The following is a 57,412-nucleotide window of genomic DNA, read 5'->3' as shown; positions in this document are numbered from 1 at the left end:
CACTGTCGGCGCATACCGCCGTCAGCAGCGAGAACGACAATACGATAAACCTGCGCATGGCACACCACTTCCCCCAATTTCCGGTGAAAGCCAAAACCTTGAACGCCAAGCTACGTTCCAGATCAAAAGGAATAGAAGGTCGACCGGAACCTCGACGCCCAGGGGGCGTGCATGCCCGCGTTATCCACGAGGGTACCATCGCAGCGCCTAGTGCATCGAAAGCATCCGCAGGGCGCCATGCTCGATCGACTATCTGATAGAAATGGGTGACGCGGGCCTGAGAGCCCGGAACAAGAAACAAGACGAAAGATACGGACGTCCGAATTTGGCACTTGATGTCAGCGATACCTTGGAACCTTACGCCGTGGGCCCACTTCTTCCAGCGAAGGAGAATCATATGATCGGCAAGATTATCGGCGCCATCGCAGGCAAGCATATTTCACAAGATGCCAATGGCGGCTCCGGCATCGGCGGTGCTCTTCTGGGGGTTGGCGCAGCCACCGTGATTCGTCGCCTGGGTCCAGTCGGACTGGTGGCAGCGGCCGTTGGTGGGTACGCCCTCAAAAAGCATCAGGAAAAGCGGCGCGGAAACACCCCGCTCTGAAGCTGGTCTGCCTCTTGGACTGGCAATTGAAGACAATCGGCCGGATCATCGCTGTTGCGCCATCCGGCCTATTGTTTTGCACCTGACCACCTCTGCGCAGCTCGGGCGCGGGAGGCCTCCGGGATTGGGCAAAACGTTCTGCTCAATGCCCTTTTCCCCTTTCAACTGGTCGCAGCCGCCGAACAATCTCGAATTGATCGTCCCTCCTGCTACGATCAGCACGAGCAACCAGCTTTCCATCTGTTCCTCAGGAGTTTTTCCTGATCGGGATATATTGGCAAGTGAACTCCGGTTCTCTGTTCATCCCTGCCGGCGTCAGATGGATGAACAGGCTTGCGTCAGTCGGGAGCTCGCTCAAGCAAAAGGCGTGCTCGGCCTCATAGAGGTCGTCCTTATGAGGATCGATCCAATGGCGGACGAGTTTCATGGCGCGCCACTTAGCCTTGGCTTCGGTTTCCGCAACGACGAAAACGTTTCTGTGTCGCTCCGAGAAGTCCCCGGCTCATATCCGCCGAGGTTTACGAAGAAGAGTTTTTCGCTTCCTTGATACGGCTGCTCCTTGAGCGAAACATCATATCCGTCGGCATGGGTCACCTCTGCCCAGCAGTCGATGTGAAGGCTGCGCGGCACGCCCCACCATTGCTGGCGTAAAGTAGCGTAGGTTTCTGCGAGAGAGTTTGCGACGACGAAACGCACGTCATGGACTTCGACATTGGCCCCGGGAAACTCCCCGCCGATGTAGATTGCGAACAGCTTCATTATGCGGCCGCTCCCAGATTGTTGCTCAGTGCTGCAGCGTCAGACGCCAGAGCCGCTGCCAGCCGGGGGGCTACAATTTTCCCCATCTCGCACGAGCTCGTGATCCCCTGAATGAAAGGATGCCGCCCCATGATGAACGGCAAACTTAGGCAGAACAGCTGATCTTCCGGTATCGCAAGGGAGATGGGATGGAATTCGTCGTCGATCACGATACCTCGCGAAGGACATGGCGCATCCGGATCGGCGACATCGCGGATGATCCCCTGTTCACATAACCCGGAGAACGGGAAATCATCAGCGGCCAGCGCCCGCTGGCCGGTCGCCTCGATAAAGGCCGGGAATTGGATCGACTGCCCGCCCACATGCAGGATGACGCCACCTTCGGAAGAATGCGTGTCGAGGTGGTATTCCTCGCCGACAGCCAGCACATCCAACTTGCCGGCTCGATGCAATGCCAGCATCCGCTCGATGGATTCATGTGGGACCGTTGCATAATCATCGACAAAGATGGTCTTGAAGCAGGAGGAGAACCGGCCGAAATCCTCATCACTGAGATGCGGCACGATATCCTCGATCACCTCGTGCATGCGCAGGATAGCGTAGCGCCAGGCGACGGTGTGCTGAACGGCATAGTTGGCCCTGGCTTCCTCGAGGTTCGCCTGCGCCCATTCGAAAGGATCGCTGGCCATGCGCTCTGCGAAATAGGCGTCGCAGAACCCGTCCATGTCGAGCTCTTCCAGTCCGACCTTTTTGGCGTAGGAAGGATCGGCATGGACCAGTTCCCGTTTGAACAGGGAAAAAGTCTTCTCCAACAGGTTGCCGCTGTCCCGCTCGATCAGTTTCGCGATCGCATCACGGGTACAGATCGAGAGCGGCTCGTAGGGTATGGGAAAATAGAAGTCGGCTTCCGGCAGCAGCCCTTTGCGCGACAGCATCGTCATGCGGAAATCGCGCGTGTCAGCCCCCGCGACATAACGCAACACCCCGTCCTCCCCCCTCATGAAATCGCCGTGGCCGAGCGCCAGGGCCACGGCAGCATCGATCGCGGTGAGTGACGAGCCGCGAATGCCGACATGACACGGCGCGATCTTCGCGATCCTGGATGCGGGCCATGGGCTGATAAAGTAGCCCGGGCACACTTCCGGTTCGGCCGGCCACTGATGACCGGTCGCCAGCACGACATGATCGAAGCTTTCCGTGAACACACCACCACGCGGTGGCCGAACGCTCAACGTCAGGCCGTCGCTGGTACTGACCGCATCCAGCACGTCGCAGCGAGTCTGGACCGTAACCCGAATTCCCATGGCGCCCGCACGATCGAGAATGGCCTGGAACTGCTCGTGAAAATATTCGCCAAGCACCACCCGCGGGAAGAATGTACGATCGTTGATTTCATCGCGCGAGATGTGCAATTTTTTCAGGCGCTCATCGTCTTGCCGGGCCAGCCATGCGACAAGCGGCTCCTCCAGTGCCGGGATTTCGACGCTCGCAATGTTCGACAGCATGGCCGGGTCATTCCAGCCGGGACGATATGGCGTTCCACGCCCGATGCTGGCCTGCTTTTCGAAGATCGTCAGTGCAAATGGCGGCGGTGCCTGATCGAGCAGAGCATGCAGGGTATAGATGGCTGTCGGCCCCGCGCCGACAAATGCAAGGGAGCGGTTCATGCCCTGAAAAATGCCTGGACCGACCGTTTGGCTCCCACTGATAGCTTATCAGCCAGCCATAACCTGCACTGTGGCGAATGGGGAACATAACCCCGCGCAACGGGTTTATAGATGCGAACTCGCCGAAACAGGTCGGCGCAGTGAAACTATCTAAGGGAGAGGCCTCATGCTTCGCTGGGCCATTATTTTCGCCGTAGTAGCCGTTATCGCAGCACTGCTGGGGTTTGGCGGCGTCGCAGGCCTTTCTGCAGGCCTTGCCAAGGTATTCTTGCTTGTAGCCGCCGTCATTCTGATTGCCGGTTTCTTCTTTGGTCGGGGTAAGCGCATTCCCTAAAGCGCCATCTTCAAGGCATCCCGATAGCGAAGTCCGCAAGCCGCCGATGTGAAAATATCGGCCATGGTTTGCGGACTTTCTCTTTGAAATCGGCTCATACCCTCGGTCGAGAGAAGCACTTGGATTACATCCTCCGCCAAGCCCGCTGCTGGTGCCTTCTGCTCCAGGCCAGCATCAGGATCATTGTTGCAGACAAGATGGCACCTCTTGCAAAATAGAAGCGGGATTTGAGGGCTTGGCCGCACGCAACAGGGTCGATTTCCAGCGCGGCACCTGACGAAGCGCAAGCGTTCAAGGCCGGGTATGGATCCCTCAAGAATCAGAACAAACAAAGAACAAAAATTCTTGAAATCAGCGAGCGATGGCTTATCGTCATCCTCCGGCAGCCTGACAATCGCGCCGAACTTGATCTGACCCGCGAAGGTTACGTCTCATGGCGCAGCTAAATACGACCGAAAAACTCACGATCCTTGCCGACGCAGCAAAGTACGATGCATCGTGCTCCTCCTCGGGCGCCAGAAAACGCGATTCGAGAGGCGGCAAGGGCATCGGCTCGACATTAGCCGGCGGGGGGATTTGCCATGCTTACGCACCAGACGGACGCTGCATCAGCCTGCTCAAGATCTTGCTGACGAACAGCTGCATCTTCGACTGCTATTATTGCATCAATCGAAAATCGTCCAACGTGCGCCGCGCGCGCTTCACGGCCAAGGAGGTCGTCGACCTCACACTCGACTTTTACGCTCGCAACTATATCGAGGGATTATTCCTGTCGTCGGGCATAATCAACACGCCCAACTATACCATGGAGCAGATCGTCGAGGTTGCGCGAAGCCTGCGTAATGATCACGACTTCCGGGGTTATATTCACCTCAAGACCATACCCGATGCTGATCCCGAATTGATCAGGAAAGCGGGGTTTTATGCCGACCGGGTATCGATCAATGTCGAACTGCCGACAACCAGCGGATTGCAACGACTTGCGCCGGAGAAATCCGAAAAGCGGATTGAAGGCGCGATGAGGGATATGCGTTCTGCCATTGAGGAGGGAACCGACGCAAAGAAGCGTTTCCGGTCTGCCCCCTCCTTTGCGCCCAGTGGACAATCGACCCAGATGATCGTCGGGGCCGATGCAGCGACCGACCGTGACATCGTGGCCCGCGCTTCGACGCTCTATGATCGCTTCGCACTGCGGCGGGTCTATTATTCAGCCTTCAGTCCAATCCCCGACGCAAGCGCGGTACTGCCGCTACAGCGCCCGCCCTTGATGCGCGAACATCGCCTGTATCAATCGGATTGGATGATCCGTTTCTACGATTATACGGTGGAAGAAGTGGCCGCGGCCGCCGATCCGGCAACGGGAATGCTGCCGCTCGACATAGACCCGAAATTGGCCTGGGCGCTGAAGTTCAGAGGCATTTTTCCCGTCGATGTAAACCGGGCGCCGAAGGAAATGCTGCTGCGCATTCCCGGCCTTGGTCCAAAGGCGGTCAGTTCGATCCTCACGGCACGGCGCTGGCGAACGCTGACACTGCAAGACATCGGCCGGATGACCGTGTCCCTCAAGAAATTGCGTCCGTTCATTGTTGCGGCTGACTGGCGTCCGGTAAAACTGGCCGACAGTGCCGATCTGCGCCCACTGATAAAGCCCAGGACGGTCCAACTCGAACTCTTTGCCTCGTGAAAGGTCAAGCGGCGCCATGCGGGTAGTCCAGCTTGAAGCCGAAGATGATTTCGATGGCTGGCGTGCAGCCGCACGCGCGCTGGCGGCAGCACGCATACCCGCGCAGGAAGTTCTGTGGCAGATCGGCGGCCAGCGTGCTGACTTGTTCGGCGATGCGCCCATCACGATAGAGCCGATGACGAGCGACCCGGCACCATCCTTGAGGGTCTCCAGGGATTTCGTTCATCTGGCGAGCCGGGCAATATTGCACAGCGATCCTGAGCGCTTTTCGCTGCTCTATGCCTTGCTCCTGCGCTGTCTCGATTACCCTCAGGTCCTGCGTGACCGCGCCGATCGACAGATGCGGCGTGTGCTGGACCTCGATCAGACGATCCGCCGTGACATGCACAAAATGCGCGCTTTCATCCGCTTTCGCGAGGTCCCCGAGGGTAACGATAGGCGCTTCGTCGCCTGGTTCGAGCCTGAACACCACATCGTGCGTGCCAATGCGCCTTTTTTTGTCGGCCGCTTCGCAAACATGCGCTGGTCGATCCTGACGCCGAGAGGTTCGATCCACTGGGACACCGTCTCCCTTGCCGAAGGACCTGCGGCCCAACGCGGCGATGCGCCCGGCGACGATCCCGTCGAAGGAATCTGGAAGGCCTATTATGCGGCAATCTTCAATCCCGCGCGGTTGATGACGAACGCGATGATCAAGGAGATGCCCAAGAAATACTGGAAGAACATGCCGGAGACCGCATTGATCCCGGAAATGATCGCCGGTGCCCGCAAACGCGAACTTGGGATGATTGACCAGGCCCGCGCCGTTCCCGGCAAAGCGCATGGCTCTGCGACGATCTCGCTCTTGCGCGATGAGGCAGCCTCCTGCCGCCGCTGTCCCTTGTGGGGACCGGCAACGCAAACCGTCTTCGGTGAAGGGCCGCATGATGCCCAGGTCATGGTCGTGGGGGAGCAGCCGGGCGATCAGGAAGATCAGGCCGGACGCGCCTTTGTCGGTCCGGCAGGCGAAGTCTTCGATCGCGCTCTTGCGGCAGTCGGCATCGACCGGGCGCATCTCTATGTCACCAATGCCGTGAAGCACTTCAAGTTCGAGCCACGCGGAAAAAGGCGCCTGCACGCCAGACCCAATGCGGGCGAGGTCGATGCCTGCCGCTGGTGGGTGGATCAGGAACGCGCGTTGGTTCGCCCGAAACTGGTAATCGCGATGGGCGCAACTGCCGCGCGCGCCCTCACTGGACGCACGATTACCATAGGGCAGGTGCGCGGGACCGCTATCGAACTTGGCGATGGCACGCCTTGCTGGGTTACGGTTCATCCCAGCTATCTCCTGCGACTACCATCCCACACAGACGCTGCTGCAGAGTTCGATCGCTACGTGGCCGACCTTCAGGCTGCCTTCGCCAGTCTGGAAGCCGTTACGTGATGACACTTCCACTCGCCCTCTTCCGCCTGATTTGGAAATGACGGACCGTCGCCGCGTGCCTGTAATTTTTGGTCCTAATCTCCCCGAAGAAGGCTCTCCGGTGCTCTTTGTGCCATTCAGGCCATCGCGCGAGCTCGCAGTAGATCCAAGCTCGCACAGCTATACATTGACCTTTTGATGAATTTAAGACAACATCAATATAACAAATAATTATATAAAACACTCAAAAAAATATATTCAAACTTTAATCGATCTGACTTCGATATTTTGCGATAGCATTTCGATTTTTCCGTATCCAGTCAAGAATGAGACGTCGGCAGCATCACGCCCCACCCCGATCTTGGCGATGCGATCCGGCGTTGTCATGTCTGTGGCATCCACCATGTGCCAGGCACCGTCGAGAAATACTTCGGCAACGGCATGAAAGTCCTCTGGCTCGACACCAAGACCATAGACACTTGCAAAACGCGCAGGGATGCCACTGGCTCTCACCATTGCGATCATTAAATGCGCGTAATCACGGCACACGCCCTTACGACTTTTGAATGTGTCCATCGCTGTGGTGAAAGCGTCGCTGGAACCCGATTTATATGTTAAGCGTGCCGCTATATAGTCGCGAATGGCGGTGACACGCGCCCCGCCTTCAAGGCCGCCAAATTCACTTTGAACGATATCGCCGAACGTATCGGAGGAACAATATCGCGACGGCATCATGTAATCGACTGTTTCTCCCGGCAAAAGGTGCGGCAGCACGGCCGGTAGATTAACAATGTCGGCTATTGTTCGATTAATCTGAACCACCGCTTCATAGCGAAGCTCCAGCGGAAAACCTGTTCGCAACCAAATTCGCTCACCAATGCCCGACTGCGCTGGCACCCGGGCGAAATGATCAGCTGGAGGAAGTTCGATATGGGCATGAACCACGCTCTGTTCGGGTATCATCGCAACCTCGAGTTGAAGCAAGATATCGACGGGTTCCGAAACCGCGTAATCCAAAGCAGTAGTGATCGCGAGTTGCATGCGGAAAACGCCCTGTTCAACCGCTCGGCAAGGCCGCCGAGCCTGACGTCAGCTTAATGCCGCTCCCTCAAGCAAGGATCCGCAACAGAGACAATTTATGCCCGGCGATCCCAATAAAGATGCTTTTGTAAAAAAATAGTCGCATTGGGCGTTCGATATAAAATCGAGGGCGAATACTCACCCCAGCGACTGCTCAAGTCAAAAAGTGTGCCAACACCGCATCGTAGGCCTGGCGAGGCATTTGCTTGAGACCTGTGATGCGCTCGCCGATAGGCAACCTCATCGGGCAGCGCCATAGCTCGCATGCGAGCCCATCCGCGCTATTTGACGACCTTTGTCGACACCGCCATGTCAGCGTAAATTTCATCACCTCGCAACGCCTGGATGGCTGCCGCGTAATCCGTGTGGCTAGAGATGGCACTTCCCGCGACAATGGCATCTGCCCCTGCTTCGCGAACCGCGCGGACTGTTTTCGCACCCTGCCCTCCGTCGACCTTTATGTAGGGTGAAAACCCGCGATCTTCGTCGTTCAAGGTGGTGACATTCCCGGCAGCAGCTCTCACATGCTTAGGTCCCTGCCCCATGGCGATAGAAAGACCAGCACGCACGAACATCGCGAGATCGTTGTCCTGATCGGCGATGACAGCCACATCTTCGAGCGACACCCCCATCGCCCGTGCAAGCGCAGCGGCGCCATCGCCCTTGTTGGCCGCCGCTGCGGTTATGTCGAGATAATAGGGTTGCGAACGGATCACCGTCGCATCGTCACCGAGCGCCCGTACAACCGTAGTTTCCAATTCCACCAACATGTCGTGATCGTCAGACACCGCGGCAATCTTGTCCGCCTGCCCCAACAAGGGGGTAAAGTTCTCAACCAGTGTGGGCTCCTGATCCGCCGTGAGCCGCTCGCTGTCATCGTGAGACGATCCCGGCCCCTCATAGGCCTGGCATCGCTCTCGATCTTTTCGAATATAGCCTTGGCATCGTGCGTATAGCGCCCCCCGCAGTAAGCGTGATGCCCGTTCATTGAGAGAAATGGGCACCTTTTCGGGGCGATCTGCGACCTTACGCTCTTTCAAAATGCGATGCGTCGCCCGTTTTTACCGCCCGGACGCGCTGATCGGGCTTCACCTGAAACCAAAAGCTGTCCTCAGGCGATTTGCTTGTCATGGAAACGTCCGCCGCGACCGACCCCGAACTGTCCGCTGCCGGCATGCACGCTGGCAGATCGCCTCGATGGCAACGCATCGCCCGCAACATCATACTGGGCATGATAGTCGTTGTGTTCGCAGTCTGGCTGGTCCTGTTCATCACAAAAGGCCGCTTTCTGCGCCACTCATTCGAAACCGCCACAAGCTCGCTTTCCCAACGGAAAATTCACGTCGCCGGCGATTTCCAACTGTACTTTGCCCCCTTTCGACTGAAATTTGTTGCCGACGGACTGTCGATTTCAAATCCGGGCTGGGCAAAAGATCGCGCTTTATTTTCCGCACGCCATCTGGATGCGCGTGTTGCGCCACTCTCTCTGATATTTGGCCAGCGACATATCTATTCGCTCGTCCTCGACGGCGGGAAAGGCGATTTCGAATGGGACGCCCAACATGTCCGCAATACATGGACCTTCGCCAGCGATGGTCAGGGCAAGCCCTTTGCAATGCCGAATATCGGTACTGCCAGCATAACCGATACCCATGTCCATTATAGCGACCCCGCGATGCCCCTCATGGCTGATCTTGCGATCGCACCGATCACTGCCAGCAACACCCATATCGGCCATTCCGTCGGTATTACCGGTTCGGGCAGCTTCCGTACAACGCCCTTCCGGTTGTCCGCCCGCCTGCTCTCTCCCAATGCCACTCTCGCCGGTACGACGAACCGCCTCGAGGCTCGCGCCTGGGCTGCAAACAGCGTGATCGACGTATCGGGAACCTTGCCGGGATTAACCGATATCGAAGGCGTGCCCCTCGACGTTGCCGCAGATGGGCGCGATATGTCCGAGCTGTTGAAAGTGATCGACGTGGCGATCCCGCAGACCCGCCATTATAAACTCAAGGCCAAGCTCGTGAAGCGCGGCGACACCTACCGCTTCACCGAGATGACGGGCACGTTCGGGCAGTCCGATCTGGCGGGGCAGTTCTCGATCACCAATGGCAAACGCCTGAAACTTGATGCAGCGCTTGTCACCAAACGCCTCGACATTATCGATGCGGCGCCTTTTATCGGCTATAATCCCGACGTGGTGGCGACCAAGGGCGCCGTTGCGGCCGCAGCGGCATCCGGCGCTGGTTCACAACGGGTATTGCCCGATGCCAGCTTGCCCGTGGCAATGCTTCAGCGCTTCGACGCCTCTCTCGATTGGAAGATCGGAATAGTTCGTTCCCGGAACGTGCCGGTTTCCGATATCTCGCTCGCCCTCTCACTGGACCGGGGGCGCCTTGCCTTATCCCCTCTGACATTCTCGATGGCGCGCGGGGACGTATCTTCAGATCTGGTTTTCGACACGCGAGAGCGCCCATCGGCTATACATTATGACATCCGCCTCGCCTCTACCCCGATGGGCCGTCTGCTGGCCGGGTACGGCGTGGCGGACTCTGGGACCACCGGCACGATCCACGGCCGAATAAAGCTGGATGGTCGCGGCGATACGATCCATGATTCCCTTGCCTCCGCCTCGGGTCGTATAGCTTTCGTCATGCCGCATGGCACGTTGTGGACCCAAAATGCCCAACTTGCCGAACTCGATCTTGGCACGTTCGTCTCCAAGATGTTTCAGGGGAAGTTGAAAAAACCGATCGAAGTCAATTGCGGCCTTATCGCCTTCACGGTGCGCAACGGGAAAGCTGCCGCCGATCCGATCCTGATCGATACGAGCAAGAATGTCGTCACGGGGCGCGGGGGCTTCAGTTTCGATACCGAAGCCGTAGACATGGCCTTTCGGGCGGATGGCAAGAAATTCAGTCTGTTCTCGGGCCAGTCACCGGTCGGCCTCGGCGGCCATTTCGCACAGCCTAAGTTGCAGGTGATCAGCCCTCAGTTGCTTGGACGTGCGGGTGCGGGAATCGGCCTCGCCGTTGTCGCGACACCCGTGGCCGGGCTTCTTGCTTTCGTCGACCCCGGCGATGCAAAATCAGCCGCCTGCGGGCCGGTATTGGCCGGCGCACGAGCCAATGCCCAACGAACATCGAAGGGCAAGCCTCGTGACGATGTCGGTCATGGCCAGACAGACAAGGTTGTAGACTAAAGGCCAGTATCGAGACGGAATTCGGCGGTGAGCGCGAACAATCGGCAGCCCGCAGCTTTATGTCTTCATGACAAGGATCGAAGAACAGGTCGCGACCGCCCCCTCAACACCATCCACGCAGGCCGCTCATTCCAAACGCCGCAACGGCTACCTGCCGCTTGCGGATTACGCCGCCCTCGGCGACGGGCGCTCGATCGCCTTGTCCGGCGCAGATGGATCCATTGACTGGTGGTGCGTGCCCAATATGGATTCGGCCCCTCTCTTCGACCGGCTGCTCGACGGCGTAAAGGGTGGCTACTTCTCGATAACGCCGCGCGAACCCTTCACTGCCACGCGCCATTATCGCCAGGACAGCAATGTCTTCGAAACTGAGTTCATCACCAAAAGCGGGCGCGCCCGCCTCACGGAAGCGCTCAACAGCGGCAATGCCGGACGCCTGCCCTGGACCGAACTTGCCCGGCGCATCGAAGGGCTGGATGGCGAGGTGCGTTTCGATTTTGCCATGCGACCCAGCCATCGCGGCGATACCGCCAGCCCCTACTATTCGTCGATCGGCAAGCACACGGTCTTCCATGTCGATCGCGTTCTGGGCCTTTTCATCCATGACGAGAACGTCGCTTGCGAATGGAGCGATGACGGCGTTGTCGGGTCGCTCATGCTCGCCAAAGGCGAACGACATACCTTCGCCGTGGTCGCTGGCAGCGACGAACCCCTCGTTGCGCCGGGCATCGCGGAAGTCGATGCCCGCATCGACACATCAGACAAGGAATGGCGCGACTGGACGCGCCATGTCGGCATCCAAGGGGCTGACCGCAGTGTCTTCCTGCGCAGCGCTCTGGCGCTCAAGTTGCTGCTCTATTCACCCTCGGGTGCCATCACGGCTGCGGCCACGACATCGCTTCCCGAGAGCTTCTCGGCGCCCAAGAACTGGGACTATCGCTATGCCTGGATCCGCGATGCAGGCTACACGATCGATGCGTTTCTGGCAGCGGGAGCAGAAGCGGAAGCGAAGGCGGCCTTTACCTGGCTTTTGCGCCAGCTACGCGATTATGGCCCCCGGGTTTGCTATGCGCTGACCGGCGGCCCGGTCCCGGAAGCCACCTTCTGGCCGCTTCCCGGCTATCGCGAACGGGGCCCCGTCGTAAGTGGCAACCGGGCTGGCGAGCAGATCCAGCACGGGGTTTACGGCGATATCTTCGAGACGGCGGCCCGGTTCGTGAACTGCGGCAATATCCTCGATAGCGCGAGCGCCGAATTGCTCGCCCATCTGGCGGATGCCTGCGCGGACCGCTGGCGCCTTCCCGACGCAGGCATCTGGGAGTTGGAGGAGGAACGGCACTACACGATGTCCAAGATCAGTTGCTGGCAGGCCCTCGCCCGCGCCGTGGAACTTGCCGATCAAGGGCAGTTGCCCACCACTTGTCGCGATCGCTGGAAGCGTGAGCGCGAGCGCATCAAGGCCTGGATCGAGGAGAATTGCTGGTCTGAGGATCTGCGCGCCTTTGTCATGTATCCCGGCAGTGGCGATATCGATGCCTCGCTTGCGCTGGCCGTACGCTTCGGCTTCGACGGCCACGAGCGGCTGCGCCTGACGATGGAGGCCATCGACCGTACGCTGGGTGCAGATGCTTTCCACTACCGCTATAGCGGTATGGATCAGGAGGAAGGCTGCTTTCTGGCATGCTCGTTCTGGATGGTGGAAGCATGGGCCTTGCTCGGAGAACGCGCAAAGGCGCGAGAGCGAATGGACGCCCTTACCCGCAGCCTTGCCCATGGCTGCGGTATTTTGCCCGAAATGATCGATCCGGTCAGCGGCGATTTCCTGGGCAATCTGCCGCAGGGCCTCAGCCACCTTGCCCACCTCACCGCGCTGGCGACGCTGGACCGCGCTGAAGACTGCGATTGAAACACAGACGACATTCTAAACGATCGGGACATGCCAGGCATCGCGGGAACCGATCCTTGCCCTGACCAGTTGCAATCCCTGAACACCCAAACTTGCTCCCACCGCCCGAAGTGCTTGCCGCTGCAACCCTTTTTGCAGCGCCATGGCTTGCGCGCTGTGGAGCGGCAAAGGACAGATGGAGGCTTCCCTCATGACCATGCCAGACTTCGAACACGGCATTGACGCCAGCGACCTGACGGAAACCCAGCCACTTGCCGGAACCTGGCGCGGGCAGGATGTTGTGCTTGTGCGTCACGGCGGAAAAGTCTGCGCACTGGCGGGAAAATGCACCCATTTGCAAGCGCCCTTGGCCAAAGGCATCGTAACAGACGGCCAGATCCGCTGCCCTTTCCATCACGCCAGGTTCGATCTGGAAACCGGCGAGGCGGTGGCCGCGCCGGCGTTTCTACCGCTCACACGGTTCGAGGTGGCCCAAGACAACGGACGCATTCTTGTCACCGGAGAAGCTGCTGCCACACAAGCCCCCGCCCGCGCAGCACCAGCGTTTTCAAAGCGCGTGGTGATCATAGGCGGTGGTGCAGCCGGTCATGCCTGCGCCGAGATGCTCGGGCGCCACGGGGCCGGAGACTACGTCACCGTGCTCAGTGCCGACGATCATCTGCCTTACGATCGCACGTCCTGCTCGAAAGCCTTCCTTGCCGGTGCGGCGGATCGCGACACTATCGACCTCCCTCTGGAGACACGATCCGGCTTGCCCTGCCCGACTGTCCGCACGCAGGTTGCCGTTGCCCGCATCGAACCCCAAGCCAAGCTCGTCGAGACAGGTAAGGGACAAACCATACCCTACGATGTGCTTGTTCTGGCGACAGGTGCGACGCCGATTTCCCCCGACTTTCCCGGCAGCGATCGGACAGACGTTCATCAATTGCGCACGCTCGATGATGCCGAGGCGCTGATTACCGCCAGCATGGACGCCAAAAGCGCAGTCATCCTGGGATCCAGCTACATAGGCCTCGAAGTGGCTGCATCGCTTGTCCAGCGGGGACTTCAGGTCCATGTCGTTTCGACCGATGACATTCCGCTGGAAAAGACTGCAGGTCCTGAACTCGGCAAGGTCTTGCAGGATCTCCATGAAAGCAAGGGCGTGCGCTTTCATTTGAATCGCGAAATCCGGGAGTGGAACGGAACGCGGGCGCTCCTCGACAATGGCGAAAGCGTTACCGGCGATTTCCTGGTGCTCGGCACTGGCGTGTCCCCTCGCGTGGAACTGGCACAGGCCGCCGGTCTGACCCTTGCGCCTGACGAGATCGGCGGCATCGCCGTCAATGGCAGGTTACAGACGTCCGTGCCCGACATCTACGCGATCGGTGATATCGCAGCGTTTCCCGATCCGCGTCTCGGGCATGCGATCCGCGTCGAACATTGGGCGCTGGCCCAGCGCATGGGACAGTGGCTGGCGCGCCATCTGCTTGGCGAGGTCGAAGGCGAATTCGATGCCCTCCCCTTCTTCTGGTCGGGCCAATACGATCTCAATCTACGCTATATCGGCCATGTCGACAGCCCTGAAGATCGCAAGGTGGACGGCGATCCGGCAGAGCGAGATGTGGCGATTGTAATGCGCGAAAACGGAGACGATCAGGCTCTCGTCACCTGCGGGCGCGACCGCCAGTCACTGGAAGTCGAGGCAGCGTGGGAGGGCCGATGATTCGCCCGACACTGGTCTTACTTCACGCACTCGGGTCCAGTGCATGCGAATGGGATGACGTCATTGCGGCTCTTGGTACGCAGGCCGACTGTCTCGCACTGGATCTGCCGGGATTTGGCGCCCGTGCCGCAGCGACGGGATTTGACACGATCACGATGGTCGAGGAAATCGCCGATACGATACGCGAGCAGATTACCGGTCCATGGATGATCGTTGGCCACAGCATGGGCGGAAAGCTTGCTACCCTCCTCGCCGCACGCGCGCAAAGCGGGGAGATGGGCCTCACCCAGCTGTCCGGCGTCGTGCTCGTTTCGGCATCACCGCCCTCGCCCGAGCCCATCGACGAGGCGCGGCGCGAAAGCATGCTGGCATGGGTGGCCGACGGTTCGATCGACGTCGAAAACGCCCGAACATTTGTCAGCGACAATACTGCCAGCCCGCTTTCCTCCAGTCGGCGCGATCGAGCCGAGCGCGATGTCATGCGATCGTCGCCTTTTGCCTGGCGAGCCTGGCTCGAGCGTGGATGCCGGGAGGACTGGTCTGCGGCACTTGAACCGCTCGATTGCCCCGCTCTGATTCTTGCCGGCAGCGAGGACGGCGATCTGGGAACAGATGCGCAGCTGCGCCTGAATTTGCCGCACTATGTCAGGGGGGCCGTCGAAACCATTGCCGGGACCGCGCACCTTGCGCCTTACGAGAAGCCGGAAGAGCTGGCACAGCGGATCATCGGGCATTGGACAAGGTGCGCGCCATATATCCTGCCTCCCGAGACCGGCACACTTATCGCCTCCTCGCGGACCAGCACGCGAACTCGCCGGGTGCATTACCAACGGCGTTGGGCGCCGACTTCGCCGCCGCCTTTCTCGGAGCGCCAGATGGAAACGCTGGAAACCCTCGTGAACCTCATCCTGCCCGGCATCGCGACCGAGATGGAGCTTCCGCAGCGGGTCGCCAAGGCGCTTGGCGAGGGCCAGGGCGATGGCTGGCGCTTTGCAGATCTTCCCCCGGATCGCGAGGCATGGTCTATAGCCCTCGATGGCCTGTCCGACCTTGTCGGCTCATCGACACAGGCCCGGCAAACGTGGCTTCAGGCGATGAGCGAAGGACGCAAGAGATTGGGCTCGTGGTCACCCGACCAGGCCCGACACTGGTTCCAGGATGCCTGCGCCCTGATTGCCCAGACCTGGATCGCGCACCCGAGCACCATGGCCCGGATCGGCTATGATGGCTTTGCCACTGGAGCTGATGGGGACCGGCTTGTCGGCTACCACCTCACCGGTGCGGACAAGCGCGAGCCGTGGCAATCTCCTTTCCCGCAGGGCGTCGCATGACCCGCAAGTTCGCGTGCGACGATATCGTCGATGCCGTGATCGTCGGCTCCGGTGCGGGCGGCGCGCCGCTTGCCGCGCGTCTCGCCGCTGCCGGTCTGTCGGTAGTCGTGCTGGAGGCCGGACGACGCTTCAGCCCGGCGGACCATACGCCTGATGAACGCGCCGCCGACATCTACTGGATGGACGAGCGCCTGAGCGGCGGCAGCGATCCCACAGCCTTCGGCGCGAACAATTCGGGCATGGGCGTCGGCGGCTCCACGCTGCATTGGGGCGCGTTCACGCCGCGTCCCGATGCGCGTGACCTGAAACTGCGCTCGCTTTGCGGAGTGGGTGAGGATTGGCCGATCGCCCATGCGGAACTCATGACCTATATCGAGGAAGTCGAAACGGTCCTCGCCATTTCCGGCCCCTCCTCCTATCCGTGGGATCCGAACCGCCGCTATCCGCAGGCTCCTGTTGCGCGAAATGCGCCTGCCGAAGCGATGGCAAAAGGTTGTGCCGCCACAGATCTTATGGCCACCGACGCCCCCGCGGCGCTCGTCACGCGCGACACGATGGTGCCCCATTGGGGGCAGCGCCGTGCTTGCGTGAACTGCGGCAGTTGTCATCAGGGCTGCCGCAATGCCGCCAAGGCCAGCATGGACGTGACCTACCTGCCGTTGGCTCAGGCACATGGCGCGGAAATCCGCCCCGGCGCGATGGTCCACGATCTCGACCGCGACAGCGAAGGGCGCATCACAGCCGTGGTTTATCGCCAAGGCGGGATCAATCATCGCCAGCGATGCCGCGCCGCCTTTCTGTGCGCCGGCGGTATCGAGACGCCCAGGCTGCTGCTCAACCTCGATCTTGCCAATTCAAGCGGTCAGGTCGGGCAAAACTTCATGGCCCATGTCGCCACGCAGGTCTGGGGTCGGTTTACGGCCGAGATGCGCATGAACCGGGGCTATCCATCTTCGCTGATCAGCGAAGACATGGTGCGTCCCGCTGATGTGACCTTTGCAGGCGGCTATCTCATCCAAAGTCTGGGTGTGCAGCCTGTCACGCTCGCCAACACGTTTGCACGAGGCGGTCTGTGGGGCGAAAAACTCGTGCACCATCTCACTGGATACAACCGCCTAGCCGGAATCGGGATCAACGGCGAATGTCTGCCGAGCGAGGACAACCGGCTCACATTGTCCGATGAAGTCGATGCCCTCGGCATGCGCAAGGCGCGGATTGATTTCAGCTATGGCGAAAACGAGAAGGCGATAGACCAACACGCCCGTCACGTCATGACCGCGATCTGGGAGGCTGCCGGTGCACAAGAGGTGGTCGCCATGCCACGCTCTGCCCATACCATCGGCACCTGCAGAATGGGCAGTGATGGTGACCTTGCCGTTGTTGACAGGGACGGACGCAGCTTCGATGTGCCCAATCTCTATATCTGCGACAACTCGATCTTTCCCAGCGCGCTTTGCGCCAATCCGGCGCTCACCATCATGGCGCTGTCGCTGCGCTGCGCAGATCGCTTTCTGGCGAGCCGGCAAGGCCGTTGACCAGGACAAATCCGGCGGAAAAACCCGCCGGATCGTTTATTGGCCTGCCCGCTCGTGACTTAGGGCGACTGCGGAATCACGCTGATCAGCGCATCTTCGCCGGGCTCGTCGGCAGGCGGAAGGTGCAAGGCCTGATCGGCACTGACCCGTCGATCACGATCGGCAGGATCGAGCAGAACGGTCTTGCCGGTCTTGAGCGATTCCTCGACGGCAGCCAGCACCCGCATGTCCATCAAGCCTTCTTCGCCATCCGCTTCGGGCGTTAGATCCTCCAAAATGCAGGCCGAGAAATACTGCGTCTCGTTGCCGAACTGCTCCACTGGATCGAACCGGTGCGTTTCGGCGTTGCCGTCGCGCGTCTCGACATAAGTCACGGCAATATCTGGCCCGAACATGAAACAGGGCGAGGCATGGATCGTCGCTTTCGTGCCGACCAGAGTAAAGTTTTCCGAAGAAGCGGTCGCGTAGCTTGCCACGAACTGTGCCACGCGTTGGTCCGGAAAGGTCAGCGTCACGGCAACGGTATCGTCGAAATTGAAGCCGCGTGCGGGGTCGCTCGATCCAACCGCATGTACCGCAATCGGCTCGGCACCGAAGAGATTGCGCACCGCATTAAGGGGATAAGTGCCCATATCCGGCACAGGGCCACCCCAATAGCCGTTGTGCCCGCGGGAATTGGCCTCGCGAACATCCTGCGTGAAGCTTGCCGAGAACGAACGCAACAGGCCAAAGTCTCCTTGCCTCGCCCGCGTGAACATCTCGACATTGCCCGGCTCGTGATGCAGGCGGTACGCCACCATCATCTTGGCGCCCGAGGCTTTCTGGGCCGCCACAATGGCTTGGGCATCTTCAAGGCTTGAGGCCATTGGCTTTTCAAGCAGGACATGAATGCCTGCCTGCAATGCCGGTTCGGCGTATTGGCGATGAAGGAAATTGGGCGTGGCGACATAGACGGCATCGATTTCGCCCGAGGCAAGCAGATCCTCGTACTGGTCGTAATGCCAGGCTTTGATGCCATAGGCTGCAGCGAGTTTCTCGGCCTTGACCGGATCGCCGGTCACCAGGGCGGCAAGCTGCGAATTATCGGTCTTGCCGATACCCGGCATGAAAGCCTGCTGTGAAATCTGTCCACCGCCAACGACGGCATAGCGCACTTTGGTCATAAGCGCTCCTTGCAAGAATGAGGGTTGGATAAGCGCGTACCCGAACGATGCCGGACGCTTCCTCTTTGCAATGCACAGGCACGCCGTATGGTTGCAGCCCGCTGCTCTTGATAACACGCGAACCGCTGGATCAGATATTCCCCTGTTCTTCCAAGGGAACCTTGTCATCGGGGCGATAATACAGTTGCGCGCAGGCTTGCGTGAGGCACTCTCCCTCGATCACAAGATCCCGACGCCAGGCATCGGCCAGAAAGTCGAGGGTGTCGAGGTGCCGATCCTCGAAATACATGCGATGGACATCCTCGCGACCGGCCCCGTAAACGATCCGGGAAACCTTCGCCCAGATCGCGGCCATTGTGCACATGCCGCACGGCTGAAGCGTGGAATACAGCGTGGCGCCGCGCAGTTCCATGTCGCCCAGCGTTTGCCCGGCAGACCGAAACGCCAGAATTTCGGCATGCGCCGTCGCATCGCACGTCTCGCGTGTGCGATTGACACAGGCCGCCAGCATCACGCCATCTTTCACGATGACGGCGGCAATCGGCGTATCCGCTGGCGATGTGCCTTTGATCTTAGTGGCCAATTCCACTGCTCGGCGCATCCAACGTTCGTCCGTTTCGTCCATGCTCCTTAGTCTCCCCGAGAAGTGTCGGCACTGCTGACGCCTTTGCATGTAACCTTCCGTTCCGCCTCCCGTTGCCCTTGATTTTGCCCCTACGACGAAAGGAAAGTCTCCCTGACCTCGGGAACTGCGAGGCAGCCGCGAGCCTTCCCTTAGTGAACGCAGAGCCCTTCCCGCTATCTGACGAGGCAAAATTGCTATGCTGCAAATCCCTTCGAACGACGCCCAAACTCCGCGACGTCCCACGACCCTGGGGGTCGACACCCTGATCGACATCGGTGCAGGTGCTGCAGCAGGCGGTGTAGCTGGCATCGCAGCGTCGGCGATCATGAACGGTTTCCAGCGGCTGGTTTCGCCGATCTTCGAGCCCACCAGTGCCGGGCTTGCCCCTGCAACCGAGCGGGCTGCCAATCGCGTGGCCATCGTCTTGACAGGTTCAGGCATTTCCAAGGAAGATCGCACCGCCAGCGGAACGGCGGTACACTATATCGTCGGAACGGCTACCGGCGCCCTTTACGGTGCCATGGCGGAGACACAGCCAAAGCTGACCCGATGGCATGGCCTCGCCTTCGGTCTGGTCGCGGCAACGCTTGTCGATCAATTGGCTGTGCCATTGCTCGGCCTGGCACGGCCACCCTGGCGCTATACGCTGCGAACCCACCTGTACGGTTATGCCTCGCATCTGGTGTTCGGCCTGGCCACGGAAGCGACGCGCCGATTTCTGCGCGAGCGGCTCAATCGGACCTCGGCAACAACGTACAGCACGGTAACGGTTGAGGATATCGCCATGCCGTTGATGCTGGGTTTCATCAATGGTCAGCGCACTTTCACCCCGCCCGCCACCGTTACCCTGGCCGCTGCCGGCAGCGGCCTTGGCCTTGGCGGCACGCCGCTGGCCATTCTCAATTCGAAATGGACTGGCACGGTGCTCGGCGCTGCAGCGCTTGCGGAATTCTTTGCGGACAAGCAGCCCGGGATCGCAGCACGAACCACCCCTGCCGCCCTTGCCGGTCGCGCCTTTGGAGGCGCTGTTTCGGGGGCAGCCGCCGCCCGGCCCGGCAAAGCCTGGCTTTCGGCAGGCATTGGGGCCGCAGCCGCCATCGCCGGAGGCTATCTCAGCTACCGGGCGAGACTCGCGTTGGCCCGAGCTATCGGACGTGATCGCCCCGTTGCCATTGCGGAAGATATCTTTGCGCTCCTCGGCTCGGCTGCAATCGCCAGCTATGCAGCCATGCGGCAAAAGCAGCGCGAGGCATTGCCTCCACTTCTGCCAGCTCCTCAACGCCCCTCCGCCGCATAGACGATACCGACCGGGAACATCTGCCTCCCTCGCCCGTAAGCCACGCTGTAAGAAAAAAACAGGAGCCCCCATGACTGATAGCACCGCCCCGCGCACGACCAACGACGCCGGCATCCCGGTCCAGAGCGACGAGCACTCGCTGAGTGTTGGGGCCGATGGCCCGATCGTCCTTAACGATCACTACCTGCTCGAGCAGATGGCCAACTTCAACCGCGAGCGTATCCCGAGCGTCAACCTCATGCCAAGGGCAGCGGCGCTTTCGGGCATTTCGAGACGACCGGTGATGTCACCCGCTATACCAAGGCGAAGGTCTTCCAGCCGGGTGCCAAGACCGATACCGCCATGCGCTTCTCGACCGTCGCAGGCGAGCGCGGTAGCCCGGACACCTGGCGCGATCCGCGCGGTTTCTCGGTGAAGTTCTATACCGAGGAAGGCAATTTCGACATGGTCGGCAACAACACGCCGATCTTCTTCATCCGCGATCCCATGAAGTTCCAGCACTTCATCCGCTCACAGAAGCGCCGCGCCGATAATGGCCTGCGCGATCACGATATGCAGTGGGACTTCTGGACGCTTTCGCCCGAAAGCGCCCATCAGGTGGCCTATCTGATGGGCGATCGCGGCATTCCCAAGACTTGGCGCGAGATGAACGGCTATTCAAGTCACACCTATTCGCTGGTCAATGCCGAGGGCGAGCGGTTCTGGGTGAAGTTCCACTTCAAGACCGATCTCGGCGACGGCAATGCCTATTTCAGCCAGGACGATGCCGACGCGATGGCAGGCAAGGACGGGGACTACCATCGTCGCGATCTGTTCGAGGCCATCGCGCGTGGCGATCACCCCAGCTGGACGCTCTATTGGCAGGTCATGCCTTATGAAGACGCCAAGACCTATCGGCTCAACCCCTTCGATCTCACCAAGGTCTGGCCACATGAGGACTATCCCCTGATCGAAGTCGGCAAGCTGACGCTCACCCGCAATCCCACCGATTTCCACACCGAAATCGAACAACTGGCTTTCGAACCCAACAATATGGTCCCCGGCGTCGGCCTTTCGCCCGACAAGATGCTGCTGGCTCGCGGATTTTCCTATGCAGACGCCCATCGCGCGCGACTTGGCGTCAACTACAAGCAAATCCCGGTGAACCGTCCGACAGCACCCGTGAACAGCTATTCGACAGCGGGTGCGATGCGCATCGAGAAAGCTTCCGATCCGGTCTATGCGCCCAACAGCTACGGCGGCCCTGCAGCCCAGACCGATCCTTACGAAGCCGGGATCTGGCAGGCCGATGGCGAACTGGTTCGCGCGGCCTATACCCTTCGCGCAGATGACGACGACTGGAGCCAGGCAGGCGCGTTGGTGCGCGACGTCATGGACGAGGCAGCCCGTGGTCGTCTCGTCGAAAACGTGGTTGGCCATCTTTGCGATGGCGTCAGCGAAAAGGTGCTGTTGCGCGCCTTCGAATACTGGCGCACCATCGATGCGGAAACCGGCAAGCGTGTCGAAGAAGGGGTGCGCGCAAAGTTGGGCGGAAAATCAACCGCACCTGGCATGGGTTCGGCCGTTTCGATTCAGGGTGAGCAAGCCTCAGGCCTCGGTAAGGCCGACATGCACCTTACCCACCTGCGGACAGAATAATTTCTACACGATTGGGCACCTCGAGCGGGGTCTCGCTCGGGGTGCGCCTTTCCATCAAGCCACACTCTTTTCGCTGCAGCACTCAGGCAGAAAGGTGAGCATATAGCCATCTACATAAGAATGGGCCATATCGTCATGGACCTGCAGGTAATGGCTGCTGCGGAAATAGGCCGCCAGATAGACGGGGAGCAGGATTTCTTAAGTTTGGTCATCTATGAGCAGATGACCTGTTATGCACCCCGAACTCGATCTCTTCACGCTGCGCCTCAGCAGCACATTGGCCAGCGCTGCATTTGGCCTGGTTTTCGCGACGCTCTGGCGCGGCCGGCGAAGGGACGATCATCTGCTATACTGGGCCGCGAGCTCGCTTCTTTATGCCTTGGACCTCATCGGCTTTGAAGTTTTTCCAAGGGCTCCGCTTGCCGTTGGGATGATGCTGTACGGCATGCTGTCCGTCGTGAATATCCTGGCAGTGTCCGGGCTCCGCCGCATCGAACGACGCCCGGCATTTGCGCCGTGGATGATTGGCCTCGCAGGTGCGACGATGGCATTCTTCGCCATTCCAGTACTGGCATGCAGGATTTGGCCTGTATTGCCCGTCTCGCTCATTCCGATTTCACATGCGTCAGGCCTGATCGTGTCCATGGCCGTCACCGGAGGTGCATGTATCCGCTCTGGCAAGCGTAGCGCATCCCGGGCGGGCGCGATCGCAGGGTGCGCCATGCTGGCCTATATTCCTGGCTATTTACTGGCGATCGCTGCCGAGCTTGGGTGGTCGTCCGGAGCAAGTGGGCTCGCCCTGGTCGCGATGGTTTCCGACCAGTTGTTGCTGGGCGTGCTTAACCTGGGGCTTCTTGCAGTGCCCAATGAGCAGGCCCACGTCCGACTTCGCGAGGCTGCCCTGCGTGACCCCTTGACCAAGTGCTGGAACCGCGCCGGCCTTGCTGAAATCGCTGCACGAAAGCACGGCAAAGGAATTTGGGCCGTCATCGCGCTCGACATCGATAACTTCAAGCCATTGAACGACAGCTTCGGCCATGCGGCTGGCGATGTCGCTCTGGAACAACTCGCCATGCTGGCGATGGCAGCGGCCGGGCCCCATAATGGCGAAGTGATCCGTCTTGGAGGCGACGAGTTTCTGATTCTCCTTCCCGACGGCGACGAACATGGTGCACGGATCGTTTCGCAGACCCTTGAGGATGGTATCCGAACCCTTCCCCGTGCATCTCCATGGACTGTAAGCATGGGTACTGCCTTCAGCCTGCCAGAAAATCTCGGATTATCCGCAACGATCTGCCGTGCGGACGCGGCGCTGTACACCGCAAAGCGTCAAGGCCCTGGGCGCGTAGCAGCCTGAGCCCTGTTTGCAAGGCTATGACATCCCTTGTCCATTGCAGGAGCGAAACAGGGATGCGTCGTACCAAGCGAACATCCATCGGCTTTTTTCAGCTTTCGCGCCGAGAGACAAAATGAAGTGCTACCAAGCCCAGTAATCCGGCCAGTACAGATGCGCCGATCACTCCGATCGACGCCTGATGTGATAGATCGCTCCCATCAAAAGCCAGATCCGCAATAAACAGCGAAATGGTAAATCCGATACCTGCCAAAAGGCCGATTGTGGCGACCATGATCCAGGTCACACCCTCCGGCCGTCGCGCCAATCGCAAGGATGTCGCAAGACCGGTGGCAAGAAGAAAGCCCAAGGGTTTGCCCAAGACAAGAGCAAGAAGAATCGCGGGGGCCAGTGTTCCGGAAAACGCCTCGCCCAAAGCGGATAGCGTCATCGGGACATGCACATTGCTGAGCACGAAAAGGGGAAGCACAATATAACTCACCCAAGGCGTCAATACACTTACCACACGTTCGCCTGGCACGTCCGTGGCCAAGGCCATTTCGGAAAGATACCCCAGGCGAGACTGCACATCGTGTCGCTCCCGACGATACGCATGCGGATCGTCCTGCGCTTTCTCCATTCGCTTATATTCATCTTGAAAGCGGTCGATCTGGCCCTGGATTTTTCCGGCGAATACGCCTTCGGCAAGCCTCGGCTTGCTCGACGTTATGAAACCGAGAAAAACCCCGGCGATCGTTGCATGAACACCGGATACGAACACTCCTGCCCACACCACCAGCGCCAGTACGATGTATGGCATGGAGCCAATCCAGCGCGCACGGCGCAAAACGATCATGGCCAGATAAGCCACACCTGCGGCGATGAGCCCCAGCAGAATAAGCTGTTGTGTATATACCCCTGCGATAACAATGAGGCCTCCCAGGTCATCAACAGCGGCAAAAGCCAATAACAATGCTCGCATTCCTGGCGGGAACCGCCCTGCAAACATGCCAAGTAACGCAAGGCCGAATGCAGTGTCGGTTACCATTACTGCACCCCATCCGCTGGCAGCCTCGGTATGCCGGGTCATCAGCAAAAAAAGACCGACTGGGACAAGCATCCCGCCAAGCGCACCCGACACCGGAAATGCGGCTGTGCGCCAATGCGCCAGCGCGCCGTTGACCACTTCACGTTTCAGATCGGCACCAATGATCACGAAGAAGATGGGCAATAATGCGTCATCGACCCATTGAGCCAACGATTGCGACACGACATGGGGACCAAGGCCGATCTGCAGGGGAAGATCCCACGCAGCTTTCCAGGCGGCACCCCAAGGGCTGGTCGACAGTACAAGCGCAGCAATAGTCGCCAATAGCATAGGTCCGCCGGCGATCTCGTCACCGGCGAAAAACGGTTCGACACGCTTGAGGAAGGCGCGGGTCAGCGGGGACATTTGGGCTCTGGCATGCTGCTTGCCAGTGATACGCGGCCTTAACCCCACGAAATTGCCATCTGTTGTTCAATCCACGAACGCAGAGAGGCGCTGCCCCATTTTTCGCCTGTCAGAAGCAAACGAAATCGTGATCTGCGAGAGTCCAGGTTGACCGTATACCCAACTCTTATCGACAGAGATGAGGCGCCCGTCGGCAAGACGGGCACCTCTTTTCCCTTACTTGTCCGGATGACCAGTGCCTGGCTCAGTGGTTTTCGGCGCCTTGCCATCTTCGATGCGACCTTCGTTGCGAAGTTCGCGGCCTTCCTGCGCCTTCTTGTGGCTTTCAGGAGACTTGCCGTGCTCGTACGCTTCTTCCTTGATGTAGCCGGCGGCTTCCTTGATTTCACCCTTGATGGTCATCGTATCTCTCCTTTTGGCGAGGGCCAATGCCTCTGCATCGCGTTCAACGTCCGCCGTATTGCAAAAGCTCCTATGCGCACTTTTGCTCTCGCGGCCCGCAGGCCTTGATGCCTGCTTGCTCAAACATATTGCCTCCCGGTCGTTGGAGACGCGAATCGAGTGGCAGATGTCGCAGAAAACCAATGGCTGGCCGTCCCGGTTCGAAAAAACGGCGAGTGGCTGACCAGGCGCCAACCCGCCCAAATCTGTGTAAGTAGCACCTGAAAAAACGCGTCAACGCGAGGGGCGCTTGCGATGGCCTGCCGTCAACCATGCCGGGAGAACCGTCGGGAGGCACTGACGCGGCCATTTTCCGTAATGTTTTTCAGGCCATCAAGATCGTGGCGACAGCCGATCATCCTTACCGGATAGGGGCAGGCGCACGGTAAAAGTGCTCCCCTTATCTATTCCTTCGCTAGCGACTTCAATGTTGCCGCCATGCAGGCTCACCAGCTTGCGGACAAGCGCCAAGCCGATACCCAAGCCACCTTGGGAATGCTCCCGGTGAGCGTCGATTTGTGCAAAGACTTCAAAAATGTGTTTCTGCATTTCAAGGGGAATGCCGATGCCAGTATCCTGTACTCGAAGGACGACCTCGTTGTCCTCCACATCGCAGTCGAGCCGGATGATACCTGACGCAGGGGTATATTTGGCGGCATTGCCCAGTAAGTTGGCAAGCACCTGGGCAAGACGGGTATGGTCAGCCTCCAGCCATACATGCTGATCCGGCATCGTCACACAGAACTCGTGACCAGCCTCTTCAAATCGATGCCTGCTTCCCGCGATTGCCGATTGCACGACATCGTCAAGCCTTACCCGTTCTAATTGCAAGATCACCTTGCCCTCGGTGATCCTCGAAATATCCAACAAGTCGTCAACCAGCCGGGACAGATGGCCCAGCATCCGGTCCATCTCGCTGCGAATCGTTTCTGCCTGCTGCTGTCCGCGAGGCTTTCCGAGCAGGTTCAATCCGCTCTTGAGCGCCGCCAGCGGATTACGCAGTTCATGCGCCAGCACAGCCAGGAAATGATCCTTGGCACGATCGGCTTGTTGCAGGGCCGCAGCTGCACTTACGAGATCATCGCGCTGGGCGGCTATCTGCTGCCTTTGCCGATAAAGATCGAGAAAGACACGAACTTTTCCTTGCAGCACGGTCGGCTCGATTGGCTTGGAAATGAAGTCGACGGCACCTGCCTCATACCCTCGGAACCTGCGCTCCAGATCCGATCCACCCGCAGTTACGAAAATGATGGGCACATGACGGGTTCTTTCCGCCCCCGCATCAATTCCGCGAGTTCGAAACCATTCATTTCGGGCATTTGCACGTCAAGCAAAGCAAGGGCGACATCATGCTGCAGCAGCAACTCGAGTGCCTCATTTCCGCATGAGGCCTTGAGTACGTCAATGCCTTGCGTTGCGAGCACCGCCTCCAGAGCCAAAAGGTTGGCTGGCACGTCGTCGACCAGCAATACAGGAACAGGACGGTCTACCGTACTCACGCGCGGGCAACGTCCAATAGTGCCAGAGCGATCTCATCGATGCCCAGAACACGGGCCTGCGGGCAGGCCCCGAGCGCAGCATCGGGCATCGTTCGGGCCGACGCGGTATCAGGGTCCTGCACTATAGTCTCTCCTCCTGCTCGGGCCACTGCAGACAACCCTGCAGCCCCATCCCGGCTAGCCCCTGTCAAGACCACTGCGACAAGGCCTGGCCCGTAGGCATCGGCCGCGCTTTCAAACAGCACGTCTATTGCCGGGCGGGAAAAAAAGACAGGATCATCGACAGATAGCGAAAGATTTCCTCCGGCTTCCACCAGCAAATGATAGTTCGGCGGTGCAAATATCACCTCTCCCGCTGAAACCGACTGCTTGTCCTCTGCCTCCTGCACTGTCAGCGCGCATCGAGCGCCAAACACCGCTGACAATTCGCTACGCCGTCCTGCCGGCAGGTGGACAACGACAAGCACCGGGATGGGATAATCTGCCGGAAGACGAGGGAGTATGCGCAACAAGGCATCTATTGCGCCCGCAGATGCCCCTATGACCACGGCCTGCGCCCGGCGACATTTCATGTGCTGCGTCGCTGATAGATCTTTTCCGTCTGGTCGAAGGCCACAAAGGCGTCGACGTGACAGGAGAAGCGCAAGCTTTCCTTCGCTCCAAGGCCAAGGAAACCGCCACGGGTCAGGGATTGGCGAAACAGTCCAACGGCTCTGTCCTGCAACGTCTGATCGAAATAGATCATGACATTGCGACAGGATACAAGCTGCGTTTCGGAAAATACGGCATCGGTCACAAGGCTATGGTCGGAAAATACGACACGATCGCGCAAACTGTTGTCGAAGACTGCCCCACCATAGCCTGCTGTATAATAATCTGAGAGGCTGCCTTTCCCACCCGAAAGTCTGTAATTCTCTGAAAAGGCTGCCATTCGATCAACCGCATAAATTCCTTGCGAGGCGGCATCAAGCGCTTGAAGATTGATATCGGTCGCATAGAAAATCGTCCGCTCTTCAAGCCCTTCCTCCCGAAAAAGGATTGCAAGCGAGTACAATTCCTCCCCTGTACTGCATCCTGCGACCCATACCTTGAGCGAGGGATAAGTGTGAAGACGCGGCAGAACCTGTTCGCGCAAGCTTTTGAAATAGGAGGGGTCGCGAAAAAGATCACTCACCTGCACCGTGAGGAAACGCATCAGCTTGGCGGCTGCCACTTGATCATGCAGCACTACTTCCTGCAACGCCGAAAAAGATCGCGCACCCAGGCGGTCGCGCGCTTGCCGCAGTCTTCGCCTGAGCGAGGCTTTGGCGTAGTTGCGAAAATCGTAGTGATAGCGCTGATAGATCGCCTCGAGCAAAAGCCTGATCTCGATATCCTCGATCTGATGCGCAGCCTCGGCGCTCTCTCCCGGACCTTCCCTATCGGACATGATCAGCGCGGCATCCAGACGCGGATCAACGACAGCAGTTTGTCCACGTCGAGCGGCTTGGCCATATAGTCGTTGGCACCGGCGGCGATACATTGCTCCTGATCATCCGGCATGGCCTTGGCCGTAAGTGCGATAACCGGCAACTTGCTCCATCGAGGATCCTGCCTGATTGCCCGCGTGGCCGTGAGCCCGTCCATCACGGGCATCATTACGTCCATCAACACCAGATCGACTTGTCGCTCCATCGTGCCAGACTGCGAGGCCAGGAAATCGAGAGCCTCCTGCCCGTTACGCGCGATTTCCACGATAGCGCCATGGGGTTCCAGGACATTGGTCAGCGAGAAGATGTTGCGCACATCATCTTCAACGACAAGTATGCGTCTACCTTCCAGAACGGCATCACGATTCTGAGCTGCCCGGATCATCGTCTGCTGTTCGGCCGGCAACTCGGTTACGACCTGATGCAGGAACAGCGAAACTTCGTCGAGCAGCCGTTCTGGTGAACGGGCGCCCTTGATGATGATCGAGTCCGAATACCGGCGCAGGCGCTGCTCGTCCGAAACGGAAAGGTCATAGCCTGTATAGACGATGACGGGCGGGAACGAATAGGCATCTTCACGCGCCAGCGTCTCCAGCAACGAAAACCCGCTCGAATCCGGGAGGTTGAGATCCAGCACCATACAGTCGAACGTGCCAGCCTCGAGCTTCGCAAGGCATTCCGCGGCGCTGGCCACACCGACGGTTTCCACGTCGCCCGATGCCAGAAGTCTGCTGACCGCATCGCGCTGCACGTCATCGTCCTCGACAATCAGCACCCGTCGCGCATCACTCGAAAGCTTGGCTGCCAAGGCTTCCAATACGCCAGCCAGATCCTCGCGTCTCACCGGCTTCACGAGGTATCCGATTGCCCCCAGAGACAATGCCGTTTGAGTATGGTCGCTACCCGAAACTACATGGACCGGAATATGGCGAGTCGCCACATCGCGCTTCAATCGATCCAGCAACGCCAGTCCCGATTGGTCGGGCAACCCGACATCAAGCACAACGGCATGCGGCTTGAAGGTACGAGCCAGTTGCAGAGCATCTTCGCCCGTGCTGGTCACGAGGCACTGGAATCCCATGTCGTGCGAAATATCCCGCACGATCGCGGCAAACGAGGCATCATCCTCCACCACCAGCAGGACCCTCTGCCCCGGCATAAGCGCATCACGGTCATCGGCGACCTGCCGGGTTAGAACCTGCGGCGAATTGGGCGATACTGCAGATGGCGCAGGAATAGATGGGATTTCAATCGCGGCAAGGGGACGAACGGGCTGCGCCGGCGCAGCGACATTGTCCGGATCATAGGTCACCGGAAGCAGAAGCGTGAACCGGCTGCCCTTCCCAGCGATGCTGGACAACCCGATTTTTCCGCCCAGAAGCCTGGTCAATTCGCGCGAGATCGAAAGCCCCAGCCCCGTCCCGCCATACTTTCGGCTGACGGTCCCGTCGGCCTGTTGAAAGGCTTCAAAGATAACGGCCTGCTGGTCTTCGGGAATGCCGATGCCGGTATCCTCTACCGACAGCGCGATATCGTGCGCCCCATCACATTCGATTTCAAGGCGCACACTGCCCGCAGCTGTAAACTTGAAGGCATTGGACAACAGGTTCTTTAGTATCTGCTCAAGGCGCTGGCGATCCGTGATGATCGAAGTTGGGACATCGGGTGCGATCGCAATCTCGAACGCGAGGCCCCGCTCCTGAGCAATCGGCTGGAAGATCGTCCGCAGATCGCCGGCAAGACGCTCCACAAAAAGCGATTCGGGTTGAATCTGGAGATGCCCGGCCTCGATCTTGGACAGATCCAGAATGTCATTGATCAGCGCCAGCAAGTCGTTTCCGGCAGACTCTATGGTCGTGGCGTATCGAACCTGGTCGTCACTGAGATTCTCGGCACGATTTTCGGCCAGTAACCTCGAGAGGATCAGCAGTGAGTTGAGCGGCGTGCGCAATTCGTGGCTCATATTGGCAAGGAAGTCGGACTTGTAGCGGCTCGCCTGCTCTAATTCTCGCGCCTTGAGCTCTACTGCGGCATTGGATCGCGCCAGATCATCGCGTTGGGTTTCAAGGAGTTGCGCCTGCTCTTCCAACTGCGAGTTGGTCTGCTCCAGTTCCACTTGCTGCTGCTCGAGACTGGCCTGCGACTGCTTGAGTGCTCGTCCCTGCTCTTCCAGTTCCTCATTGGAGACGCGCAGCTCTTCACTTTGTACCTGAAGCTCATCGGCATGGTGCTGCAGTTGGGTGCGATAGCGGGCCGAGCGCAGCGCCGTTCCCACCGTCGTCGAGATTTCCGAGAGGAATTCGAGCGTCTGTTCGCTCACGGGGTGCAGGAAGCCCAACTCGATCACGCCTTCAACGGCGTTATCCGCAAGCATCGGCGCGATCAGCAGATGGCGAGGCTTGTCGCGTCCGAAAGTCGAGCCAATGGTGAGATAACCGTCCGGTATATCAGACAGCAAAACAGGCTCGCCATCGGCTGCGACTTCTCCAAGCAACCCGTGATGAAGCGAGAAACGTTCGACAATTCCGGCATCGGGGGGACGCCATATACGGCGGCGCGCGCGAAATGATCTCCTTGCCCGGCGAAGACGGCACCTGCCTGTGCTCCGGTAAAGCGCACGAGAAAGTTCAACGCGCTTTCGCCAAGCTGGTGAGTCCCCTTGTCCCCCAACATCGTTGCAGAAAGATCCACCTGTCCTTGCTGCAGCCATTGGCGACGACCTGTCGCCAGCGCGGCGCGGCGTATGAGGAAACCTATGACGAGGGTCAGGAGGATGCCCAAGACACAGGACATCACACCGCTAATCCAAGCCGAACGGTAGGCCAGATCCATCTCTACCATACGATCTTGCCGAAGGCGGACTTCGGCTTGTTGCATGACCGCCAGTTGCGCTCGAACAGCGTCCATCTCGACTTTGCCGCGGTCGCTGTTCACGATCGTTAGCGCGTCTGCAGGGCCTGCCGATCTGCGAACGTCAATCGTTTGCTTGAGCTCTGCCAGCTTCGCATCGATGTGGCGGCGAAGGGGTATGAGGCGCATCTGCTGGCCGGGATTATCACGCGTCAAGGACCCGATCGATCGAAAGCGGGTGTCCACATCACCAATCGCGGCGCGGTAAGGGTCCAAATATTTTTCCTTGCCCGTCAGCAAGTATCCGCGCTGTCCTGTCTCTGCATCCTGCAATGAGGATTCCAGCGCATCAAGGGCCACAATCACTTGATGTGAATGAACGATCATATGCATGTCATCGCGAAGGACCGTCACATTGCGATAGGCAATTATACCGCTGGCAAGGAAGAAAAGGATCGCCGCAAACAGGCCGAACGCTGTTCGGGGATCCATACCTTTTGCACCACCGCGATGGGCAAGCGAGGCGGCACGGTTCGAAGGGGCTTGCATAGACCTGCCTGGACATCCTTTTGGAAAGCCGATCGCTTGCGTTTATTTTTATGCAAGATCAAGGTCCATTATAGGGATCAATGGCCCGTGATTACATTAGCTTTTTACCATCGGCGATGAGCCCTTCGCCAATTGCAGCGCCGCAGTCCGATCACTCCAATCCAACATCATGCATGCAGAAAAGCGGTGAAAACGTCAGAACGGACGACCTGCGGCAGCGCACACCCTTAAGAAGTACGTCAGATGAAAAATCGGCAATGTTTCCTGCGATTGTTAAACTGGGGATCGCAAGCGCAGTAGCCGCCCTCTGTGCCTCACAGAGTATGAGAGGAACCCGCGAGGTAGAAGCGTCGGCGAACCTTTGCATGCGATAGCATGCCGGCCGAGCCCGTGCCTTGCGGGCAAGCACTACGAGCTAGCTTGCTCACCGCCATTGGGGCCCACCGTATCCACAAAACCGGGCCGCAAATGGTCAATGGAACAGGTCCGGCGGTAACTCGAGGACAGCTTTCCGCACGAACATCCAGTCTAGAGGATACTCATGGTTCGCCCTCATTTAAGCATGGGGATCGGCGCCAGCCCTTCCGACGTGCCCCCATTTCCTACTTACTCCGAGGCTGAGGCCAGCCTCACCGCACGCACGTAAGGTCTGGGGGCTACTCGGGTCATCCAGAAGCGCGACACCCGCGACGCCTGAAATTTGAGCGCGCAATATCAAAAAGGACCTGGAGCAGTTTCTGCTCCAGGTCAACACAGGCCTCTAGGGCCCTTCGGGTCGCCTAATAATACTGAAGGCTTGCAGTGCTCGGCGCTATAACATTTCTATACTTCAACGATTAATTCTGTCTTGGTGGTCGCACACAAGTGTCTGCCCACGCCGCGCTGAAACGCGGTTATCAGACGGTTACGATTGACCAGAACCACCCAGTATGTCCCGCAACCATGCAAAAAGCTGATCATGTTGACGATATAGCTCGGAGATGACTTCGCTCGTTGCACAATCTGGGTGATCCAGCGGGACACGCGATGCCCGCTCTAGCGCCTGTACATCATCGACGTCGATCATCCCTTTTTTGGCAAGTCTTACCAGCAACACGGAAAGCCCATTAAACGTCGATAAATTCGCCGCGACCAGACATTGTATCGTGTCCTGATTGGCCTGTGAATCAAGAGCCATGACACCTCCGAAAATACGATCCAGCGAATATCATATTGCCTGTGCACAAAGATGCCAGAGTGATTTATACAAGTTTTCAACATATTATTTAACATATGTTTATTTCTTAAAGGCAGATCTATAGATGATACAGCCCCATTCATACGGATCGCTCGGCAGCAATGGGATTAAGTGACATTGTCCGAACGCATCCGTTTCTTTATGTCCTGGAGCTCTAGCGCGACACAGGAAACAGACCAACCAGTCGGGCAAGCATGGCCGAAACATACCTGCTCAGACCGCGTCGGCGACATACATGGTTCGAGATGTTCAGACTCATTCCGCTCAGGCTGCCACAGTGCGCTTGTGTTCACGCCACGTTAGCCGCGATAATCTCGGCGTTCGAGGGATACCGCTCGATGGCCAGCATATCCTTGTTCCAAATCACAAAACCAGCGTCCGCAAAAGCGGCGAGCCAGCCTTCCATCGGCCACACGCCCCATTTCTTGTGAAAGATGTGCGCGTTGCGCACGATATCCTCAAAATGCTGCAAGGGAGGATCGGAACTGGCATGGTGCTGATGAAATGCACCTGCCCCCCCCATAAACAAGAGCGGCAATCCATCGTTTTTGGCCCTGAAACCAAAGTCGGTGTCTTCAGCACCATAACCGGAGAAGCTCTCATCAAATCCGCCAAGGTTTCTAAATCGCTCGCGTCGTATTCCGAAGACTAGCGACCAGAACAAGCCCGGATTGTCGATCTGTTGCAATCCATTCGATGGGAAACTGCGGGCAGGATGACCGTGGGCATGGGCCAGAAGCGCCGTTTCATCCCACTGGGAGCGAGCATCGTTGGGCCCTAGATAGCGGACTTGGGCACATACCAGGGCATCGTGATCAACAAGCACTTTTGCGATGGCCGAAACCAGACCGCGCATCGGAATACAATCGACGTCAAGGAATAGCAGCTGATCACCTGCAGCGACCGAAGCAGCCTTATTGCGCGCTTCTGCCAGGGGTAGTCCTTTGCAGGCCAAGCGAACGGTTCTGCAGGAAAAAGGCAGGTCGTCCACCTGGACGGGAGACTCGCTTGCCATATCAACGATAATCAGTTCATCGGGAAAAGCCTCACTGCGGCGCAAACCTTCAATCAACTGCGCAAGGTGCCCTGCCCGGTTGCGGACGATCGTCAACACGCTGATGCTCATTTCAGTTTTCGCCAAAGGTCCAGCCGATAGTCAGCGCCGTGCTCCGCTATGCATACGGATATCGTTTCACCCAAATGTGCCTTGAGCTTGTCCACGGCGCCGTCGCCGCTCTGCGGATAATCTGTCTTGCCGGTCCAATGAACCAGCAGCACATCGCCCCCGGCGATCAGGTGGCGTTCAAGCCATTCCGCCGCTTCGCCAAGATCGCGGTCATTCCAATAGTAGGCGACCTCCGACAAGACAACGAGGTCAAATTTGCCGTGGGGCGCCTGCGCCGGAAAACGCATGTTGGCAAAACCGACGTGGCCCAGATCTGCGCATCTCTCCCGCGCCGCCCGCAGCGCCGTGCCACTCACATCTATCGCGAAAAGAGAGGTCGCCTGCGGCGCGAGCCGTGATGTCAAAACGCCCTTTGCACAGCCGATTTCGAAGACATGGTCATATGTTCTTGCCCCCAGAACCTCGACGGAGCGCGCGAACTTGCGCTGCTCATAGGGGCTGGTTTCCAGATTCCAGGGATCGAGCGTACCTCGAAACATATTCTCGAAGTACTCAGAAGGCAGGCTGGTTTCAGGGCGGGTCATCGATGCCTCCATACATAGAGAGTGTCCCGTGCCGGCATGCGCTGTTTTTCGGCAGGAAGCCGAAAGCCTTGGCCATATGAAGCCGTCAATTGGCTACGATGCGAGCGCAGCGCTGCTCTGCGCTTTCCAGGCGGCATCGCTTCGGTGCGAATGACTCGAATGAGCCTTCCAGTAGGACGGCTGGACCAGACGCAGAATTCCGCCACGATGACTTGTCGTTTTGCAGAACGGCCGGCTGCATAGGCGAGCTGTGCTGCCGCCGCGTGATCGCAGTGCGGCTCGTGAAGTGCTGTGACGGCGATCGCATCGACGCGCAGCTGACGGCAGAGCGCAGCCAGCGCGCAAACGCTTTGATGAAATTCCATGCTTCCCAGCTTGGCTGGCCTAGCGTCTTGCCAATCCAGATGAACAGGGACGTGCTTGCGGCTCCCTGTCAGTCGGAACAAGGCCAAGGCAGCTTCGCGACGGCGAACCGCTATAAGCCTGCCAGCGCATCCATCGGAACAAGGGTGCGAGCCAGAACCATCGGTCAGATATACCAAGGCCGCGAATCGATCTTGCGCGGCGGCCTGGGCAATAAGGGCGCCGGCGCCGAGAGTCTCATCATCCGGGTGCGGTGCCAAGACCAACCATCGCCGGTTGCCCCAAGGGCGGCCCCCAAGCGTGCCGGTTACCACAAGCTGTCCTCGCAGCCCCATGCATCGTGATCAAGCCAGACCAAAGCCGCCTGATCGCGAGCATAGTCTGGCCCCGCTTGTCGCAGGTAGAGCGACAGATCGCGAGTGATCTTGTCAATGCGCTGACCGTCCATTGCGCTGCAGGTGCCAACGATGCGCGCGGAAAGCTCCATAACGTCGAGCCCGGCCCGCTCGACGACACCGCGCGTTAGCCGGGCAAATGCTGGCCCGTCGGCATCGTCGACGGCGGCACGGGCCGCACATTCGCGCACCCAAAGATAAGCCGTCCGAGTTGCCACAACACACTCTGCGAATTTGGCGCGCTGGAGCGGGTCAGTGCGTGCCTTATCGGACATGGCCTTACGCGTTTCTGTCAACAAGGCCTCGATACCGCCCAACTGGACAGCGGCGAAACGCCAAGCTCCAGTTGTGAATCTGGGATCGTGGTCGTAATCGCCTGGCAAGCCAAGGAGATCGTGGTCCGTGATCGGCATTCCTGTCAGATCATACCTGCCGCTATTGCTCGCGCGCATCCCTCGAACCCGCCAATCTGAAAGATCAGCACGTGCAGCCTCGTCGCCGGCGACGATGACAAGTTGCCGACTTCCCTGCGCCAGCCTCGCCGTGATAATAGCGTGCGAAAGCCCCCCCGCTCCGCTCGCAAATGTTTTGGAACCATCAAGCAGCCTGCGGCCATCAGTGCCAACGACAATCCTGACGCCGGGGGCGGGCTCCGTCGCCCACACGCCATAAAAGGCCCCAGCAGCAAGCCGACCGGAAAGATGCGCAATCTGCTCGGGCAATCCGTACCATTCGAACAGCGCCAGCGCGTTGACGTGACCTTCAAACAGACGGCCCGCGCTCAAATCCGCGCGGCCGACTATTCGCAAGACATCCATTAAAGAGCGATAGCGGTGCGCTGTATCGCCGAAAGCGGTACCGCCAGCATCGACACAAGCAAAGTCCCGGTGGAGCCCGGCTCTGGCCAAGGTGCGCATACTCTCCGACGGAAAGACGGGCGCGGCATCATATCGCGCGCCCAGAACTTCGAGTTGTCCCGCTATCGCGCCGGCTCGGGCCACCGGGGTATCCGTCTTGCTCTTAAGGATAGATGACAGGTTCACGCCGCGACCTTCGCACGCTTGATCGAGATATCTGCATGCTGCCCAAGCCATGCGGCGACTTTTTGCGCCGCTTGTGGGTCATAAAGCGCACGCCGGGGCGCTGCCGGCATATCGAGCACATCCTCAAAGAGTCGCGGCCAGAACCGTCCTGCCGGCCATTCGGGAAGAACGAGCGCAGCTCCCCACGATTTCAGGCCCCTGCCTGTTGCAGCTTGTTCCTGAAAGGGACGATCTTCCGGCAAGCAGATAAAGGGCTTGTCTGCGGCCATGACTGCTCCGACCACGCCATTTCCGGCGCCCCCGACAATGATCCTTGCCCGAGCTATTTCGATCTCTGGGCGGACGACCCATCCGGCAAACTCCAGATTTGCGGGGCAGTCGATCGGCGCTACGGCGGGACCAATGACACGCCATTGCCAATGTGGACATGCGCGTGCGGCCTCGGCAATCAGCGTTCCATCGCCCGGGCGACCGCCTTGGCCGAAAACAACAAGGATGCGGTCAGCTACCGTTTCCTCACAAGCCGGCAAACTGGCGATCCCGGGCACGTAGAACGTCTTTTCGCGGACCCAATCCGGCGTGCCGTCGGTTTCCAATGCGGCGTGAAAGGGAGCCAGGATTGCCGAGGCGCCCCTGAAAGCCTCAAGGTGAGCCGGATCGCTTCGCTCGCCACCGAGCCGCACATAGACTGTCGGCACAGACGCTAGCCGAGCTAACATCGCGACCTCTGCCGAAACATCGACGACCATCAAGCTGGGCTTCGCCTGCGCAATCCAGTTTACGATCCTGGCAGCCCGCGCACGAACACCGTCATGATCGAGCGGGGCATAGTGCAGCGCATTGGGGCGGCACGTGGCCGCATCGTTTCCATCGAACCGGCCTGACAAAGGCCGATCGTCGGGCAGATCGATGCCGCTGTCGTCCATGCCGGTGCCTAAAAGGACCACAGGTCTGTCCGCTACCGAGCGTATTGCCTCGGCACGCTGGCGATGCCCGGCACCATGGTGGTGAACGTAGTAGCCGATCGGTCGTTCAATCACGACAGCACATCCAGAACCAAATCGCGAGGCATCGGCGGCAATAGCGGTTCTTCGCGTACGATCCTTTTGTGGCCTTCCGGTCGCGAGCGAAGACGCTTTCGCCACTTCGCCCTTTCCTGCCAATGCTCGAAACCGGGGGCGCACGGCATACTGCCCGACGCTGCCAGATCGAACAGATCCTGCATGTCCTGCGCCATGCCCCCTTCAGCCCGCCCCTCGCGACGCGGCGATACCCAGGTGAAAACATCGGCCGGATGAGCCAGGCGCCCGCCATGGGCAATTGCCGCCATAACCAGCGCATGATCTTCGCCAGTGCGCAGGAGCGGCACCCCCCACAGCGAGTATAAAGGCATGCGCGCAGAGCTAAAGACGCCCCCGTATGATCACCATGCCGAGGTGCCGGGTTCCATGGCAACGGATCCAGGCTATCCTCGATAGCCCTGACCGCTTCCCAATAGGCTTCCCATGCCTGCCGTAAGGCAAGAACGTTCTTCGGAAGTTCCTCGGCTGTATCAATCGCAATGCGCCCACCTACCAGATCAGCGCCGCGCGCAAATGCACGCACCATATTATCCAGCCAATGGGGCGGCGGGAACGTGTCTGCATCAGTACTTACGAGGATGCCCTGATCGTGGGATGGCAAAAGTGTCAGGCCGGCATCCATAGCAAGACGGCGAGCAGAGCCGGCATGGGCAAGCTCGGCCGCAAACGTCGCCTCCTCGACATGAATGTAGAGACGACCGCAATAGTCCGATCGGGCCTGGGCAAGGACCTGATGGCTGTCGTCCGTCGTGTTGTTAAGTGCGACAATCACCTTGATCGGACCAGGTCTCGATTGTGCAGCAAGCCCACGAAAAAGCACTGGCAAGCGCGCAGCCTCGTTACGGGCAGGAACGCACACGCACAAATCCAGGCCTTTTTCCAAAAGCGGTGCCATTTTTTCCTTACGCATGGAGCAAGGGCACCGCATTTGCAGCTTCTGCACCGCCATGATTGGCGGCAATCCGCCGATGATAGAGAGCCTCATAGCTATCGATCATTCGGCGGGCATCGCACGTCTGTTCTGCTCGCCTGCGGCAATCCTCACGGCTTAACGTGACAGCAATTCGCACAGCCTGTGCGAGCGAGACCACATCGTTGGGTGTCGCAAGCGCGCCACAGCTTTCATCAAGAATTTCCGGGATTGCGCCCCGCCCAAAGGCCGCGACCGGAACCCCGCAGGCCAATGCTTCAGCGACAACCAGACCATAGGGTTCATCCCACATCGGCGTGCACAAAAAGGCCCGTGCCCCTCCTACGAACCTGGCAAGGGCACTATGGTCAAGATGGCCCACATGAAACACCTCGTGGCCAAGATGCGGTTTGATCAAGTCGTTGAAATATTCCTGATCAAGAATCGGACCCGCGATGCGTAACGGCAAGCCGATCAATTTTGCAGCCTCTATGGCGAAGTGCAGCCCCTTTTCGGGGACAATTCGTCCATACCAGACAAGATAGGGCGACGGCTGCGGTGCTGCGCTGAAGGCAAACTTCTGAAGGTCTATGCCATTGAGAATGACCTGGTCTGTTCTCGCAACGTGATCCCATAGTCCGGCAACGGAACGTGAAACGGCTGCAAAGCTGTGATTGGGAGCATCACACAGTCGCGCACCGCTTTCCAGCCAGCAGAATGGTGGCGTATGGAGGGTCGTGACCATCGGCATCGGAAGGGTATCGGCCATCGATACGGGCAGGTAATGCAGCGAATTGTTGTGAATCACGTCGAAGGAACGCTGCCGCAATGCCTTCATCAGCGCCAGATAAGCATGATGCTCCTTAAAGAACCCGACATCATGGGCCTCTGCCGACCCAACTTCCGCCAGAGCCGTCGCATCGCATATCGCTTCCAGACCCACGGAGGGGTCTGATCGCTCCGAAGCAAAGACTGTCACGTAATGTCCGCGGCCCCGCAGTTCACGTGCCAGAAGATGGGTATGCGTTTCCAGCCCACCCGCAAAAGGCTCGGCAATGGGATACTTGAGATGCGAGATGATGCCGATCCGAAGCGGCCGCGCGCTATGAGCAGGAACAGGGAGCGGCATGACGCCATCTCCTAAATAGGAGGGGCCAGGCATGGTGGAATCAGGCTGCAGGCTTTGCATCCAGATCTACCTCCAATTCGCGAGGCCAATGGCGCAAAGCACGGCAGGTTGCCACGAAGACCGCAGCATCTTTTGCGGCGCCCAGCAGTAAGCATCCCTCATCGAGATCGTCGGCGATTCCGGCCTTGACGAAAAGGGGCTGCGCCTCGCCGGAAAATCCTATGAACTTGCAATGCGCAAACGCATCGGTAACGAAATCCTTCGCCGCTGCATCATTTGCGAGCAGCGCAACGCCGTCTTCGGACACGATGATCGCTACCGCATCAAACAGCACAGAAGGGCCGCCGTCGATCTTCTGTTTGGCCGCGACGGTCTTGCCATTTGATAGCGTGACGCCTGCAATCTTGGGGGCAATCACCTCGTAAACGCCCCCCTCCTTCTCGACTGCCTTTACCAGAGCGGCGAACAGCTTGGCATCGGCTCCATCGGTGAGAAGAATGCCCAGCTTGCGTCCCTTAAAGCTTCCGGGACCGTTCTTGAGGATGCTCAGCTTGTCCGAGGGCGGCAGATTGGTAATTGGGGCACGGGCGGCAGGTGCCGCGTTAGGCAAAGGCATGCCCAAGCCGTCGGCAACGGTTGCTGCCAAATCGGCATCGATATTGAGCAGGTGCGAGACCGTCCGAGAACGAATGTCGGGGCGCTCGACTTTGGAAAGCTCGAAGACCAAAGCATCGCCGATATGCTTTTGCTCGATCGGGGTCTGCGACACGAAGAATTGGCGGGCCTGACTGTAGTGATCGGCAAAAGTTTCAGAGCGAGTCCGCTGCTTGGGGCCATCCGCTACCTCGGCAAAGCTCGCGAACCCGCGCGCCGGATCTTCCCTGGGCCCACCATGGGTCGGCCCCCAGCTGTTAGGCTCATAATTTGCCCGCCCCTTGGGGTTCTGCGTCGCCATATGCCCATCCTGCTGGAAGTGATGCATGGGGCATTTGGGCGCATTGATAGGGATATGGGTGAAGTTCGGACTACCCAGGCGCTTGATCTGGGTATCGAGATAGGAAAAATTGCGCCCCTGAAGCAGAGGGTCATTCGAGAAGTCGATGCCCGGCGGCACGTTTTGGGTGCAGAAGGCAACCTGCTCTGTCTCTGCAAAAAAATTGTCGACGACACGGTCGAGAACCAGACGGCCAACGATCCGGACCGGCACCAGTTCCTCAGGAATAAGCTTGGTGGCGTCGAGCACATCGAAGTCGAAGCTGTCAGCAAAAACATCATCGAACAGTTGGACGCCCAGCTCCCATTCGGGAAATTCGCCGGAATTGATCGCATCCCAAAGGTCGCGGCGGTGGAAGTCGGGATCGGCGCCATTAATCTTTACCGCCTCGTTCCAGAGCACCGATTGGAGGCCCTGCTTGGGCTTCCAATGGAATTTGACGAACGTCGATTTACCTTCGGCGTCAATCAGACGGAATGTGTGAACGCCAAAACCTTCCATCGTACGGAACGATCGCGGAATAGCGCGGTCCGACATCGCCCACATGATCATGTGGAAACTTTCCGGTGTCAGGCTGATGAAGTCCCAGAAATTGTCATGAGCGGTCTGGGCTTGCGGGAAGGCCCGATCCGGCTCCGGTTTGGCGGCATGGATCAGATCGGGAAACTTCATCGCATCTTGGATGAAGAAGACAGGGATATTGTTCCCGACGAGGTCCCAGTTCCCTTGCTGGGTATAGAGCTTGACCGCAAAACCCCGCACATCTCGTGCAAGGTCCACAGATCCCTGGGAACCTGCGACCGTCGAGAAGCGGACGAAGGCAGGCGTCTTTTCGCCAACTCGCTGAAAGATGTCGGCACGGCTGACGTCCGCCAGGCTGTCGGTCAGTTCGAAAAAACCGTGAGCCGCATAACCTCGCGCATGGACCACGCGCTCAGGGATCCGCTCGTGATCGAAATGGAACATTTTCTCGCGAAACTGGAAGTCTTCCAACAAAGTCGGTCCGCGCGCCCCTTGCCTGAGACTGTTCTGATCGTCGGATATCGGGATACCCTGTTGGGTGGTCATGGTGGCAACATCGCCAGAAGCGCCTTGTCGTGTCTCACCCCCTGAACCTTGCTGCTCGGTGTAGGAGAAAGCCACATCGGCATCGGCCGGGATGACGCCCGCCTTTCTAGCGGACTCCCCGCCAATCTCGACCCTCGCCAGGTCCGCAGCCGTAACATCGGCAGCGTTGCGAGGAACAGATTTCGATTTCGGGGGCTTAGCCATGATCATTCCTATCGACTGGTCTGCCGATCGAACCCCTAATGTCAGCTGCGGTTGCGCAAAGAACGGCTAAATTAACTTGCGTTAAAACGAATTATCACCGGGACTTTGCAACGGAATCTGAAATCCATCCGTTGAAGATCTCGCATTGCAAGACGTTTTTGAAAAAAACTCTGAAAAGGCATCAATGTTTACGGATCGCTTCCTGAGATATAAACGCGGCATGAAGCTCGAAGCGCACGAGCGCTTGCGGCTTGAAGCTGCAATTTCTGAAGTGCGAACACTTGATGCTCGCGAAATCGTAGCACGCCCGCGAACGCTCCTCCGCAAAAGCACGCTGTTGATAGACGGTTTTTTGTCACGATATATCGACGACAGAAACGGCTTGCGTCAGCTTGTCGCCATTCATGTGCCAGGCGACTTCGTCGATCTGCACGCCTATCCTCTGTTGACGCTCGACCATGAGGTGGCAACTATGACGGCGGCAACGGTTGCAATCGTGCGTCACGATGCGTTGGATGCAATCATTGCCGAACAGCCGCAGATGAGCCGGAAGCTCTGGTTTTCCACGCTCATTGACGCGGCGATCCACCGGGCTTGGCTGTTCCGCCTCGGGCGTCTCGACGCCATCGGTCGCATTTCCCATTTTCTATGCGAAACCAACGCGCGGTTGTTCTCTGCCGGGTTAAGCGATGGTCGGCGCTTTGTATTACCTTTGACCCAAATGGATATCGCGGAAATCTGCGGCCTGACAAACGTCCATGTCAATCGTGTCATGCGCCAGCTGCGCGAGGAAAAGGTTTGTGTATTTCGCTCCTCCCTCGTGGAAATTCTCGACATTGAGCGACTTGTAACGCTGGGGCAGTTCGATCCCAATTACCTCTACCTCGAAGATTCCGACCCCGTTCTGCCCCCTCATTCAGAGCATCGATTATGACAGCAGCTTCCAATCCACCGCGTCCTTGCGACGAGCCCGGCGTGGCCAGCGCAGAAGAGGGCGTTGTAATTCTCGATGGCCCCAACGAGTTGGCGGTGACGATGACCCCCATGCCGCTGCGAATACGGGGCACAGCCTGATCATGGCGGCAGAGTTGGCCGAGCGGCAAATCCGAGACCGCACTTCATATTTGAAAAATAGGAACACAGCTGCTCATAGGGAAGATTAATATGCGCTTTACCTGCTACAACGTCAGGAAGCAATCTGCGTTCATAAACCTATATTAAATTAACACTTCTATAATATCGGGGTCGCTGCATATTTTTATCCGCGCCAGATTACGAAGCCGTTAGCGTTACGGCGTATGGCATGGCTTTTTGCAATTCCTGTTGGAACCATATCCAGCATGCGTTCGTAATCAGACTGTAGCGCTTTGCTGACGGCAAATGTTTCGATCCGCACTTTTGCCCTCATCCTCCCACTTACAGGAGCCCGTCATGACCGATCGCCTGACGATGCAGGACCCCCGCGCCCAATATCCCGCTCCCCCATTTGCCAAACAGCCGCAGCCCGCCCCTGGCATCGCTGGCAGTATGACTCCCAGGCCCGATCACGGCGAAGAGAGCTATCTTGGTGCAGGCAAGCTCCAAGGCCGAAAGGCGCTCATTACCGGAGGCGATTCCGGAATCGGGCGAGCGGCGGCCATCGCTTACGCCCGCGAAGGTGCAGATGTTGCGATTTCCTACCTGCCCAGCGAAGAGCAGGATGCCAAGGAGGTCATCGCTCTCGTCGAGGCCGAGGGCCGTAAGGCCGTTGCATTGCCAGGCGATGTGACAGACGAGGTCTGGAGCAAGCAGATGGTCGAGAGCGCAGTACAGGGCCTCGGAGGATTGGACATTCTCGTTATCAATGCAGGACACCAGCAATTCCGGGAAGATATCGTGGCGGTCAGTTCGCAGGATTTCGACACCACCCTCAAGACAAATCTCTATGCGCTTCACTGGATCGCGCAGGCTGCCATTCCGCACTTGCCTGCCGGGGCATCCGTTATCACCACAGCTTCTGTGCAGGCTTACGAGCCGTCAGATATCCTGCTCGATTACGCCACAACCAAGGCCGGGATCGTTGCCTACACGAAAGCTCTTGCCAAGCAACTGATAAAAAAGGGCATTCGTGCTAACGTCGTAGCACCGGGGCCGTTCTGGACAGTGCTGCAGACAACCGGTGGCCAGCCTCAGGAAAAGGTATCGAAGTTCGGCGAACAAAGTCGCTTCGGTCGCCCCGGTCAACCGGTGGAAATCGCACCTGTCTACGTGCTGCTCGCCTCCCAGGAAGGCAGCTACATTACGGGCGAAGTCTACGGCGTGACGGGCGGTGCCGGCATCGCCTGATTTATGTCGCCGACCCGACCTTTTGCAGAACCGTCGTGTGGTATGACCGCTAAGCTTGACTTATAGAAAGAGGAGCCCGTTATGGATCTGGGTATTTCCGGTCGCATTGCGCTTATCAGCGGCGCAGATTCAGGCATGGGCAAAGAAACGGCGAAATTTCTCCTGCAGGCAGGCGTTCGTGTAGCCATCACCGATCAGGTTAACGGCACACTCGAGCAAAGCCTGACGCAATTGCAGCCGTATGGCAATGTGATCGCGATCGCGGGCGATGTAACGCGCCCGGCCTCTGTCGCTGAAATCTGGCAACGTGTTCGCGAACGTTTGGGACCGCCCGATATTTACGTCAACGCCGCCGGCATTACCGGAGCGACCGGAGACTTTCTCGATATCGACGATCAAGGGTGGCACGAGACCTTGGACATCAATTTCATGGGGGCTGTTCGCATGTGCCGCGAGGCCATTCCGGCTATGCGTCGCCAGAAATGGGGCCGTATCATCCTTTTCGCCTCGGAGGACGCAGTTCAGCCCTATACTGACGAAATGCCATATTGCGCTTCGAAAGCAGCTGTCCTCAATCTCGCAAAAGGTCTGTCCAAAGCCTACGGTCCTGACAATGTTCTTATCAATACCGTGGCGCCTGCGTTCATCGCCACGCCGATGACAGATGCCATGATGGAAAAGCGGGCCGCAGAAAAGGGGACCACCTTCGATGAGGCCGTCGAAAGTTTCCTCGTGCAAGAACGGCCTGGGATGACGCTCAGGCGCCGGGGCGCGCGGAAGAGGTCGCCGCAGCAGTCGCGTTCCTGTGTTCGGAGCGCGCAAGCTTCATCAACGGTGCCAACCTGCGGGTCGACTCAGGATCTGTATCGACTTTGGCGGGATAAATTCGCGCAAGCTCGGCGATGAAATTTTACCTTGCTCATCGAAATCTGATTTTTCGCATCTGACGTCCCGTCTCCCGGACAGTCGGACAGAAGCAAAAGACTGTACGAACCAAGATCGCCTGCTATCCACAAACCTCTGGCCGGAGCCGTCGGAAGAGATCGAAACGTCCGAATAACGCCACGTAGGCGCCCTTCGACTGACCCCAACACGACGAGCCGAGTGAACTATCACAGATGTTTGTGGTTAAGTTTGAAGGCGACTCTCGATACGGAGTATTCTTGATGGCTTTCATCGAAACGAAAGATGGCACCAACCTTCACGTGAAGGATATGGGGCAAGGCAAACCGGTGGTGCTGATCCACGGCTGGCCCTTGACCGGCGATATGTTCGAGTACCAGACTGTGGCCCTCCTCGAATCTGGATATCGCGTTATCACCTACGATCGTCGCGGGTTCGGCCAGTCCGGGCACGGCGCCTCGGGATATGATTACGATACGTTCGCTGACGATCTTGGAGCAATTCTTGATGGACTCAATCTCGACGGCGCATCATTGGTCGGCTTCTCGATGGGCGGCGGCGAGATAGCACGGTATCTCAGCCGTCATGGTGCCGCTCGGGTGCAAAAAGTTGTTCTGGTCAGCAGTGTAGTCCCCTATTTGCTCAACACCTCCGATAATCCCGACGGGGTGGATGAGAGCGTATTTGAAACCATGAAAGCCCAGATCCGAGAGGACCGGTTTGCTTTCCTGCAGGATTTCGCCAAGCAATTTTATGGAGTTGGTTTCATTTCCAGCCCGGTCAGTCAGGGCCTCCTCGACTGGAGCTTTTTGCTCGGTACAATGGCAAGTCCGAAAGCGACAGTCGATTGCATCGACGCTTTTGCGAAGACCGACTTTCGTCCAGATCTGGCCTCTTTCACCGTCCCTACGCTGATCATCCACGGCACGGCCGACAAGACGGTTCCGATCGCCCCTTCCGGAAGAGCTGCTGCCGCCGGAATTCCAGGTGCCGAATTTATCGAATATGACGGTGAACCTCACGGTCTGTTCGCGACAGCCCCAACAAGACTGAACGATGACCTCATCAGTTTCATCGGATGACGGCTCATCGCGCCCATGCGCCGCCTGCCCGTAGAGGCGGGCGAGCACAAAGGACGAAGGATCGAAAGCGCTAAGTAGAAGTTACAATATCTGACAGCTCCCTTTGGCTCTTCATGCGTAGATTTGGCGAAATTCTGACAATAAAAGGAGATAGAATCTCGCTTGAAAATCGCACCATAGCTCTTCTAATCGCGCCGCGTGGCACAGAAGAGGTGGAGTTCGTCGAGCCTCGCCGCGCTTTACAGCACGCAGGGGCGAAAGTTACTATTATCGGCTTTGAGAAGGGCGAAGTTCAAACCAACGTCAACGATCTGGATCCCGGCGGCACGTATCGCGTGGAGGAAGGGTTTTCCGATGCTTGCATCGACCATTTCGATGCGCTTGTTATCCCGGGCGGAAGCGTTGGTGCCGACAAGCTTCGTGGCAACACTGAAGCGGTGAAATTCGTTCGCGCCTTTTTTGAGGCGGGCAAACCCGTTGGCGCAATCTGCCATGCACCGTGGTTACTGGTGGAAGCCGATGTGCTGAAAGGCCGTACGCTGACTTCGTTTCCAACGGTCAGGACCGACATCGAGAACGCCGGTGGCCACTGGGTCGATGAGCAGGTCGTTGTGGACCAAGGTCTGGTCACAAGTCGCAAGCCAGACGACCTTCCCGCCTTTTGCGCAAAACTGATCGAGACGTTTGCGCAAGGCCATTATCCGGAACAGCCCCCAAGCCCATGACCGAAGGACCGCGATTTGGGCGCTGACTTCATGACTCTGTGCCAACCCAACGCGCCGGAAGCGGCCAAAGCAGAACTTTTCTGGGTCTCCGTGGCGGGAGGTGGCACACGGCGCCCGCCTCGGATAAGCGGTGAACGCGATCCGTACACCAGTCGCCGGGGCGCGGCTCGTCGTACGGGGCCAGGTTTACGGACCCGAAATTTCATTTGAAGGTTATATGCGCTGAGATGCGAGCATGAGCGGTGATTATTTCCATCTCAAGCCGGAACGTCGCGCAGTGCCCTTCCCTTGTGCGACAGGCCTGCACAAACCACACCCGTGAGTTCCCAATCGTGTCATTTCATCAGGAAGCCGATGGAACAGCGTTTTATTCTCAATGCTGAATGACTTCTGTGGTTGCCGCCCGTGAAGCAAGAAGTTTCGGATCCGGTGGGTTTGTGATCGAGTGCGGTCTTCTGTCAGGCCTTTGATTGCGGCATTTCGGAAGCCGCTGGCCGGTATGGTGATCTGCGGATCAGGTCCAAATCTAACCGTCGAGCTGCAATGCTCTCGTCATTCACCTGGTTTTCCTGATCCAGATCTGGTCGATCATTTTGCCCATTCGGGTCATCGCCTTCTTATTCCCCCATTATCCGGCGTCAGGCAGGGTCGGTCGGATGTCGCTCATGCCACCGCTGCCTGCGCCGGAATTCGATAATCCTCATTTTTCGTTATCAATGCCCAGATCGTCCGCGCCATCTTGTTGGCCAGCGCGACCGCAACGAGCATTCGGGGCTTTCGCGCTATTATGCGTGCCAGCCATGAAGCTTCTGGGATTGATCTCTGCCCAAGTCGGTTCAGCCGCGACATCGCACCGATAATCAGCAGCCTGCGAATATCAGCTTGCCCCGCCTTCGAGATGCGTCCGAGACGCTCTTTACCGCCGGAAGAGAACTGGCGCGGAACAAGGCCGAGCCAAGCGGCAAAGTCACGACCGCACTTGAAGTTCTCCATCGGCGGGGCAAACGCCTCGACAGCCAGCGCGGTTAAGGGGCCAACGCCGGGGATGGTCTGCAAACGCCGCGCCGTATCGGCCTGGGAAGCCAGCGCCTTGATCTTCGCAGTTCGGGCATTGATACGCACCGTCTGCTCGGCAATTTGCTCCAGCAGTTCTGCGCACTCCTCGCGCATCAAAGCGGGCAGTTCGCTATTTGGCGCTTCCACTATCTCGGCGATCCGCGTGATCTGGTGCATTCCCTGCGGAACAGCATGCCCATACTCATAAAGGCAGGCTCGAAGCGCGTTGATCAATTCGGTGCGCTGGTGGACAAGCCGTTCGCGGGCCCGAAAAAGGATGGCTCGACTTTGTTGCTCGGCGGTCTTGGGCTCTACAAAGCGCATCTCAGGGCGCTGTGCGGCGATGACGATGGCCTCGGCGTCCGCCGCATCGTTCTTCTGCCGCTTTACGAACGGTTTCACATATTGAGCAGCAATCAGCTTCACCTCATGGCCAAGCCGGACCATCTCACGCGCCCAATAGTGCGCGCTGCCGCAAGCCTCCATCACCACCACTGCTGGCGGCTGCTCCGCCATGAAACTACGGAATTTCTCTCGCGATAGCTTCTTGCAGAACCGTGGTTGCCCACGCATCGACGCCGCGTGCAGCTGAAAGACATTCTTTGCCAGATCTACCCCGATCATCGTATCCTTCGTCACGGTTGCCATCCTTTCCGCTCTGTGGCTGCAAACACCACGATCTTGGCACATTGAGATGCCGTCTGGGGAGGGCGGCAACCACCCCATCTGACCGGCTGACGCCGGTAGGATCAAGCGGAGGGGCTGAAGCCATCCTTGTGGGTATGTCGGTCCAGATAACGCATGATGATGTCATCGGTGATGTTGCCGGATGTGGTGGAGAAGTAGCCGCGTTGCCAGAAGCGTTACCCCCAGTAGCGCTTACGGATGTGCTCGAACTCCTGCTGGATTTTGCGCGACGAGCGCCCCTTGGCGCGGCGCACGAAGTCGGCGACCGAGACGTGGGGCGGTATCTCGACGAACATGTGGACGTGATCCTTCGACAGCGCGCCGTTTATGATCGTCACGCCCATCTCGGCGCAGACCTGCCGGATGATCTCGCGAACCCGCAAACGCACATCGCCGATGAGCACCTTGTACCGATACTTCGGCGCCCAAACGAGATGGTAGCGATGATGGAATGTCGTGTGACAACCGGACCGATACGCCATAGCCTGTAACCTCGGGAAAAACGGAAGCCGCCGAAGGCGTAAAGCTTCCGTTTTTCCCGAGGTTACAGGCTACCACGCGAGTCTGTGGCTAAAGCCAGTATCCGACTGAAGTCGGAGGGGTTCCTCCTCGGAATAGGACTCTAAACTCCGATCGGTGCGCGCGGGCGAGCAAGCCAGGTTGGCTCACCCTGGCATTTGAATTTGCAACGATAGCATTGTGGATGCCGTAAAGCAGTCGAAGCTCGGCAAGATGACAGACCAGGGCACGCAGATACACTGTATCAAGCAAAAATAACGAACGGCGCATGGCCTGCATATCACCCAACCGGGTCAATGGTCGGGCGCAAGAAAGGGATAATCGGAGTATCCCTTGACCCCGCCGCCATAGAACGTTGCCTGATCAGGTTTTGTCAACTCAGCTTCGACACGCAGGCGCTCCGGCAAATCGGGGTTGGCAATAAAAGCCCGGCCAAAGCTTATCGCATCCGCATCCCCTGCCATGATCGCGGCAGCGGCGCGGTCCGCATCGTAATTGCCATTGGCAATATAAACCCCGTCATAATGCGCGCGTAAGCGCTTCAGCAACGCGCGCTCATGCTCTCCTGTATCCTGTCCTGTAAACTGTTCGATCACGTGGAGATACGCGAGATTGCGCTTTCCAAGCATATGATAGGCAAGGGAAAAGGTGGCTTCCGGATTGCTGTCACTCATGTCGTTCGCCTGCCCAAGGGGCGAAAGGCGAACTCCCACCCGATCGGCGGGAAATACGGACAGAACCCGGTCCAGCGTTTCGCGCAGCAGCCGCTGACGATTATCGATTGAGCCACCATAATCATCGTCACGGTGGTTGGTACCATCTTGAAGAAACTGGTCGAGCAGATACCCATTTGCTGAATGGACCTCCACGCCGTCGAAGCCAGCTTGCATGGCAAATCGGGCGGCACGCTCGTAATCGTCAAGCGTCGCGGCAATTCCATCGGCATCTAGAGCCTCAGGCTGCGAGGTATCGGTGGGCCCCTCGGCGGTGAAGGTCTGTGCCTTGGCGCGGATGGCGCTGGCGGCAACGGGGGACCTTCCTTCCGGCAAAAGAGACGTGTGGCTGATCCGCCCGACGTGCCAGAGCTGGCAGAAAATTCGCCCCCGGCCGCGTGGACGGCCTCAATGACAGGCTTCCAACCTTCCACATGCGCCTTGCTGTGGATACCGGGCGTATCGATGTAACCCTTGCCCATCGCAGATATCTGCGTGGCTTCAGAAATGATGAGCCCCGCCGACGCCCGCTGTCGATAGTAGGCGATGGCGAAATTTGCAGGCGTTCCATCCGCATGGGCACGGTTTCGGGTCAACGGTGCCATGAGCACGCGGTTTGGCACTTCAAGGGCACCGATCCGGAGCGGAGCAAAGAGATCTGAATGGCTGTTCATAACAACGTAATCCTCGAATTGATTTGCTGTAGCCACTCCAAGCTTGCGCTTTTGCCACCGGAGCCGGCCTGAGCGGCATAAGCGCCGCTCATTTCCGGAAAAATGCCGGAACACACGGTCTAAATCGTCTTTTCGCTCCATCGCGATCATCGCCAGCGCGTTTCCATCGACACGACCGCGCCATGTTCCCAGAGTTCCGATGCCACACTCAATCTACGCCAATGCCAGCCGGCATACCTTTGCAGGGGGGGCTTGGCCGCATGAAGGTCATATCAGCGCCTTTCGCATTCAAGGGCGGCGACTTGGCCTCACCATGTGCGACCTTCAGATCGAACCAGAGAACTCGGAGGCAAGAAGTCTATTGCGCAACAGTCTCCCATCTGATGGGCACGATAGCGAGCGTCAGATCAATCGGCAGGCGCGTGCTGCGTACTTCCCGGATCGGCCCCTGGTCTTTTGGTGGTGTCTGCGCCGGCCCACATCACACCAACCGCCAACACCACCACCAGAGCCACGGCTCCCGTCAGAATAATATTAAGCTTTTTTCCGCCACGGTTCTCATTTGAACGCTGGTGACTTTGATCGGGCTCAGGCGCCATCATTCGTCCTTTCTTCATGCTTCCTGCAACCAACACAGTCATGCGCGTATCGTTGCAGATGCCTTCGTCGTGTCAGCATCCTGGCATCGTACGATCCGCACAGGTCATCGACCGGGCCAGTTGCACCAAAACAACGCGATTCAACCCCATCGCGGACGGACCGCATTCCACTGAAAGCCGATCCTATCCTGAGTACGCTAAACGGTAAGCCTGTGCCAAAACGACAGAGCCTGGGACTTTTCGCTAAGGTGCGTGCCGTCGCGTTTTCCATGGTGCCAAAACATTGCTCGAGCCATTCTGCAATGCAGGCCAAGGAAAGGCGCCGAGTACGACCGCGAAATCCAGCGCGGGTACACGGCACCGCCGGTGTGCACTAAAGGCCTTGAAAAACCGCGGATGGTGCAAAACCTGCGATGGGCGAATTGCGGGCATGGAATACATCAATGCAGACCTCAATCATGGGTAGATTATCGAGAGGTAACTGCTCTTGTCTGCCAACATGTGCGGCGGCAAAAATCTGATCGGAAGGCCCTCAAGCTTGACCCACCCCCTTATTGCGTTCTTGTTCTCGAGGACGAGTACCTCATCGCAAGCGAAATTTCGGCAGTGCTTGAGGACGCTGGTATGGAAGTCCTTGGCCCCTTTGCTTCTGTGGATAAGGGCGAGGCCCAGTATCGATCGGGAAGATCAATCGATGCTGCGGTGCTGGATATCAATCTGCAGGGGCAATCGGTATTTTCTTTTGCGGACGAGTTGCTCGCAGATCATGTTCCTTTTCTTTTTTCGACAGGCTACGATGGCGACGCGATCCCCACCCGGTTTTCCCGCATCCCGCGTTACGAAAAACCCATACGGGTGGATCGGCTGGCGGGTGAACTTGATGCGATCATCAAGGCCTGAAAGGCCCACCTTGAAGAGGCAGCTCGAGATGGAATTCCAGGCCATCGGACTGGAAGTCCAAGTCGGTAACCGCACCAAGTTCATCGGGCAGCAACAGCAATAAAAGCTCCGTACCGAACCCGCCCTGCCCCTTTCTCACCGAAAAAACGCCGCTTTCTTTCCAGTCCAGTATCAACCATGGCACCCTGCTGCGGCGCTGCACGGCCCAAGTCACTGATATTTTGCCGTCCTCGACTGACAAGGCCCCATATTTGACGGCGTTTGTGGCCAACTCATGAAAGGCAAGGGCCAGCATCTCTGCGGTTTTGAAGGAAAGCTCAAGTTCCGGCCCCGCAAGCACCAAAGCCTCGCCATCGCGCGCGAGATGCACCGCAAGTTCATCCCCGATCACATCGGCCAGATAGATACCGCGAGCCCCCGCAGCCGTTCCAATCGCCATCTGGATGCGGGAGAAGGCGTCGATCCGACCTTCCATGTGCATCAGCGCTGTTTCGCGGTTTAGGCTGGCCGACATTGTTCTGCGGATGATCATTCGGACGACACCCAAGGCATTTCGCAGACTATGCAACCCCTCCTGACGGGCACGACTTTGCGCGAGGATATTCTCTTCACCGGGCTTGTCTGCGTGGCCGCGGAACAGGAAAGCCAGCAAAACTCCCGTAATGCCTCCTGCCTCGTCAGGGAGCGGTGAGCAGGTGATGTCAACTGGAATTGCATCGCGTATCAGTCCCGGCTCACAAGGACGAAGTACGTCGTGCAAGCTACTTGCGGTACCGTTGAAAGCCAGTTCATGCAGAAGGCTTTCTCCCGGTGCCAGTGGCATTGCACGGCCGCTAGTCCCGAGTTGGGCGAACATGCCTTCGCAAAACATCGTTTCGTAGGCATCATTGTGAATTCTCGCGCGGCGGTCTCCCCACAATATCGCCATGGGCTGCGGTGAAGCGGCGATCAGATCAACCATGGCCTGCAATCGAGAGGGCCATCGGTGCGGATCGGGCAGCCCGACATCACTCCATGCGCCGCGCGAAAGCGATGACATCATTGTGTCGGCGCTGCTGATGCCCGGCCATTCAACCATTGAAGCCGAGCTGCCTTTCCCTCCTGTCGAGGTGCAGGTAATTAGGGTTGAACAGAGCCACCGACATGAGCGAAGGCAAATCCTTTACCAAAAGCCGCTTGTTGCGCAATTCGATCAGATTGTCGCGACGCATCTCCTGAACTGTGCGATTAACATGGACATGGGTCAGGCCTGTCGCTTCGGCAATTTCCGCCTGGGTGAGCGGAAATTCGCAGCTACCGTCCTCGATCATGTCCACGACCTGCTGACGAACATACATTTCGCAAAACAAGTGGGCGATACGTTCGTATGCAGTTCTCCTGCCGATGCTGGTCGTCCACTCGCGCTGAATTGCAACGGTCACCAACTCGTGCCACCAAAGCGCGCGGGCAATCCTGGGCGAGCGATCCATGAGCGTCTGAAACTCCTGCTGCCCGATCTCCGCCAAACGAACGCTCGTCACGGCCGAGAGCGAATGATCCATTTCCTTAAGGATAAAGACATTCGTGTCGCAAAGGTCGCCATTGATAAAGAAAGACAGGATCTGGCGCCTGCCATCAGCCAATTGCTTGTAGCGCTGAGCCCAGCCTTCCAGGATAACGTGGACGTAATGAGGCTCTTCTCCTTCGCGTATGATGTCTTGGCGTGGCGCTACAATTCGGGTGCGCTTCTCCAGAGCCTGCGACAGCAATAGACGGTCCTCGCTCGTAAGATGGACGAATGCGGACAGACGCAAGGACAACGCCGTGACGGGCTCCAGAAGGTTTGGGGACGATGTCATTGGGCTGTCGGTTTTCTTTGTTCATTCACATGCGTTAAAGCCGCTGGAAATTCTTGCTGACTGTTCAGTGGAGTAGCAGGCGCGATTCTCGGAACGCCATCGGCTTGACGCTCGAGGGCGAGCTACAGAAATCGCGGAAGCGATCCCTTTAAAAACACCATAATTGCCGGTTGTGCGCGCTAAAAACGATCAGATGCGGGCAAATTAGGCCAGGCCGGAGCAGGGACGGGCATTTATTGATCTATGTGAATGCATGCGACAGTCGTTCGATGGTGCAACGCATGCGGGGCAACAGGACGAGAGAGATGGTATCACCGGTGCAAATACGTCTGCTGCGGGCGCAAACCGGGATCCTTGCAGATGTCGCCGCAAAGAAGACTCTGAGGACATTCCAGCCCGGTCAGATACTGTGCTCAGAACATGAAACGCCATCCGGAATCCTAGTGGTTCTCAAGGGCTGGATCGAGCAAGCCCTGCAACTACCCGACGGGCGCCGCCAAATCGTCGGCCTCGCCATTCAAGGCGATATGTGTAATTTAGGAAGCGTGGCCTCTCGCCCGGCAGACTGCACGCTGACGGCGCTGACCGAGGTTGCAGTCGGCGAAATCGGCACCAGCGAATTGCAAGAGACTTTACTCCACCGACAGGAATTTGCCACGCCTTTCTGGGCGGGGCATCTTCGAATACTCGCTATCCAAAGGCGGTGGATTGCCATGTTGGGGCAACGCAATGCCCTTGAACGCATCAGCCATCTGTTCTGCGAACTGTTTGTTCGCCAGCAGATGGCCGGCCTTTGTGACGACACAACCTGTCCCTTCCCTCTCACGCAAACCCAGATTTCCGAAGCGTGCGGACTAACGCAGGTCCACACCAACCGCACTCTGCAGGAACTACGCAAGCGGGGGCTTGTCGATCTTAATCAAAAGCAGCTTCGCATTCCGCATTTCGACGAACTGGCGGCGCTGGCCGTTTTCGAAGGAAGCTACCTGCGCAGTGAGTACCCTCCCCCGAGATCGCCGTCGCATGGCCTGGCAGCCGGACATACCAGTCCATAGGGAATCCAAAAAAATTGTCGTAAGGCCGGAGTCTATGGTCGAGCCCGCGCTTCCTGCTTGCAGGGATGTCAATACCCAATTGGCGCGTTGGCCTTCACTAACAGGACAATTACCGGGCGGTGACCGAACTGGTTTGCGGTAAAATACATATGCCGGGCGAAATGCTCACGGCCTTCGAACGCCAGAGCGAATGGCTCCTGCCCCTTGGACGCAAGACAGCGGTGGAACGGGTGGCATTCCTATTTCAAGAACTGCATGACCGCCTCTAGGGACAAAGCCCCTCTTCCCCTCACGAATACGCCATTTGCCTTACACAGCAGGAAATCGCGGACATCTGCGGCTTAACGCCCGTCCATGTATATCGGGTTCTATCGCAACTCCGCCAAGGACCATGTCATCAAATGCGGGGGGCAAGATGTTGTCCGTTCCATGCCCTTGAACACTCGCGGCGATAGCGAAACATACCCAAAATAGCGTGGCCCGAAAAACAAACAATCGGCCGCCCATTGCACAAAATAGGCAACATCCTAAAAATTACCTCTAGCCTTTCTCGGCAGATCTTTCCTGATCCTTCAATGTTTTGAAATGCCCAATATTGCTACCTACAAACACTATAGCAATAATGATGCCAACAATAATTACAATCGCTATTGCTGCTTTACCCTTGCGGCGAGGCCCAGGATTGTTCGGATTATTCATTTTGCGGGGCTTTCTCTCTGCAGCAGATTCAACATCCCACCATCTGTCAGCGACCGCTAACGGTACGGAAATGATCAATGATCCGCCGATCCAACTGATGTTCGAAACGAATGGCGAGCCGGTTTGCTTCTGAATGGTTCCACTCAATGCGGAAAGGCACGGGCCCAACAGCCCCGATCCAAAGATTTCCCGCATCCCCGGAAAAACGCGCTTCTGGATCAATCTGCAATTCGCATGAATCAGGCGCGAGACGAGCAACGCGGACGGAAATGGAACGCATCGAATTTATACATTCGCCAGGAACTGGCATGGCATGTCCCTTTCACCAGATCACACGTCAACGGATCACCGCGACTTTGTTTTCCAATTTTGCGAAAAAACTGATCTGTATTAAAAATCATCTCCCGATTCAGGCCGAGAAGCACTGCCTTTCGTAGCGCTAAAGTGCGTCATCATCGTCGAAATGGTGCGAAAATCGACATCGTCCTTTTCCGAAAGTCACCTTCATCCGCTCTTCTTGCGGCGGGTGTCCCACCCTTTTTTCGCTGCAGCCGATCTTTGCTCGTGAGTCTGGCTTGCTCCCCCGATATGCCCGCCCTTGCGTGATGACGCGTGGCTTTCCTTCTTTCCTCGCCCCGAACCCGATTTCTTGCCACCTCCTGACTCTTTGTTAACTGTGGCCCAGGCTCGCCGCTGCGCCTCGTCATGACCAACCCCGCGATCTTCATAGCCTTCCTCGATATGCTCGGCCTTTCGCTTCTGCTTGTCGGTATAGCTGGACTTGTCTCCACGCGGCATAACACGCTCCTTTGCGTTGTCAGAAAGATCTCGTTGCTCGGTAGTTGTCAGCCCTCCGGCGCTCTCTACGAAGACTGCCACCTGCTACAGAAAAACGATGGGGTGGTGTGTCCATGCGCGGGAATCAGCTGCTCTTTGCGACTGGCCGCCAAACGCCTTGCTGAACACGTGAGCGAAGCTTCGTGACGCGATTCTCCTGCCTGAACGTCCTGTTTTCCAGATCGAGGACGACTGAAGGCGATATCGTTTTGTGGGACCATTTTTGCGGTCTGAATCCCTCATCTCTCGTCATCAGATTGCGGGAAATGCCTGGCGACAGTCAGAGGCGCATTCCCGACACATTTCCGCGCAGAGACGGCAATGCTCGTGGTCATGACGTCCACATTCTTCCGCACAGCTTTCGCACGTTATAACACACGTCTCGACCATCGTTCGCAATACTGCGGAATTGCTTCCTGTGTGTCTCATCGCCAGACGAGCCGTCGCGCCGCAGACATCAGCGCAGTCGAGGCAGGCCCGGATGCATTGTCGCATGTCTTCATCTTCCGCAATGCAGGCGTCCGCGCAAGATGTACACAAAGCCGCGCAGAAAAGTGCATGACGTGCTGCAGTAGCAAGTTCTTCATTCAACGTATCGACGTCCGGATGAAGCGCGATCATGTTATGGAGAGACATCTCCTTATTCTCCTGCGTTGCGGCGGGCCACGAAGGCGTAATCGCTTGGAGAAGTGAAGGCTCCGTATCCTTGATCCATGTTATCGACACGCTGCCATCACGAGAAATCGCGTCGGCGTCTGGCATCGCCCCCCAATGCTGTAGGCACAATCTGCCTAAAGGGGTACGTTCGCCAACGCCCATATTTCGGTCGATCACCCCTGGGATTGCCTCCGTTGATCCGGGTCCGAAATTTCAAAGGTACTCGTGTGCAGGATAGTTGACCGTATTCATAATCCCGGCAACTCTTCATTGCTGAAGAGTTGCCGGGAACCACCTCCCCTGCTTACCGCTTGTGAGTGCCGAACAAGGAGGCAGTCCATGCCCGCACGCGCATACTGGAAAGGCCATATCCGTCTGGCTCTCGTCTCGATCCCGATCGAGGTCTATCCCGCTACGCGATCGGGAGCGGCGATTGCCTTCCACCAGATTCATGAGCCAAGCGGCAAGCGCATCCGCTATGA

The 57,412-nt window shown here is 58.2% G+C and carries 52 protein-coding genes and 4 pseudogenes (2 of these 56 cut by a window edge); 23 read left to right on the top strand and 33 right to left on the bottom strand.

Annotated elements, in window-relative coordinates:
- A protein-coding gene (locus CI805_RS16390; RefSeq protein ID WP_260929266.1) for a transporter crosses the window boundary here: on the bottom strand, positions 1 to 109 show its beginning. It extends 779 nt beyond the left edge of the window; only the first 109 of its 888 coding nucleotides appear in the window; its start codon is at positions 107 to 109; its stop codon lies off the left edge, out of view.
- 288 nt (positions 110 to 397) lie between these two features.
- On the opposite strand from CI805_RS16390, the gene CI805_RS16385 reads away from it, so the two are divergent.
- Complete coding sequence (locus CI805_RS16385) at positions 398 to 604, top strand: hypothetical protein (protein ID WP_260929265.1); 207 nt, start codon at positions 398 to 400, stop codon at positions 602 to 604.
- Positions 605 to 851: 247 nt separating this feature from the next.
- On the opposite strand, the gene CI805_RS16380 is transcribed toward CI805_RS16385, so the two are convergent.
- Genes CI805_RS16380 through CI805_RS16370 form a run of 3 tightly spaced genes read right to left on the bottom strand, consistent with a single transcriptional unit; the run spans position 852 to position 3,030 of the window.
- Complete coding sequence (locus CI805_RS16380; protein WP_260929264.1) at positions 852 to 1,031, bottom strand: hypothetical protein; 180 nt, start codon at positions 1,029 to 1,031, stop codon at positions 852 to 854.
- Positions 1,028 to 1,363, bottom strand: coding sequence for a DUF1543 domain-containing protein (locus tag CI805_RS16375; RefSeq protein ID WP_260929262.1), 336 nt, complete (start codon positions 1,361 to 1,363; stop codon positions 1,028 to 1,030). Before CI805_RS16375 ends, CI805_RS16380 begins: the two co-directional genes overlap by 4 nt.
- Entirely contained in the window at positions 1,363 to 3,030 is a 1,668-nt protein-coding gene (locus tag CI805_RS16370; RefSeq protein ID WP_260929261.1) for an FAD/NAD(P)-binding protein, read from the bottom strand. Before CI805_RS16370 ends, CI805_RS16375 begins: the two co-directional genes overlap by 1 nt.
- A gap of 166 nt (positions 3,031 to 3,196) precedes the next feature.
- On the opposite strand from CI805_RS16370, the gene CI805_RS16365 reads away from it, so the two are divergent.
- The 3 genes from CI805_RS16365 to CI805_RS16355 all read left to right on the top strand — a co-directional run bounded on the left by CI805_RS16365 (position 3,197) and on the right by CI805_RS16355 (position 6,471).
- Positions 3,197 to 3,364, top strand: a complete 168-nt coding sequence (locus CI805_RS16365) for a DUF1328 domain-containing protein (protein WP_260929259.1) — start codon at positions 3,197 to 3,199, stop codon at positions 3,362 to 3,364.
- 433 nt (positions 3,365 to 3,797) lie between these two features.
- Complete coding sequence (locus CI805_RS16360; RefSeq protein WP_260929257.1) at positions 3,798 to 5,048, top strand: putative DNA modification/repair radical SAM protein; 1,251 nt, start codon at positions 3,798 to 3,800, stop codon at positions 5,046 to 5,048.
- Between the two features lie 16 nt (positions 5,049 to 5,064).
- Positions 5,065 to 6,471 carry a UdgX family uracil-DNA binding protein gene (locus tag CI805_RS16355; RefSeq protein WP_260929256.1) on the top strand — a complete coding sequence of 469 codons (1,407 nt, stop codon included), beginning with the start codon at positions 5,065 to 5,067 and terminating at the stop codon, positions 6,469 to 6,471.
- Between the two features lie 237 nt (positions 6,472 to 6,708).
- Here CI805_RS16355 and CI805_RS16350 read toward each other — a convergent pair whose 3' ends face one another.
- Both CI805_RS16350 and CI805_RS16345 read right to left on the bottom strand, forming a co-directional pair.
- A complete protein-coding gene (locus tag CI805_RS16350) occupies positions 6,709 to 7,491 on the bottom strand; it encodes a transglutaminase-like domain-containing protein (protein ID WP_260929254.1) in 783 nt (260 codons plus the stop codon).
- 320 nt (positions 7,492 to 7,811) lie between these two features.
- The gene (locus CI805_RS16345) at positions 7,812 to 8,534 is read right to left on the bottom strand and encodes an HAD hydrolase family protein (RefSeq protein ID WP_260929253.1); all 723 of its coding nucleotides are present in this window, start codon (positions 8,532 to 8,534) and stop codon (positions 7,812 to 7,814) included.
- Positions 8,535 to 8,659: 125 nt separating this feature from the next.
- Between CI805_RS16345 and CI805_RS16340 the strand changes: the two genes are divergently transcribed.
- The 5 genes from CI805_RS16340 to CI805_RS16320 all read left to right on the top strand — a co-directional run bounded on the left by CI805_RS16340 (position 8,660) and on the right by CI805_RS16320 (position 17,209).
- Positions 8,660 to 10,732, top strand: coding sequence for an AsmA family protein (locus CI805_RS16340; RefSeq protein WP_409934974.1), 2,073 nt, complete (start codon positions 8,660 to 8,662; stop codon positions 10,730 to 10,732).
- A gap of 67 nt (positions 10,733 to 10,799) precedes the next feature.
- Complete coding sequence (locus tag CI805_RS16335; protein WP_260929251.1) at positions 10,800 to 12,638, top strand: glycoside hydrolase family 15 protein; 1,839 nt, start codon at positions 10,800 to 10,802, stop codon at positions 12,636 to 12,638.
- A 190-nt stretch (positions 12,639 to 12,828) separates the two neighbouring features.
- Positions 12,829 to 14,343, top strand: a complete 1,515-nt coding sequence (locus tag CI805_RS16330) for an FAD-dependent oxidoreductase (protein WP_260929249.1) — start codon at positions 12,829 to 12,831, stop codon at positions 14,341 to 14,343.
- Positions 14,340 to 15,674, top strand: coding sequence for an alpha/beta fold hydrolase (locus tag CI805_RS16325; protein ID WP_260929247.1), 1,335 nt, complete (start codon positions 14,340 to 14,342; stop codon positions 15,672 to 15,674). The genes CI805_RS16330 and CI805_RS16325 overlap by 4 nt, the downstream gene beginning before the upstream one ends.
- Positions 15,671 to 17,209: a GMC family oxidoreductase gene (locus tag CI805_RS16320; protein WP_260929245.1), complete on the top strand. Its 1,539-nt coding sequence runs from the start codon at positions 15,671 to 15,673 to the stop codon at positions 17,207 to 17,209. Before CI805_RS16325 ends, CI805_RS16320 begins: the two co-directional genes overlap by 4 nt.
- 59 nt (positions 17,210 to 17,268) lie before the next feature.
- Here CI805_RS16320 and CI805_RS16315 read toward each other — a convergent pair whose 3' ends face one another.
- Together CI805_RS16315 and CI805_RS16310 are read right to left on the bottom strand one after the other, a co-directional pair.
- Positions 17,269 to 18,372, bottom strand: a complete 1,104-nt coding sequence (locus tag CI805_RS16315) for a Gfo/Idh/MocA family protein (RefSeq protein ID WP_260929243.1) — start codon at positions 18,370 to 18,372, stop codon at positions 17,269 to 17,271.
- A gap of 130 nt (positions 18,373 to 18,502) precedes the next feature.
- Complete coding sequence (locus CI805_RS16310; protein WP_260929241.1) at positions 18,503 to 18,997, bottom strand: nucleoside deaminase; 495 nt, start codon at positions 18,995 to 18,997, stop codon at positions 18,503 to 18,505.
- 196 nt (positions 18,998 to 19,193) lie between these two features.
- Here CI805_RS16310 and CI805_RS16305 point away from each other — a divergent pair, with 196 nt between their 5' ends.
- The 4 genes and pseudogenes from CI805_RS16305 (at position 19,194) to CI805_RS16295 (ending at position 23,289) form a co-directional block, all read left to right on the top strand.
- Positions 19,194 to 20,294 (top strand): DUF1440 domain-containing protein, encoded by a 1,101-nt coding sequence (locus tag CI805_RS16305; RefSeq protein ID WP_260929240.1) that lies wholly within the window; start codon positions 19,194 to 19,196, stop codon positions 20,292 to 20,294.
- Positions 20,218 to 21,473: pseudogene (locus CI805_RS20955) on the top strand (catalase); the annotation flags it as partial. The gene CI805_RS16305 and the pseudogene CI805_RS20955, both read left to right, overlap by 77 nt.
- Before the next feature lie 9 nt (positions 21,474 to 21,482).
- A complete protein-coding gene (locus tag CI805_RS20950; RefSeq protein ID WP_313958603.1) occupies positions 21,483 to 21,932 on the top strand; it encodes a catalase-related domain-containing protein in 450 nt (149 codons plus the stop codon).
- Positions 21,933 to 22,164: 232 nt separating this feature from the next.
- A complete protein-coding gene (locus CI805_RS16295; protein WP_260929236.1) occupies positions 22,165 to 23,289 on the top strand; it encodes a sensor domain-containing diguanylate cyclase in 1,125 nt (374 codons plus the stop codon).
- A gap of 88 nt (positions 23,290 to 23,377) precedes the next feature.
- Here CI805_RS16295 and nhaA read toward each other — a convergent pair whose 3' ends face one another.
- From nhaA to CI805_RS16215, 16 genes and pseudogenes are all read right to left on the bottom strand, one after another.
- A complete protein-coding gene (gene nhaA, locus CI805_RS16290) occupies positions 23,378 to 24,718 on the bottom strand; it encodes a Na+/H+ antiporter NhaA (RefSeq protein WP_260929234.1) in 1,341 nt (446 codons plus the stop codon).
- A 216-nt stretch (positions 24,719 to 24,934) separates the two neighbouring features.
- Entirely contained in the window at positions 24,935 to 25,120 is a 186-nt protein-coding gene (locus tag CI805_RS16285; protein ID WP_260929232.1) for a hypothetical protein, read from the bottom strand.
- A 372-nt stretch (positions 25,121 to 25,492) separates the two neighbouring features.
- Entirely contained in the window at positions 25,493 to 26,416 is a 924-nt protein-coding gene (locus CI805_RS16280) for a hybrid sensor histidine kinase/response regulator (protein WP_260929230.1), read from the bottom strand.
- Positions 26,398 to 26,658 (bottom strand): two-component system response regulator, encoded by a 261-nt coding sequence (locus CI805_RS16275; RefSeq protein ID WP_260929228.1) that lies wholly within the window; start codon positions 26,656 to 26,658, stop codon positions 26,398 to 26,400. Before CI805_RS16275 ends, CI805_RS16280 begins: the two co-directional genes overlap by 19 nt.
- Positions 26,655 to 27,230, bottom strand: coding sequence for a chemotaxis protein CheB (locus tag CI805_RS16270; protein ID WP_260929226.1), 576 nt, complete (start codon positions 27,228 to 27,230; stop codon positions 26,655 to 26,657). The genes CI805_RS16275 and CI805_RS16270 overlap by 4 nt, the downstream gene beginning before the upstream one ends.
- Positions 27,227 to 28,087 carry a CheR family methyltransferase gene (locus tag CI805_RS16265; protein ID WP_260929224.1) on the bottom strand — a complete coding sequence of 287 codons (861 nt, stop codon included), beginning with the start codon at positions 28,085 to 28,087 and terminating at the stop codon, positions 27,227 to 27,229. Before CI805_RS16265 ends, CI805_RS16270 begins: the two co-directional genes overlap by 4 nt.
- Positions 28,088 to 28,089: 2 nt before the next feature.
- Positions 28,090 to 31,469: pseudogene (locus CI805_RS16260) on the bottom strand (response regulator).
- 961 nt (positions 31,470 to 32,430) lie between these two features.
- The gene (locus CI805_RS16255; protein WP_260929222.1) at positions 32,431 to 32,703 is read right to left on the bottom strand and encodes a hypothetical protein; all 273 of its coding nucleotides are present in this window, start codon (positions 32,701 to 32,703) and stop codon (positions 32,431 to 32,433) included.
- A 349-nt stretch (positions 32,704 to 33,052) separates the two neighbouring features.
- Positions 33,053 to 33,889, bottom strand: a complete 837-nt coding sequence (locus CI805_RS16250; RefSeq protein WP_260929221.1) for a glycosyltransferase family 2 protein — start codon at positions 33,887 to 33,889, stop codon at positions 33,053 to 33,055.
- Positions 33,886 to 34,473 (bottom strand): nodulation S family protein, encoded by a 588-nt coding sequence (locus CI805_RS16245; protein WP_260929219.1) that lies wholly within the window; start codon positions 34,471 to 34,473, stop codon positions 33,886 to 33,888. Before CI805_RS16245 ends, CI805_RS16250 begins: the two co-directional genes overlap by 4 nt.
- The gene (locus CI805_RS16240; RefSeq protein ID WP_260929217.1) at positions 34,470 to 35,171 is read right to left on the bottom strand and encodes a PIG-L deacetylase family protein; all 702 of its coding nucleotides are present in this window, start codon (positions 35,169 to 35,171) and stop codon (positions 34,470 to 34,472) included. Before CI805_RS16240 ends, CI805_RS16245 begins: the two co-directional genes overlap by 4 nt.
- On the bottom strand, positions 35,144 to 36,274 hold the full coding sequence (locus CI805_RS16235; protein WP_260929215.1) for an acyl-CoA dehydrogenase family protein: 1,131 nt from the start codon (positions 36,272 to 36,274) through the stop codon (positions 35,144 to 35,146). Before CI805_RS16235 ends, CI805_RS16240 begins: the two co-directional genes overlap by 28 nt.
- Complete coding sequence (locus CI805_RS16230) at positions 36,271 to 37,200, bottom strand: glycosyltransferase (RefSeq protein ID WP_260929214.1); 930 nt, start codon at positions 37,198 to 37,200, stop codon at positions 36,271 to 36,273. Before CI805_RS16230 ends, CI805_RS16235 begins: the two co-directional genes overlap by 4 nt.
- 106 nt (positions 37,201 to 37,306) lie before the next feature.
- Entirely contained in the window at positions 37,307 to 38,305 is a 999-nt protein-coding gene (locus tag CI805_RS16225; protein ID WP_260929211.1) for a glycosyltransferase, read from the bottom strand.
- Positions 38,259 to 39,395 (bottom strand): glycosyltransferase, encoded by a 1,137-nt coding sequence (locus CI805_RS16220; RefSeq protein ID WP_260929695.1) that lies wholly within the window; start codon positions 39,393 to 39,395, stop codon positions 38,259 to 38,261. Before CI805_RS16220 ends, CI805_RS16225 begins: the two co-directional genes overlap by 47 nt.
- A gap of 40 nt (positions 39,396 to 39,435) precedes the next feature.
- A complete protein-coding gene (locus tag CI805_RS16215; protein WP_260929209.1) occupies positions 39,436 to 41,661 on the bottom strand; it encodes a catalase in 2,226 nt (741 codons plus the stop codon).
- A 184-nt stretch (positions 41,662 to 41,845) separates the two neighbouring features.
- On the opposite strand from CI805_RS16215, the gene CI805_RS16210 reads away from it, so the two are divergent.
- The 5 genes and pseudogenes from CI805_RS16210 to CI805_RS16185 all read left to right on the top strand — a co-directional run bounded on the left by CI805_RS16210 (position 41,846) and on the right by CI805_RS16185 (position 46,696).
- The gene (locus tag CI805_RS16210; protein WP_260929206.1) at positions 41,846 to 42,595 is read left to right on the top strand and encodes a Crp/Fnr family transcriptional regulator; all 750 of its coding nucleotides are present in this window, start codon (positions 41,846 to 41,848) and stop codon (positions 42,593 to 42,595) included.
- Between the two features lie 497 nt (positions 42,596 to 43,092).
- Positions 43,093 to 43,986: an SDR family oxidoreductase gene (locus CI805_RS16200; protein WP_260929204.1), complete on the top strand. Its 894-nt coding sequence runs from the start codon at positions 43,093 to 43,095 to the stop codon at positions 43,984 to 43,986.
- Positions 43,987 to 44,067: 81 nt separating this feature from the next.
- Positions 44,068 to 44,870, top strand: a pseudogene (locus CI805_RS16195) (SDR family NAD(P)-dependent oxidoreductase).
- A gap of 282 nt (positions 44,871 to 45,152) precedes the next feature.
- Positions 45,153 to 45,971: an alpha/beta fold hydrolase gene (locus CI805_RS16190; RefSeq protein WP_260929201.1), complete on the top strand. Its 819-nt coding sequence runs from the start codon at positions 45,153 to 45,155 to the stop codon at positions 45,969 to 45,971.
- Positions 45,972 to 46,126: 155 nt separating this feature from the next.
- Positions 46,127 to 46,696 (top strand): type 1 glutamine amidotransferase domain-containing protein, encoded by a 570-nt coding sequence (locus tag CI805_RS16185; RefSeq protein ID WP_260929694.1) that lies wholly within the window; start codon positions 46,127 to 46,129, stop codon positions 46,694 to 46,696.
- Between the two features lie 663 nt (positions 46,697 to 47,359).
- On the opposite strand, the gene CI805_RS16180 is transcribed toward CI805_RS16185, so the two are convergent.
- The 4 genes and pseudogenes from CI805_RS16180 to CI805_RS16165 form a co-directional block, all read right to left on the bottom strand.
- Entirely contained in the window at positions 47,360 to 48,391 is a 1,032-nt protein-coding gene (locus tag CI805_RS16180) for an IS110 family transposase (RefSeq protein WP_260929199.1), read from the bottom strand.
- A 224-nt stretch (positions 48,392 to 48,615) separates the two neighbouring features.
- A complete protein-coding gene (gene tnpA / locus CI805_RS16175) occupies positions 48,616 to 48,921 on the bottom strand; it encodes an IS200/IS605 family transposase (RefSeq protein ID WP_409934973.1) in 306 nt (101 codons plus the stop codon).
- 330 nt (positions 48,922 to 49,251) lie between these two features.
- Positions 49,252 to 50,276 (bottom strand): annotated as a pseudogene (locus CI805_RS16170) (alkene reductase).
- Between the two features lie 476 nt (positions 50,277 to 50,752).
- Positions 50,753 to 50,986 (bottom strand): hypothetical protein, encoded by a 234-nt coding sequence (locus CI805_RS16165; RefSeq protein WP_260929198.1) that lies wholly within the window; start codon positions 50,984 to 50,986, stop codon positions 50,753 to 50,755.
- 582 nt (positions 50,987 to 51,568) lie between these two features.
- On the opposite strand from CI805_RS16165, the gene CI805_RS16160 reads away from it, so the two are divergent.
- The gene (locus tag CI805_RS16160) at positions 51,569 to 51,844 is read left to right on the top strand and encodes a response regulator (RefSeq protein WP_260929196.1); all 276 of its coding nucleotides are present in this window, start codon (positions 51,569 to 51,571) and stop codon (positions 51,842 to 51,844) included.
- Here CI805_RS16160 and CI805_RS16155 read toward each other — a convergent pair.
- Positions 51,834 to 52,922, bottom strand: coding sequence for an HWE histidine kinase domain-containing protein (locus CI805_RS16155; RefSeq protein ID WP_260929194.1), 1,089 nt, complete (start codon positions 52,920 to 52,922; stop codon positions 51,834 to 51,836). The two genes, CI805_RS16160 and CI805_RS16155, sit on opposite strands and share 11 nt — an antisense overlap.
- Entirely contained in the window at positions 52,915 to 53,637 is a 723-nt protein-coding gene (locus tag CI805_RS16150; protein WP_260929193.1) for a Crp/Fnr family transcriptional regulator, read from the bottom strand. The genes CI805_RS16155 and CI805_RS16150 overlap by 8 nt, the downstream gene beginning before the upstream one ends.
- 350 nt (positions 53,638 to 53,987) lie before the next feature.
- On the opposite strand from CI805_RS16150, the gene CI805_RS16145 reads away from it, so the two are divergent.
- From CI805_RS16145 to CI805_RS21190, 3 genes are all read left to right on the top strand, one after another.
- Complete coding sequence (locus CI805_RS16145; RefSeq protein WP_260929191.1) at positions 53,988 to 54,737, top strand: Crp/Fnr family transcriptional regulator; 750 nt, start codon at positions 53,988 to 53,990, stop codon at positions 54,735 to 54,737.
- Positions 54,738 to 54,856: 119 nt separating this feature from the next.
- Positions 54,857 to 55,006 (top strand): hypothetical protein, encoded by a 150-nt coding sequence (locus CI805_RS16140; RefSeq protein ID WP_260929189.1) that lies wholly within the window; start codon positions 54,857 to 54,859, stop codon positions 55,004 to 55,006.
- Positions 55,007 to 55,039: 33 nt separating this feature from the next.
- On the top strand, positions 55,040 to 55,192 hold the full coding sequence (locus CI805_RS21190) for a helix-turn-helix domain-containing protein (protein ID WP_409934982.1): 153 nt from the start codon (positions 55,040 to 55,042) through the stop codon (positions 55,190 to 55,192).
- 85 nt (positions 55,193 to 55,277) lie between these two features.
- Here CI805_RS21190 and CI805_RS16135 read toward each other — a convergent pair whose 3' ends face one another.
- From CI805_RS16135 to CI805_RS16125, 3 genes are all read right to left on the bottom strand, one after another.
- Complete coding sequence (locus CI805_RS16135; protein WP_260929187.1) at positions 55,278 to 55,658, bottom strand: hypothetical protein; 381 nt, start codon at positions 55,656 to 55,658, stop codon at positions 55,278 to 55,280.
- Positions 55,659 to 55,940: 282 nt separating this feature from the next.
- Positions 55,941 to 56,234: a plasmid stabilization protein gene (locus CI805_RS16130; protein WP_260929186.1), complete on the bottom strand. Its 294-nt coding sequence runs from the start codon at positions 56,232 to 56,234 to the stop codon at positions 55,941 to 55,943.
- Between the two features lie 291 nt (positions 56,235 to 56,525).
- On the bottom strand, positions 56,526 to 56,894 hold the full coding sequence (locus tag CI805_RS16125; protein WP_260929693.1) for a four-helix bundle copper-binding protein: 369 nt from the start codon (positions 56,892 to 56,894) through the stop codon (positions 56,526 to 56,528).
- 375 nt (positions 56,895 to 57,269) lie between these two features.
- On the opposite strand from CI805_RS16125, the gene CI805_RS16120 reads away from it, so the two are divergent.
- Positions 57,270 to 57,412 carry the start of a Ku protein gene (locus tag CI805_RS16120; RefSeq protein ID WP_260929185.1) on the top strand. The gene runs 736 nt beyond the window's last position, so 143 of the gene's 879 nt are visible here — the first part of the coding sequence; the start codon lies at positions 57,270 to 57,272; its stop codon lies off the right edge, out of view.

It is taken from the genome of Novosphingobium sp. 9 (assembly GCF_025340265.1).
Classification (GTDB): Bacteria; Pseudomonadota; Alphaproteobacteria; order Sphingomonadales; family Sphingomonadaceae; genus Novosphingobium.
The sequence above is the reverse complement of the archived record's forward strand: the minus strand, read 5'-3'. Positions and strand labels throughout refer to the sequence as shown.

Bases quoted from the DNA above. Each gene is read 5' to 3' on its own strand.
- CI805_RS16385 (WP_260929265.1), top strand. From the start codon at position 398: ATGATCGGCAAGATTATCGGCGCCATCGCAGGCAAGCATATTTCACAA.
- CI805_RS16380 (WP_260929264.1), bottom strand. From the start codon at position 1,031: ATGAAACTCGTCCGCCATTGGATCGATCCTCATAAGGACGACCTCTAT.
- CI805_RS16375 (WP_260929262.1), bottom strand. From the start codon at position 1,363: ATGAAGCTGTTCGCAATCTACATCGGCGGGGAGTTTCCCGGGGCCAAT.
- CI805_RS16370 (WP_260929261.1), bottom strand. From the start codon at position 3,030: ATGAACCGCTCCCTTGCATTTGTCGGCGCGGGGCCGACAGCCATCTAT.
- CI805_RS16365 (WP_260929259.1), top strand. From the start codon at position 3,197: ATGCTTCGCTGGGCCATTATTTTCGCCGTAGTAGCCGTTATCGCAGCA.
- CI805_RS16360 (WP_260929257.1), top strand. From the start codon at position 3,798: ATGGCGCAGCTAAATACGACCGAAAAACTCACGATCCTTGCCGACGCA.
- CI805_RS16355 (WP_260929256.1), top strand. From the start codon at position 5,065: ATGCGGGTAGTCCAGCTTGAAGCCGAAGATGATTTCGATGGCTGGCGT.
- CI805_RS16350 (WP_260929254.1), bottom strand. From the start codon at position 7,491: ATGCAACTCGCGATCACTACTGCTTTGGATTACGCGGTTTCGGAACCC.
- CI805_RS16340 (WP_409934974.1), top strand. From the start codon at position 8,660: ATGGAAACGTCCGCCGCGACCGACCCCGAACTGTCCGCTGCCGGCATG.
- CI805_RS16335 (WP_260929251.1), top strand. From the start codon at position 10,800: ATGACAAGGATCGAAGAACAGGTCGCGACCGCCCCCTCAACACCATCC.
- CI805_RS16330 (WP_260929249.1), top strand. From the start codon at position 12,829: ATGACCATGCCAGACTTCGAACACGGCATTGACGCCAGCGACCTGACG.
- CI805_RS16325 (WP_260929247.1), top strand. From the start codon at position 14,340: ATGATTCGCCCGACACTGGTCTTACTTCACGCACTCGGGTCCAGTGCA.
- CI805_RS16320 (WP_260929245.1), top strand. From the start codon at position 15,671: ATGACCCGCAAGTTCGCGTGCGACGATATCGTCGATGCCGTGATCGTC.
- CI805_RS16315 (WP_260929243.1), bottom strand. From the start codon at position 18,372: ATGACCAAAGTGCGCTATGCCGTCGTTGGCGGTGGACAGATTTCACAG.
- CI805_RS16310 (WP_260929241.1), bottom strand. From the start codon at position 18,997: ATGGACGAAACGGACGAACGTTGGATGCGCCGAGCAGTGGAATTGGCC.
- CI805_RS16305 (WP_260929240.1), top strand. From the start codon at position 19,194: ATGCTGCAAATCCCTTCGAACGACGCCCAAACTCCGCGACGTCCCACG.
- CI805_RS20950 (WP_313958603.1), top strand. From the start codon at position 21,483: ATGCGCATCGAGAAAGCTTCCGATCCGGTCTATGCGCCCAACAGCTAC.
- CI805_RS16295 (WP_260929236.1), top strand. From the start codon at position 22,165: ATGCACCCCGAACTCGATCTCTTCACGCTGCGCCTCAGCAGCACATTG.
- nhaA (WP_260929234.1), bottom strand. From the start codon at position 24,718: ATGTCCCCGCTGACCCGCGCCTTCCTCAAGCGTGTCGAACCGTTTTTC.
- CI805_RS16285 (WP_260929232.1), bottom strand. From the start codon at position 25,120: ATGACCATCAAGGGTGAAATCAAGGAAGCCGCCGGCTACATCAAGGAA.
- CI805_RS16270 (WP_260929226.1), bottom strand. From the start codon at position 27,230: ATGAAATGTCGCCGGGCGCAGGCCGTGGTCATAGGGGCATCTGCGGGC.
- CI805_RS16265 (WP_260929224.1), bottom strand. From the start codon at position 28,087: ATGTCCGATAGGGAAGGTCCGGGAGAGAGCGCCGAGGCTGCGCATCAG.
- CI805_RS16255 (WP_260929222.1), bottom strand. From the start codon at position 32,703: ATGGCTCTTGATTCACAGGCCAATCAGGACACGATACAATGTCTGGTC.
- CI805_RS16250 (WP_260929221.1), bottom strand. From the start codon at position 33,889: ATGAGCATCAGCGTGTTGACGATCGTCCGCAACCGGGCAGGGCACCTT.
- CI805_RS16245 (WP_260929219.1), bottom strand. From the start codon at position 34,473: ATGACCCGCCCTGAAACCAGCCTGCCTTCTGAGTACTTCGAGAATATG.
- CI805_RS16240 (WP_260929217.1), bottom strand. From the start codon at position 35,171: ATGGGGCTGCGAGGACAGCTTGTGGTAACCGGCACGCTTGGGGGCCGC.
- CI805_RS16230 (WP_260929214.1), bottom strand. From the start codon at position 37,200: ATGGACGACAGCGGCATCGATCTGCCCGACGATCGGCCTTTGTCAGGC.
- CI805_RS16225 (WP_260929211.1), bottom strand. From the start codon at position 38,305: ATGGCGGTGCAGAAGCTGCAAATGCGGTGCCCTTGCTCCATGCGTAAG.
- CI805_RS16220 (WP_260929695.1), bottom strand. From the start codon at position 39,395: ATGCCGCTCCCTGTTCCTGCTCATAGCGCGCGGCCGCTTCGGATCGGC.
- CI805_RS16215 (WP_260929209.1), bottom strand. From the start codon at position 41,661: ATGGCTAAGCCCCCGAAATCGAAATCTGTTCCTCGCAACGCTGCCGAT.
- CI805_RS16210 (WP_260929206.1), top strand. From the start codon at position 41,846: ATGTTTACGGATCGCTTCCTGAGATATAAACGCGGCATGAAGCTCGAA.
- CI805_RS16200 (WP_260929204.1), top strand. From the start codon at position 43,093: ATGACCGATCGCCTGACGATGCAGGACCCCCGCGCCCAATATCCCGCT.
- CI805_RS16190 (WP_260929201.1), top strand. From the start codon at position 45,153: ATGGCTTTCATCGAAACGAAAGATGGCACCAACCTTCACGTGAAGGAT.
- tnpA (WP_409934973.1), bottom strand. From the start codon at position 48,921: ATGGCGTATCGGTCCGGTTGTCACACGACATTCCATCATCGCTACCAT.
- CI805_RS16165 (WP_260929198.1), bottom strand. From the start codon at position 50,986: ATGACTGTGTTGGTTGCAGGAAGCATGAAGAAAGGACGAATGATGGCG.
- CI805_RS16160 (WP_260929196.1), top strand. From the start codon at position 51,569: ATGGAAGTCCTTGGCCCCTTTGCTTCTGTGGATAAGGGCGAGGCCCAG.
- CI805_RS16155 (WP_260929194.1), bottom strand. From the start codon at position 52,922: ATGGTTGAATGGCCGGGCATCAGCAGCGCCGACACAATGATGTCATCG.
- CI805_RS16145 (WP_260929191.1), top strand. From the start codon at position 53,988: ATGGTATCACCGGTGCAAATACGTCTGCTGCGGGCGCAAACCGGGATC.
- CI805_RS16130 (WP_260929186.1), bottom strand. From the start codon at position 56,234: ATGCCGCGTGGAGACAAGTCCAGCTATACCGACAAGCAGAAGCGAAAG.
- CI805_RS16125 (WP_260929693.1), bottom strand. From the start codon at position 56,894: ATGATCGCGCTTCATCCGGACGTCGATACGTTGAATGAAGAACTTGCT.